This window comes from Streptomyces sp. NPDC045778 (assembly GCF_056431945.1).
The window spans coordinates 1-57,671 of the sequence record NZ_JBWKJZ010000040.1; the positions used below are offsets into that span (position 1 = coordinate 1).

Annotated in this window: 38 protein-coding genes and 5 pseudogenes (1 of these 43 running past the window's edge); 19 read left to right on the top strand and 24 right to left on the bottom strand. The window is 73.3% G+C overall.

Translation table 11 applies throughout. The features are described from left to right. Window positions 1-117: 117 nt before the first annotated feature. From AC07GB_RS34535 to AC07GB_RS34550, 4 genes are all read right to left on the bottom strand, one after another. Window positions 118-825, bottom strand: a complete 708-nt coding sequence (locus AC07GB_RS34535) for a DsbA family oxidoreductase (RefSeq protein ID WP_478852547.1) — start codon at window positions 823-825, stop codon at window positions 118-120. Next, a complete protein-coding gene (locus AC07GB_RS34540; protein ID WP_478852549.1) occupies window positions 822-2,042 on the bottom strand; it encodes an acyltransferase family protein in 1,221 nt (406 codons plus the stop codon). Before AC07GB_RS34540 ends, AC07GB_RS34535 begins: the two co-directional genes overlap by 4 nt. Then, window positions 2,039-3,748, bottom strand: coding sequence for an MFS transporter (locus AC07GB_RS34545; protein WP_478852551.1), 1,710 nt, complete (start codon window positions 3,746-3,748; stop codon window positions 2,039-2,041). Before AC07GB_RS34545 ends, AC07GB_RS34540 begins: the two co-directional genes overlap by 4 nt. A gap of 99 nt (window positions 3,749-3,847) precedes the next feature. Then, the gene (locus tag AC07GB_RS34550; protein ID WP_478852553.1) at window positions 3,848-4,450 is read right to left on the bottom strand and encodes a TetR family transcriptional regulator; all 603 of its coding nucleotides are present in this window, start codon (window positions 4,448-4,450) and stop codon (window positions 3,848-3,850) included. A 938-nt stretch (window positions 4,451-5,388) separates the two neighbouring features. Between AC07GB_RS34550 and AC07GB_RS34555 the strand changes: the two genes are divergently transcribed. Continuing rightward, a complete protein-coding gene (locus AC07GB_RS34555; protein WP_478852555.1) occupies window positions 5,389-6,576 on the top strand; it encodes an IS701 family transposase in 1,188 nt (395 codons plus the stop codon). A 467-nt stretch (window positions 6,577-7,043) separates the two neighbouring features. Here the strand turns inward: AC07GB_RS34555 and AC07GB_RS34560 are convergent, their stop codons facing one another. The 5 genes from AC07GB_RS34560 to AC07GB_RS34580 form a co-directional block, all read right to left on the bottom strand. Further along, the gene (locus AC07GB_RS34560) at window positions 7,044-7,778 is read right to left on the bottom strand and encodes an SDR family NAD(P)-dependent oxidoreductase (RefSeq protein WP_478852616.1); all 735 of its coding nucleotides are present in this window, start codon (window positions 7,776-7,778) and stop codon (window positions 7,044-7,046) included. Window positions 7,779-8,592: 814 nt separating this feature from the next. Next, window positions 8,593-9,510 (bottom strand): NAD(P)H-binding protein, encoded by a 918-nt coding sequence (locus AC07GB_RS34565; RefSeq protein ID WP_478852557.1) that lies wholly within the window; start codon window positions 9,508-9,510, stop codon window positions 8,593-8,595. 551 nt (window positions 9,511-10,061) lie between these two features. Then, complete coding sequence (locus tag AC07GB_RS34570) at window positions 10,062-10,658, bottom strand: hypothetical protein (RefSeq protein ID WP_478852559.1); 597 nt, start codon at window positions 10,656-10,658, stop codon at window positions 10,062-10,064. A gap of 484 nt (window positions 10,659-11,142) precedes the next feature. Next, a complete protein-coding gene (locus AC07GB_RS34575) occupies window positions 11,143-11,760 on the bottom strand; it encodes a ScbR family autoregulator-binding transcription factor (RefSeq protein WP_478852561.1) in 618 nt (205 codons plus the stop codon). A gap of 618 nt (window positions 11,761-12,378) precedes the next feature. Beyond that, window positions 12,379-13,023, bottom strand: a complete 645-nt coding sequence (locus tag AC07GB_RS34580) for a hypothetical protein (RefSeq protein ID WP_478852618.1) — start codon at window positions 13,021-13,023, stop codon at window positions 12,379-12,381. Between the two features lie 940 nt (window positions 13,024-13,963). Between AC07GB_RS34580 and AC07GB_RS34585 the strand changes: the two genes are divergently transcribed. After that, entirely contained in the window at window positions 13,964-15,199 is a 1,236-nt protein-coding gene (locus AC07GB_RS34585; protein WP_478852563.1) for a ScbA/BarX family gamma-butyrolactone biosynthesis protein, read from the top strand. 324 nt (window positions 15,200-15,523) lie between these two features. Here the strand turns inward: AC07GB_RS34585 and AC07GB_RS34590 are convergent. The 3 genes and pseudogenes from AC07GB_RS34590 to AC07GB_RS34600 all read right to left on the bottom strand — a co-directional run. Beyond that, window positions 15,524-15,667: pseudogene (locus tag AC07GB_RS34590) on the bottom strand (IS110 family transposase); the annotation flags it as partial. A 190-nt stretch (window positions 15,668-15,857) separates the two neighbouring features. After that, window positions 15,858-15,950, bottom strand: a pseudogene (locus tag AC07GB_RS34595) (transposase); the annotation flags it as partial. Window positions 15,951-15,966: 16 nt separating this feature from the next. Further along, window positions 15,967-16,290 (bottom strand): hypothetical protein, encoded by a 324-nt coding sequence (locus AC07GB_RS34600; protein ID WP_478852565.1) that lies wholly within the window; start codon window positions 16,288-16,290, stop codon window positions 15,967-15,969. 146 nt (window positions 16,291-16,436) lie between these two features. Between AC07GB_RS34600 and AC07GB_RS34605 the strand changes: the two genes are divergently transcribed. From AC07GB_RS34605 to AC07GB_RS34635, 7 genes are all read left to right on the top strand, one after another. Then, window positions 16,437-17,084 carry a DUF6629 family protein gene (locus AC07GB_RS34605; protein ID WP_478852567.1) on the top strand — a complete coding sequence of 216 codons (648 nt, stop codon included), beginning with the start codon at window positions 16,437-16,439 and terminating at the stop codon, window positions 17,082-17,084. Between the two features lie 416 nt (window positions 17,085-17,500). After that, window positions 17,501-18,118 (top strand): hypothetical protein, encoded by a 618-nt coding sequence (locus AC07GB_RS34610; protein ID WP_478852569.1) that lies wholly within the window; start codon window positions 17,501-17,503, stop codon window positions 18,116-18,118. Between the two features lie 114 nt (window positions 18,119-18,232). Next, a complete protein-coding gene (locus tag AC07GB_RS34615; RefSeq protein WP_478852571.1) occupies window positions 18,233-18,961 on the top strand; it encodes a class I SAM-dependent methyltransferase in 729 nt (242 codons plus the stop codon). 142 nt (window positions 18,962-19,103) lie between these two features. Continuing rightward, window positions 19,104-20,744, top strand: coding sequence for a class I adenylate-forming enzyme family protein (locus tag AC07GB_RS34620; RefSeq protein WP_478852573.1), 1,641 nt, complete (start codon window positions 19,104-19,106; stop codon window positions 20,742-20,744). Between the two features lie 515 nt (window positions 20,745-21,259). Next, window positions 21,260-22,195 carry a hypothetical protein gene (locus AC07GB_RS34625; protein ID WP_478852575.1) on the top strand — a complete coding sequence of 312 codons (936 nt, stop codon included), beginning with the start codon at window positions 21,260-21,262 and terminating at the stop codon, window positions 22,193-22,195. A gap of 74 nt (window positions 22,196-22,269) precedes the next feature. Continuing rightward, window positions 22,270-22,620, top strand: a complete 351-nt coding sequence (locus tag AC07GB_RS34630) for a hypothetical protein (protein WP_478852577.1) — start codon at window positions 22,270-22,272, stop codon at window positions 22,618-22,620. 295 nt (window positions 22,621-22,915) lie between these two features. Beyond that, window positions 22,916-25,123, top strand: a complete 2,208-nt coding sequence (locus tag AC07GB_RS34635; RefSeq protein ID WP_478852579.1) for a YfgM family protein — start codon at window positions 22,916-22,918, stop codon at window positions 25,121-25,123. Between the two features lie 72 nt (window positions 25,124-25,195). Here the strand turns inward: AC07GB_RS34635 and AC07GB_RS34640 are convergent, their stop codons facing one another. From AC07GB_RS34640 to AC07GB_RS34650, 3 genes are all read right to left on the bottom strand, one after another. Then, complete coding sequence (locus AC07GB_RS34640; protein WP_478852581.1) at window positions 25,196-26,758, bottom strand: PTS ascorbate transporter subunit IIC; 1,563 nt, start codon at window positions 26,756-26,758, stop codon at window positions 25,196-25,198. Between the two features lie 60 nt (window positions 26,759-26,818). Continuing rightward, complete coding sequence (locus AC07GB_RS34645; RefSeq protein ID WP_478852583.1) at window positions 26,819-27,610, bottom strand: PTS sugar transporter subunit IIAB; 792 nt, start codon at window positions 27,608-27,610, stop codon at window positions 26,819-26,821. Between the two features lie 135 nt (window positions 27,611-27,745). After that, on the bottom strand, window positions 27,746-29,413 hold the full coding sequence (locus AC07GB_RS34650) for a carboxylesterase/lipase family protein (protein ID WP_478852585.1): 1,668 nt from the start codon (window positions 29,411-29,413) through the stop codon (window positions 27,746-27,748). Between the two features lie 232 nt (window positions 29,414-29,645). On the opposite strand from AC07GB_RS34650, the gene AC07GB_RS34655 reads away from it, so the two are divergent. Continuing rightward, complete coding sequence (locus tag AC07GB_RS34655) at window positions 29,646-30,683, top strand: aliphatic amidase (RefSeq protein ID WP_478852587.1); 1,038 nt, start codon at window positions 29,646-29,648, stop codon at window positions 30,681-30,683. A gap of 83 nt (window positions 30,684-30,766) precedes the next feature. Here the strand turns inward: AC07GB_RS34655 and AC07GB_RS34660 are convergent. Next, window positions 30,767-32,239, bottom strand: a pseudogene (locus AC07GB_RS34660) (S8 family peptidase); the annotation flags it as partial. 518 nt (window positions 32,240-32,757) lie between these two features. Further along, window positions 32,758-35,706, bottom strand: a complete 2,949-nt coding sequence (locus tag AC07GB_RS34665) for a helix-turn-helix transcriptional regulator (RefSeq protein ID WP_478852589.1) — start codon at window positions 35,704-35,706, stop codon at window positions 32,758-32,760. 148 nt (window positions 35,707-35,854) lie between these two features. Here AC07GB_RS34665 and AC07GB_RS34670 point away from each other — a divergent pair, with 148 nt between their 5' ends. After that, window positions 35,855-36,361 (top strand): ATP-binding protein, encoded by a 507-nt coding sequence (locus tag AC07GB_RS34670; RefSeq protein WP_478852591.1) that lies wholly within the window; start codon window positions 35,855-35,857, stop codon window positions 36,359-36,361. A gap of 41 nt (window positions 36,362-36,402) precedes the next feature. Here AC07GB_RS34670 and AC07GB_RS34675 read toward each other — a convergent pair whose 3' ends face one another. Continuing rightward, window positions 36,403-37,452: a methyltransferase gene (locus AC07GB_RS34675; RefSeq protein WP_478852620.1), complete on the bottom strand. Its 1,050-nt coding sequence runs from the start codon at window positions 37,450-37,452 to the stop codon at window positions 36,403-36,405. 220 nt (window positions 37,453-37,672) lie between these two features. On the opposite strand from AC07GB_RS34675, the gene AC07GB_RS34680 reads away from it, so the two are divergent. Then, window positions 37,673-38,152, top strand: a complete 480-nt coding sequence (locus AC07GB_RS34680; protein ID WP_478852593.1) for a hypothetical protein — start codon at window positions 37,673-37,675, stop codon at window positions 38,150-38,152. Between the two features lie 67 nt (window positions 38,153-38,219). On the opposite strand, the pseudogene AC07GB_RS34685 reads toward AC07GB_RS34680, so the two are convergent. Further along, a pseudogene (locus AC07GB_RS34685) lies at window positions 38,220-38,756 on the bottom strand (GNAT family N-acetyltransferase); the annotation flags it as partial. Window positions 38,757-38,999: 243 nt separating this feature from the next. On the opposite strand from AC07GB_RS34685, the gene AC07GB_RS34690 reads away from it, so the two are divergent. The 3 genes from AC07GB_RS34690 to AC07GB_RS34700 all read left to right on the top strand — a co-directional run bounded on the left by AC07GB_RS34690 (window position 39,000) and on the right by AC07GB_RS34700 (window position 41,304). Then, complete coding sequence (locus tag AC07GB_RS34690; protein ID WP_478852595.1) at window positions 39,000-39,734, top strand: hypothetical protein; 735 nt, start codon at window positions 39,000-39,002, stop codon at window positions 39,732-39,734. A 119-nt stretch (window positions 39,735-39,853) separates the two neighbouring features. Beyond that, the gene (locus AC07GB_RS34695; protein WP_478852597.1) at window positions 39,854-40,210 is read left to right on the top strand and encodes a PadR family transcriptional regulator; all 357 of its coding nucleotides are present in this window, start codon (window positions 39,854-39,856) and stop codon (window positions 40,208-40,210) included. A 2-nt stretch (window positions 40,211-40,212) separates the two neighbouring features. Continuing rightward, the gene (locus tag AC07GB_RS34700; RefSeq protein WP_478852599.1) at window positions 40,213-41,304 is read left to right on the top strand and encodes a hypothetical protein; all 1,092 of its coding nucleotides are present in this window, start codon (window positions 40,213-40,215) and stop codon (window positions 41,302-41,304) included. Between the two features lie 31 nt (window positions 41,305-41,335). Here AC07GB_RS34700 and AC07GB_RS34705 read toward each other — a convergent pair whose 3' ends face one another. Beyond that, window positions 41,336-41,710, bottom strand: a complete 375-nt coding sequence (locus AC07GB_RS34705; RefSeq protein WP_478852600.1) for a VOC family protein — start codon at window positions 41,708-41,710, stop codon at window positions 41,336-41,338. Window positions 41,711-41,917: 207 nt separating this feature from the next. On the opposite strand from AC07GB_RS34705, the gene AC07GB_RS34710 reads away from it, so the two are divergent. Next, window positions 41,918-42,640 (top strand): response regulator, encoded by a 723-nt coding sequence (locus AC07GB_RS34710; RefSeq protein WP_478852602.1) that lies wholly within the window; start codon window positions 41,918-41,920, stop codon window positions 42,638-42,640. 13 nt (window positions 42,641-42,653) lie between these two features. Here AC07GB_RS34710 and AC07GB_RS34715 read toward each other — a convergent pair whose 3' ends face one another. Further along, window positions 42,654-44,279 (bottom strand): sensor histidine kinase, encoded by a 1,626-nt coding sequence (locus tag AC07GB_RS34715; protein WP_478852622.1) that lies wholly within the window; start codon window positions 44,277-44,279, stop codon window positions 42,654-42,656. 328 nt (window positions 44,280-44,607) lie between these two features. Here AC07GB_RS34715 and ctaD point away from each other — a divergent pair, with 328 nt between their 5' ends. From ctaD to AC07GB_RS34730, 3 genes and pseudogenes are all read left to right on the top strand, one after another. After that, complete coding sequence (gene ctaD, locus AC07GB_RS34720) at window positions 44,608-46,314, top strand: aa3-type cytochrome oxidase subunit I (protein ID WP_478852604.1); 1,707 nt, start codon at window positions 44,608-44,610, stop codon at window positions 46,312-46,314. Between the two features lie 3 nt (window positions 46,315-46,317). Further along, window positions 46,318-46,881: a hypothetical protein gene (locus AC07GB_RS34725; protein WP_478852606.1), complete on the top strand. Its 564-nt coding sequence runs from the start codon at window positions 46,318-46,320 to the stop codon at window positions 46,879-46,881. Between the two features lie 371 nt (window positions 46,882-47,252). After that, window positions 47,253-47,489 (top strand): annotated as a pseudogene (locus AC07GB_RS34730) (globin domain-containing protein); the annotation flags it as partial. An 873-nt stretch (window positions 47,490-48,362) separates the two neighbouring features. Here the strand turns inward: AC07GB_RS34730 and AC07GB_RS34735 are convergent. The 3 genes from AC07GB_RS34735 to AC07GB_RS34745 all read right to left on the bottom strand — a co-directional run. Beyond that, window positions 48,363-48,917, bottom strand: a complete 555-nt coding sequence (locus AC07GB_RS34735) for a GNAT family N-acetyltransferase (protein WP_478852608.1) — start codon at window positions 48,915-48,917, stop codon at window positions 48,363-48,365. After that, window positions 48,914-49,120 (bottom strand): MbtH family protein, encoded by a 207-nt coding sequence (locus AC07GB_RS34740; protein WP_478852610.1) that lies wholly within the window; start codon window positions 49,118-49,120, stop codon window positions 48,914-48,916. Before AC07GB_RS34740 ends, AC07GB_RS34735 begins: the two co-directional genes overlap by 4 nt. Before the next feature lie 79 nt (window positions 49,121-49,199). Then, window positions 49,200-57,671: the 3' portion of a non-ribosomal peptide synthase/polyketide synthase gene (locus AC07GB_RS34745; RefSeq protein ID WP_478852612.1), read on the bottom strand. It continues 11,505 nt past the right edge of the window; the window shows 8,472 of its 19,977 coding nt (coding positions 11,506-19,977); the start codon falls outside the window, past its right edge; the stop codon is at window positions 49,200-49,202.

Consider the following 57,671-nt stretch of genomic DNA (forward strand, 5'->3'; position numbering starts at 1 on the left):
TCCCCGCAAGGAGACACCCCCCCCCCCCCCCCCCCCCCCCCCCCCCCCCCCCCCCCCCCTCCCCCCCCCCCCCCCCCCGCCCCGGGGGCCGGGGGCCGGGCGGGGGCCGGGCGGGGGTCAGGTGCCGGGCAGGCGGGCCCGCATGGCGCCGGGGGCGGGCTTGGGCACCGGCGTGGCCGGCGGCGCCCCGGGCGGGGCCTGGACGGTCATGTCCCACACCCCCGCACCAGGCTGTGCGGCGGCGGCCGTCGCCTCGTCCAGCACCGCTCTCACCTCCCCCACCGTGGGCACCTTGTCGATACGGTGCCGCCCGGCCACGATCACCGGCACCATCGTCACCTGCGCCTGGGCACGCGCATGGGCCAGGCCCTGCTGATGGGCGCGGGCATAGCGCGCCGACATGATGGCCGCGCGGAAACCCGCCCGGTCCAGGCCCGCCTGCACCGCCAGCGCGGCCAGCACCGTGGGATCGGAGATGTCCTGCCACTGGTGGAAGTAGGCACTGAAGACCAGGTCGGTGTAGCGGGCCCCGGCACCGTGCTCGCAGGCGTAGCGGTAGCCCAGCAGCGCCATCCGCGCCCGGCGCAGCGGGGTGCCCGGCGGCCCGGCCAGATGCACGCCGCGCTCGGCGCCCAGCGGGCGCACCGAGTTCTCCCACACCCCGCGCGGGTACTCCCCCGCCTCCTCCACGCAGTTGGGGTTGACCTCGAAGGGATGCAGCACCACGGCGGCGTCCCGGCCCTGAAGAGCCCGGTCCAGCACATGCCGGGTGATCAGGCTGTAGGGGCAGATGAAGTCGAACCAGACATCGATCGTGACGGTCATCGGGCCTCTTTCGACGCGGAAGCGGACAACGCGGACGACACCCGCCCACCACCGGCACCACCGGCACCACCGGCACCGCCGGGACCGCGGGGACGACCGGTACGGCGGGGGCGGCGGGGGGTGGCGTAGCGGCGCAGCAGGGGCTGTTCGACGGCGGTGTGCATCACCCAGGCCAGCAGCAGGGTCAGCGCGGCGCTCAGCAGCAGCATCCCGGCCGCCGCCGGGGTGCTCCAGGCGCGGTCTGGGCCCAGCGCGCGGTGGCCGTGGAACTGGACCAGGCGGTGCAGCAGGTAGAAGGCGAAGGACAGCCGGCCCAGGCGCACCATCGGGCCGGTGGCGAACAGCGACCGGCGCCCGCGCAGATCGGCGCCGGCGCCCGCGGCGACCAGCCAGGCCAGCGGGGCCGCGCTCAGCGCGGCGATCCCGTAGCCCACCGGCAGCACCAGGGCCGCGGCGTAGGAGCAGGCCACCGCGCCCGCGGCGGGCCAGAGGCCGCCGCGCGGCAGCCGGCCCGAGGCCACCAGGCGGGCCACCACCATGCCCAGGACGAACTCCGCCGCGCGCACCGGGGGAAAGGCCAGCAAAAACCAGTAGTGCTCCTGGCTCAGGGCCAGCCAGGCCATGTCCGCACCCGCCGGCCACAGCACCGCGGCAAGGACCGGCATCAGCGCGATGAGGGCCACCAGCGCGGCCGCCCACCACCACAGCCGCTGGGGGCTCATACGGCGCACCTGCGCCCACAGCGCGGGAAAGGCCAGATAGAACAGGGCCTCCGCGCTCAGCGACCAGCTGACCGGGTTCGCGCTGAGGATGACCTCCACCCGCGGCTGCCAGGTCTGCACCAGCAGCAGGTTGCGCAGCAGCCCGGGCCGGGGCAGGCCGGCCGCCCACAGCAACGCCACGGCCACGGCCAGGGTCAGCAGATGACTGGGGTAGATCTTCCACAGCCGGCGGCGCCAGAAGGCCCGCCACGTGTCATGGGCGCGGGCACCGGCGGAGAAGGTGAGCACGAAGCCGCTCAGCACGAAGAAGAACGACACCCCCGTCCACCCCGCCTGGCTGACCACCCGGGCGAAGGCGTCGTTGACCTGCCGGTCGGCGAAGACGTTCTCGTAGGAGGCGTGGAAGCAGAACACCAGCAGCGCCGCGGCGAACCGCATCCCCGTCAGCGACGGCAGCCGCCCGCCCCCGCCCCTCTCACCGGCGCGCGCCGTCATGGGCCGGCAGCGGGCGCGGGGCCGCGCCCCTCGGCACCGGCGGGGGCGGCGGGGCCGCGGTGGTGGCGCAGCAGGCGGGGCACCAGGGCCAGGGCGGTAAGGGCCAGCAGCGCGGTGACGCACAGGCCCGCGCCGAACGCGCCCCAGCCCCGGCCGCCGGGGTGGGCGCTGAAGGCCAGGCCCGCCAGACTCACGCCCAGGGCCATGCCGATCTGGGCGGCGGTCTCCAGCACCCCGGAGGCCGCGCCGGCCAGCCGGGCGGGCACCTGGCCCAGCGCGGCGGAGAACAGCGGGCTCACCCCCAGGCCCTGCCCGAAGCCGATCACGGCCAGGCAGCCCAGCAGCACGCCCGTGCCGGGCCGGGCCAGCACCACGGCGGCCAGCAGCACCAGCGTGCCCGCGGCGTTCAGGGCGTAGCCGGCCACCAGCAGCCGGGCGCCGATACGTTCCTGCAGGCGCGGGGCCAGCAGCGAGGCCAGCACGAACATCACCGCCAGCGGGGTGAAGCACAGCCCCGCGCGCAGCGCGCCGTAGCCAAGGACGGTCTGCAAGTGCAGGGTGAGCAGGAAGAACAGGCCCGCGTTGGCGGCGAAGAACGCCACCGCGATGGCCGTGCCCGCGCCGAAGCAGCCGCGGGTGAACAGGCCGGGGTCCACCACCGCCGCCCCGCCCCGCCCGGCCACGGCCCGCTCGTGGCGCACGAAGAGGACACCGGCGGGCAGCGAGGCCGCCAGCATCAGCGTGCTCCACAGCGGCCAGCCGGCGCCGTGCCCGAGCGTGAGTGGCACCAGCAGCAGGGCCAGGGCCGCGCTCAGCAGCAGCGTGCCGCCCGCATCCAGCCCCGCACCCCGCACCCCGCGCTGCTCGCGGGCGCCGCGGGCTCCGCGGGCGGGGGGCAGGGTCAGGGCGGCGCCGAGCAACAGCAGCAGGCCCAGGGGCACGTTGAGCAGGAAGACGGGGCGCCAGGACAGGCCGAACAGGTCCGCGCGCACCAGCAGCCCGCCCAGCAGCTGGCCGGCCACCGAGGCGCCGCCGATGGTGGCGCCGAAAGCGGCGAACGCGCGGGCCTGCCGCCGTGCGCTGAAAGCGGTCTGCAGCACCGACAGCACCTGGGGGTAGAACAGGGCCGCGCCCAGGGCCTGCACGAGGCGAAAGGCGATCAGCGCCGGCGCCGAGGCGGCCAGGCCGCAGGCCAGCGAGGCCGCGGTGAACAGGGCCAGGCCCGCCAAGAACAGCCGCCGGCAGCCGTAGGCATCGCCCAGGCGGCCGCCGGCGACCAGGAACAGGCCGTAGGCCAGCAGGTAACCGGAGACCGTCAGTTCGGCCTGGGCGAAACTGGCGCCCACCCCCGCCCGCACGGCGGGCACCGCCACGTTGACGATGAACCCGTCCATGACCGCCATGAAGGTGCCGCCCAGCACCACCAGCAGCAGCCAGCCGCGCCGCGCCCCCGCACCCGGGCCCGTGACTGTGCCCGGGGCTGTGCCCGGGGCTGTGGCTGTGTCCGGGGCCGGATCCGGGGCCGGGGCCGGGGCTGTGTCCGTATCCGCGGCTGTGTCCGGGGCCTCGGCGGTGGCCGTGGCGGGGCCTGCGGCGCGGGCGGCGGGAGGACGCGGGGTGGTGGGGGCAGCGGAGGCGGCGGGGGTGGTGGGGGTGGTTGCGGGGGGCTCGGCGGGGGCGGGGGCCAAGGCGTCGGTGTCCGCCACGGGGCAGCTCCTTGCACAGTCACCGGCAGCAGGGGTCCCTTTCAGCCTCAGCCGCCCGCACCCGGTGCGGCAACGCCGACTTGCGCAAGCCGCAGCCGCCTACAGGCCGCGCCCGCGGCGGATGCCGTACAGGGCCAGGTCCCAGATCCTGGCCAGCTGCTCGGGCGCGCTCTTGTAGGTGTCGCAGCCCTCCTGGCCGCAGCTGCGGATGTAGGACTCCACCCCGGCCACCAGGTGGGCCACCAGGGCCAGGACGGTGCGCGGGTCGCAGCCCGCGCGCAGCTGGCCCGGCGGCATGGCCTCCAGCAGGTCCTCCACGGCCGGCAGCCAGGAGGCGGGCCACAGCACGCCCGGGGGCGAGGCCTCGCGCTCGCGGCTCAGCCGGGCCGCGGCGCGTACGGCGGGTTCCTCCTGGAGCAGCCCGGCCAGTTCCAAGGTGAGGTCCACGACGGTCTCCAGGGCCGCCTCACGGCCGGCCAGCAGGCGCTGGACTCCCTCGCGGGTGGTGGTGAGCCCGCGCAGCTGCACGGTGTCGGCCAGTTCGTCCTTGGTGGGGAAGTGGAAGGTCAACGCGCCCATGGAGATCCCCGCCGCCTTGCTGATCCGGCCAAGGGACGTGCCGTGAAAACCGGCGTGGTCGAAGGCCACGGCGGCTGCCTGCACCAGAGCCTCGCGGGTGCGTGCGGCGCGTTCCTGTTTCACTGTCGACTCCCTTGGGGGACGTGCCCCGCGCAGCGCGCGGCGGTGCGGGGGGCGGGGGTGGTACGAAGCGGTCGGATCCCGGCCCACGGCCGGCCCCGCACCGTGGCCCGGCCCGCGCCCCGCCGCCCGCGCCGCCGCCCGCCGGGGCAGGTGCCGGGGCGGCGCCGGCGCAGGCCCGGGCGGCCCGGGCGGGTGTCCAACTGGTGCTTGCGCGGCTGCTGTTCAGCGGGCCGGGCGCCAGGCCGGCGGGGGCGCCGGGCCGGTGCACCGGATGGGCGGGCGCGCCCGCCAGGGCACCGGCCGGCCGGGCCGGGGCGGGCGGCGGGCCGGCCGGGGGGCGGGGCCGGCCGTGGGCCGGGGCGGGCAGCGGGCCGGCGGGGCCCCCATCCGGCGGCCCGGGTGCCGCGGCGAGGGGTGCGGGCAGCGTGTGCAGCGGGCTGCGTGCCACCGGGGCCTCCTTCCACCGCGGGCGACGTAGCGGACTTTGAGCTTCCGACGCCGCGGGGGCCACCACAACGCCAACGTGGGAAAGCCGCAGGCCTTTTCCCTCCCCCACTCCCCCTCTTTCCACAGTTTTCCGCCCTTTCGTCCGACCGGACACCGAAAGCCCGGACTCTCCCGGGAACCCCCCAAAGCCCCACACCACCCACACCCCGCCCAGCCCCCGCCCGCTCCCCGCCCGGGACACACCGGCCAGGACGTACCGGCCGGGTCGTACCGGCCGGGGCGTACCGGCCGGGGCGTACCGGCCGGGGCGTGTGACGGGGCGGGGCGTGTGACGGGGCGGGGCGCCGGGGTGCGGGGGTGTCCGCGCGGGCGTGAAGTCCCGTACGGGGCGCCGGAGTTCACCAAGTCGCACCGGCACGCTCCCCGCCCTCGAAAACAAAGCGAACGTTCGCTACGCTTTTTGGGTCGGATACGTCACGGAGGGGAACGACATGGCCGGACAGCAGCAGGTGGGGGTGGCGTCAGCGGCGGGGGGCAGTGATCCGCTGTCGGCGTTCGCCGCGGCGCTCTTCGGGCATTTGCCGCGGGCCGATCAGCGGCGCTGGGCGCAGGGCTATCTGCAGGGGCTGCTGACGACGCCGGGCAAGAAGTCGGTGCGGCGCCTGGCGGCTGCGATCTCCGATTCGCCCACGGCCTCGCAGTCGCTGCAGCAGTTCATCAACGCCAGTCCCTGGGAGTGGGATCCGGCCCGCAAGGAGCTGACCCGGTATGTGGAGCAGCGGGCCGCGCCGCGGGCGTGGACCATCGCCACCGCGGTGCTGCCCAAGCGCGGGGGTCACTCCTGCGGGGTGCACCGGCGCTTCGTGCCCGAGGCCGGGCGCACCATCAACTGCCAGCTGGGCATCGGGGTGTTCTTGTCCCTGGGGGAGATGCAGCTGCCGGTGGACTGGCGTCTGATGCTGCCCGAGCAGTGGAACGCCGACGAGCAGCTGCGCGAGCGGGCCCGGATCCCGGCCGTGGCCCGCCACCGGCCTTTGTGGGCGCACGCGGCGGATCTGGCGGCCACCTTGGCCCGGCGCACCCGGCACACCCCGGCGCCGGTGGTGGCGGACATGAGTGATCACACCGATGTGGCCCAGCTGATCGAGCAGCTGCACCGCCAGGGCAGGGCGATGGTGGTGTCGGTGCCGCCGGGCATGGGGGTGTGCCCGGCCGCCGCGCGCACCAGCGCCTCGCATCTGGGCGCGCACAGCCCGCACGGCGCGCGGCAGTTCCTCTACCAGCACAGCACCCGCCATCCGCACGTGGTCACCGTCACCACGCCCGAGCACGGCCAGCGCCACATCCGGATCCTGTCCGGTCTCATCCGCCTGCCCGGCACCGCCCACACCCTGCGGATCTTCACCCAGTGGCGGCCCAGCCTCCAGCGCCCGGCCCGGGTGTGGGTCTCCAACCTGCTGGATGCGCGCCTGGACGAACTGATGTCCCTGGCCCAGCTGCACGCCCGGACCCGGGCCACCATGACCCATCTGGAGCAGGAGTGCGGGCTGCTGGACTTCGAGGGCCGCTCCTACCCCGGCTGGCACCACCACATGACCCTGGTCTCCGCCGCCTACGCCTACAGCCGCCTGTGCGCCCCCGCCGCCCCCCAGGCCCAGCCCCTGCCCCGCACCGCCTGACCCCCGCCGGGCCGGCCCCCGCCCCGGGCCGGCCCGCCCCCCGGCGGGGCCCCGGACCTGCCCCGGGGCGGGGCCCCGCCGCCGCGCCCCGCTCCGGGCCCGTGCCGGGGCGGGAGCGTGTGTCTTCGGAGGCGGCACGGGAGTTGGCGCGGCGAGCTGCGCCCGGGCGCGGCAGGCGGGCCCGCACTCGCGGCGCCCGCCGCGCCGGTGGCCCGCCGCCCCGCGCGGCGCCGCGCCGGCAGCGCCCGGGCCCGGCGCGGACAGCAGGGCCCGGCGCCGGCCCGGCCCCCCCGCCCCGGGCCGCGCCCCGGGCCGCGCCCCGGGCCGCGTCCCGGCCGCCCGCCGCGGCCGGCCCGTCGGGCAGGGCGGCCGGTGCGCGGCGGGCTTCGGCGCGCGGCAACCGGCAGGGGGCACCCCCCGGGGGGGGGCAGGGGCAGGCGGCGGGGCGCCCCCCGGGGGGGGTGGGGTCAGGCGGCGGTCCAGCCGCCGTCGACGGCCATCGCGGCCCCGGTGACGAAGGAGGCGCGGGTGCTGCACAGCCAGGCGGCGGCCTGGGCCACCTCCTCGGGGCGGGCCATGCGCTTTTGCACGGAGCGGGCCACGAAGGACTCCTCCAGGGCAGGCGCCTGGTGCAGCACGTCGTCCATCAGCTCGGTACGGGTACTGCCCACCACCAGCGCGTTGACCCGGATGCCATGGCGGCCGTACTCCTCGGCCGCGGCCCGGGTCAGGCCGATCACCCCGTGCTTGGCCGCCACATACGGCGCCGCCGCCCCGGTGGCCACCACCCCCGCGACACTGGCGGTGTTGACGATCGCACCCCCCTGGCCGGCCGCGAGCATCTGCGTGATCTGCGCCTTCAGGCAGTTCCAGGCCCCGCGCAGGTTCACCTCCACGATGCGGGCGAACACCTCGTCATCCGTCTCGTGCAGCCGGGTGCCCGCGGTCGCCCAGCCCGCGTTGTTGAACGCCGCGTCCAGCCGGCCAAAGGCATCGACCGCCTCCTTGACCGCCCGCGCCGCGTCCTTGGCCACCGTGACATCCCCCGCCACCGCCAGCGCCCGCCCCCCGCCCGCCGTGATCTCCCCCGCAAGCGCGCGTAAGCGCTCCTGCCGGCGCGCCATCAGCACCACCGCCGCGCCCTCGGCGGCGAACAACCGCGCCGCGGCCGCACCGATCCCGCTCGAGGCCCCGGTAATCAACACCGTCGCCCCGCCCAGCAACTCCCGTCCCGCTCCCAGACCATCCCTCACCAGCAAACCCCTCCCCTGAGACCGATCCCCTACGAATCCCGCATTTCGACAAACACCTGCCCACACCAGCCCACCCGGCCACCCGGACACCAACCCGCCCAGCAGCCGGAGCACCGGCTTGCGTCGGGCCTGCCGACCCACCGGAGCACCGGCCCGCCGTCCCGCCGGAGTACCGGCCCGCCGGGCCGCCGGAGTACCGGCCTGCGTCGGGCCTGCCGGGCCGGTGGTGCGCCGCCCCGCGGGCGCAGCGCCGTCCCGGCGTACGAGCACACGCCCTGCCGACGCCCCCCGGGGGGGTGGCGTACCGGTTTGCGTACGCCCCTGCCGGCCGAGCCGCACCCGCCAGCCAGAACCCTTCCCGCCCCGACTCCTCCAGACCACCCCACCACCCGCCGCGCAACTGCCCGCAGGCCGCAGGCCGTTTGCCCACCGCACCGAAGAGACGAAGACGGCGGGGACAGGCAGCCGGAAACGGAACAAGGACGGAGCGGCAGGACGGACCGGCACCGGGACACCCCCGAAAGCACCCCCGGCCGAAGGGGGAAGGGACTGCCGGATGTCCGGGACGCCAACACCCCGGCAGACCGGGCCGGGCCGGGGCGGCGCGCGGGGCGCGGGGCGGGACGCGGCCGGGGCCGGGCCGGATCACGGTAAGGGCGGCCCGCGACAGAGACAGAGACGGAGACGGAGAGCGGGGTCGGGGGTGGGGGCGGTGACCGGGGGCGGGCGGGTGCCCGGGGGCGGGCGGGTGCCCGGGGGCGGGTTAGGCGAAGAAGCGGGCATGACGCCGGGCCCAGTCGGTGAAATCGGCCGGCGCGCGGCCCGTCACCTGCCACACCCCCTGACCCACCCCCGCCTTCGCCCCGGCCCGCTGGCGCTCCGCGCTCTCCAGCAGGGCCCGCGCATACGCCTCCGGATACCGGCTGCGCCACAACCGCCACGCCTCTTCCACCCCCAGCTCCTCAAACCGCAAAGGCCGCCCCAGCACCCGCGCCAGCACCCGCGTCTGCTCACGCGCACACACCGCGCCGGGCCCCGTCAGCTCATAACAGCGCCCCGCGTGCCCCGGCGTGGTCAGCACCCGCGCGGCCACCGCCGCCACATCCCCCGGGTCCACACACGCATTCACCGACGACCCGTACACCGCCCGCACCACCCCCCGCGCCCGCACCGAGGGCGCCCAGGTAAGCGCCTTGGACATGAACGCCCGCGGACGCAGCACCGTCCACGCCAGACCACACTCACGCACCCGCCGCTCACACACCCGCTGCCAGCACGTGATCACATCCCGCGCCCCCGCATCCATCACCGCCAGCGCCGACAGCTTCACCACACGCCCCACCCCCGCCCGCACCGCCGCCTCCAGCACCCGCTCATCATGATCAGGCCGCAACGGATCACTGGTGATCAGCAACAACGCCTCCATCCCCGCCAACGCCCGCTCCAACGAACGCCGGTCAGCGAAATCAGCCCGCACCTTCACACCCCCCACCCCCGCCCGCACCGCCGCCCCAGGATCACGCGTCAACGCCCGCACATAATGCCCACCCTCCAACATCCCCACCACCAACCGCCCCACCGTCCCCGAAGCCCCCGCCACCACCACCCGCACCCCACCACCCGAACCCCCCACACCCCCACCACCCGAACCACCCACACCCGCACCACCCGAGCCACCCACACCCGCACCACCCGAGCCGCCCACACCCGCACCACCCAGACCCCTTGTACCCGCACCACCCAGACCTCTTGTACCCGCACCGCCCAGGCCGCCCGCACCGCCCAGGCGACGGGCGCCGGCCAGGCGACGGGCGCCGGCCCCGCCGCCGACACCACCCGCACCGCCCATACCGCCCGCACCACCCGCACTGCCCATACCGCCCGCACCACCCGAGTCGCTGATGCCACCCACATCAGCCACACCACCCTCACCCCACACATCACTTGAGACACCCACACCACAACCTGCCCCAGCCCTATCACCCGCACTGGCCGCACTGGCCGCACTGGCCGCACTGGCCGCACTGGCCGCACTGGCCGCACTGGCCGCACTGGCCGCACTGGCCGCACTGGCCGGGCCGAACTCGCTGCTCACGCCAGGGACACCCCGCGCGCGAACCGCACCCGCGCCACCTGCATAGCCCGCCTTGCCGACACCCCCTGCGCGGTCACCGCCACCGGTACGACCAGCCCCGCCCGCGCGCCCCGGACGGTCAGCACCCTCCGCACCCCTCAGCCCACCTGAGAAGCCACCCCGGCCGACCCCACCTGCGCCGACTCCACGGCCCGCAGCAACAACAGCCGCACCCGCACCACTTGCAAAGCCCTCAGGACCGACACCACTTGCGCACTCGCCGCCGCCAGCACAGCCAGCCCCGTCCCCATACCCGGCAGGACCGGCACCCTCCGCGTGCCCGGCACGGTCCGCACCCTCCGCGCCCCTCGCCGCACCGGGAAAACCGGCCCGGCCCACACCCCCCGCACCGACACCACGGAGCGCAGCCAGAGCACCCGCACCGCTTGCAAAGCCCGTACAGCCTGTACCACTTGTGCGGTCGCCACCGTCAGCACGGCCAGCCCCGTCCCCATACCCGGCAGGACCGGCACCCTCCGCGCGCCCGGCACGCTCCGCACCCCTCGCCGCACCGGGAAAACCGGCCCGGCCCACACCCCCCGCACCGACACCACGGACCGCAGCCAGAGCACCCGCACCGCTTGCAAAGCCCGCAGGGCCGACACCACTTGTGCGGTCACCGCCGCCAGCACGGCCAGCCCCGTCCGCACACCCGGCAGGGCCGGCACCCTCCGCGCGCCCGGCACGCTCCGCACGCTCCACACCCCTCGCCCCGCTGGGGAAGCCGGCCCGGCCGACACCACGGAGCGCAGCCGGAGCACCCGTACGGCCCGCGCGGCCGGCACGGTCGCCGGCCTCTGCGCGGCCGGACCGGTCCGCGCTTCCCGCCCGCTCCCCGGCGCTTACCGCACGGGCACTGCTGCCCGCGCGGGCGCTGCTGCCGACCTGGTCGCCTCCACCGGCACAGCCCGCCCCGCCCGCGCGCCCGGCACGCTCAGCACCCTGCGCACCCTTCGCCCGACCCGGGAAGCCGGCCCGGTCCGCGCTCCCCGCCCGCTCCCCGGCGCCTGCCGCACGGGCGGTGCTGCCCGCACGGGCGGTGCTGCCCGCACGGGCGGTGCTGCCCGCACGGGCGGTGCTGCCCGCACGGGCAGCGCTGCCCCTCTCGCCGTCCGTCCCGTCCCGGGCCGTATACGCCCCCGCCGGTAACGACACCCCCGCCCCCCTTTTGTCCGTCGGTTACAGTCCCCGGCCGGGATCCAGATCGATCGCGGCCGCGGCCTGCGCACGCGCGATACCCGGCAGCAGCAACTGCCACATATGCACGATCCGCTGCGGCAACGCGGCCGTCGTACCGGTCAGATGCGCATGCTGCTGCGTCCCCGTCATCGCCCCGACCACGAACTCCGCCACCACCCCCGGCTCCACCCCCGGCGCCAGCTCCCCCTGCTCACGCGCCACCTCCAGCCAGCCCTGGAAAATCTTCTCCCACTCATAGAACGACGTGTCGTCCTCGATCCCATGACTGCGCTGCTCCACCGCCAGCCGCACCCCCGCCCGCAGCAACGGATTCACATTCAACTGATGCGCCCACACCAGCGACAGATCCACCAGCCGCTGCAACCCCTGCGAATGCACCCGCGGCACCATCACCTCCGGCTGCGCACGGATCACCGCACGCGCCAGCGCCTCCTTGTTCTCGAAATGGAAATACACCGCCCCCAGCGTCACCCCCGCCCGCCGCATGATCTCCCGCATACTCGCCCCCCGGTACCCCAGCTCATCAAAAGCCATCGCCGCCGCCCGCAGAATGTCATCCCGGGTCTTCACAGCACGCTCCTGCTTGGGCTCCACCATCGAGCGTCCCCTGCCCTTCCCTCGCCACAAAAACGAACGGCCGTTATTTTACGCCCCCGCCCCGCCCCCACACCAGGCCACCAACCCCACCCAAACCCCCACCCCAACACCCCAACACCCGGACACCCGGACACCCGCACACCCGGACACCCGGACACCCGCAGCGAGTACCCGCCACCCATCACCCGGCCCCCACCAGATCACGCCACACCCCCCCCGCACCGCCGCAGCCACCCCACAGCCCCGCCCCACGCCCCCACCACCCGGGCACCCGCGCCGAACCGAGCAGCAAGGACAGCATTCACGAGGGCGACGAACACGGACGGCGCCGGCCGTCACCCCGTCACCCCGTCACCCCGTCACCCCGTCACCCCGTCACCCCGTCACCCCGTCACTCCGTCACCGGTACGGTGCCCGTTTGCCTCGGCCGGCCGCCCGAGGACCGGCCCCAACAGTCCCCCAACAGTCAAAGACCGGCCAGCAGATGCCGTCCGCGAGCGCCGATCGTCGGGTACGAGACCGCGCGCCGCCTCCAGGAGCCGGGCACGCCGCCGCTGCCGCCCGGCACGAGAGCGATGCCCCCCGCCACGCGGCGGCATCCGCACCAGCCACCGCCCCTCAGCGAAACCCGCCCCCTACAGAACCAGCACCGAGCACCGCCCCACACCCACCCCACCACCAGCCCCACACGCCTCCAGGACAGCCAAAGCCGAAGCCCCCAGGACACCGCCGACAGGAGAGGGCCCCATCCCGCAAACCCCCGCCGCTCCCGCCCCGTTGCCGCCCAGCGCCGCAAAAGGACGGTGAGGGCGGCACGCACGAGGCCGGCGAACCCTGAACGGCCACACCCCGCCCGGCCGGTGTTCCGCCGGAGCCCTCGCCGGCCAGGAGCCCTCTTCCCCGGCCCGGCGCCGGCGGGCCGGCCTCAGCAGTCAAAGACCGACCAGCAGATACCGTTACGCAGCCGCTGATCACCCAGTACCAGCTCGCGGACCGCCTCCGGGAGCTGATCACACTGGCACCGGCACTCACACCGCCCTGCGGCCACACCCCCTCCCCTGGCGCGACAGCACGTACAGCCCTGACCGCACAGGCGGCCGCACCCAGCTCATGCACGGCCACATGCACCACGACCGCGCCCTGCCCGGCAGCGTAAACGGCACGCCGCGCCGCACCACGCCACGCCGCACCACGCCGCGCCGCACCACGCACGTCCCGGGCCGCACCCCTCGCATGACCACCCGCCGCACGGGCCCGCATCATCGTCACCTCACCCCGGACCCAGCCACGCCTGCCCGACCGCCTCACACGGCCGCGCGAGCCACGCCCCTCCACCACGCCCGGCACGAGATCACAGCCGGGCAACACACCCCCGAACCCACAACAAGCCCCCCTCCCCCCTCAACCCCCTTGACCCCCACGCCAGTTCACAGACCAGGCCCGCACAACCCGGACGCAGAGACCGAAGAGCAAGGACCGGGGGACCGGGAGCCGGGGAGCGGACACGGGAACCGGAGAGCGGGGCCAGGAAGCGGGGCCGGGACGCGGGGCCGGGACGCGGAGAGCGAGGAGGCGGGGCCGGGACGCGGAGAGCGAGGAGGCGGGGCCGGGACGCGGAGAGCGGGGAGGCGGGGAGGCGGAGAGCGAAGACCGGGAGCCGGGAGCGGACACGAGAATGCGGCACCGCAGAGCGGAACGGGGAACGGGGGTGCAGGGACACGGGGGTGCGGGGTGCAGACACCCGGCCGTGCAGCCCCGGACCCCGGGCCCGAAAGGGCACCGCGACACCCGCAGACACCCGCACAGCACCCAGACCCGGTAGCCAGGGGGCGGGAAACAGCCACCCGCCCCCACCACGGATGCCCACCTTCCACTTTCAGCCACCCACCCCCCGCACCCACCCCGCACCACCACCCCCCGCCCCCACCCGTGCCGAACAGTTCCGGTCAACTCCACCACCACGCCCGCCCCCGCACCACCCCCCGCCCACCCCCGCCCCGCACCCCGCCGCACCCGCCCGACGAGCCCGCCTTCCCCCCGCACCCCGCACCACCACCCCCCACCACGACACCCCGTGCCAGGAACAAGAACCAGACACCCCTCGACAACAAAAAGAACACTCGTTATGTTGCTGGACGGCGAGACAGCGCCAACCGAGCACAAGTGCAAGCGGTCACTCGCAACCACTCAACGGGGGCTCACCATGCCTGTCACCCAGCACCTCACCACCCCACCCCAACACCCCACCCTCCCACCCCACCACGTGCACAAACACAACCCCGCCGAAGTCCTCCTCACCGGCTTCGACACCCTGCGCCCCGACACCTTCACCGTCACCGCCCAATGGCCGACACACCACCCCTTCTACACCCCCACCCCCCACCTCAACGACCCCCTCCTCCTCATCGAAACCATCCGCCAATGCTTCCCCCTCCTCGCCCACAACGCCTACCACCTCCCCCACAACCACCACCTCATCTGGCAATACCTCACCACCGACATCAACCCCCACGCCATGCACCACACCCCCCACCACCCCACCCACCTCACCCTCCACATCACCTGCTCCGACATCCGCCGCCGCCCAGCCGGCCACCTCACCGCCCTCACCCTCCACGCCACCGCCCTACGCAACGGAACCCACCTCGCCACCACCCAAACCCGCTTCTCCGCCCACTCCCCCACCATCTACCAACGCATCCGCGGCACCCACCCCAACACCCCCACCACCCCACCACCCCCCACCCACCCCACCCACGTAAACCGACACCACCCCCACGACGTCGTCCTCGCCCCCACCCCCCACCCCCACCACTGGCTCCTCCGCAACGACACCACCCACCCCACCCTCTTCGACCACCCCGTCGACCACACCCCCGGCATGCTCCTCCTCGAAGCAGCCCGCCAAGCCACCCACGCCACCCACCACCACACCCACCAACACCACAACAACAACAGCAACACCAGCAACAGCAATGCCCGCAACAACAACAGCGGACACGACAACCACAGCAACCACGCCTGCAACAGCAGTGCCGGCAACAACAGCACCGAACGCAACACCCTCCACCACACCACCCACACCCACACAGCCACACAAACACACCCACCAACAGCCACAAGAACAGACACAGGGCCAGGAACACGAACACCCACAGGGCCGCATCCGGCAACAGCAACCATCACCCCACCCCCACCACCCCCCTACCCCACCCACATCCACGCCACCTTCATCCAATTCCTCGAATACACCACCCCCACCCACATCACCACCACCGACACAGACACAGACACAGACACACGAACAACAACCAACACCCGCACCGGCACCGGCACCGGCACACACAGACACACCGGCCAAACCACCACCCACATCACCGCCACCCAAAACAACCACACCGCCTTCACCAGCACCATCACCACCACACCCCACCCCTAACCCACCCCCAAACCACCAACCCACAGCCGACAGCCGACAGCCGACAGCCGACAGCCGACGTCACCGTCTTCGAGGCTCCGCAAGGGAGCCCCCAGCCTTCGGGCCAGACCTGACCCCTCCCTCCTGTCGCTGATAATCCCGGGGACGGTGCCACCAGGCCCGAAGGAACCCACGGACAGCTGACCAGGAACTTGAGCACCGGCCTCACTTGAGCCGCAAAGCCCTCCGCAACGGGGACGCAACAGCTCGACGCCCAGGCAACGCCGCACGAAAGCATGAGGGAAAGGCCCGCACGCGATCGACACCCGACACGACATAGGAACGGGCGGTGATGAACGTGTCCTTCGCGCGTGTTTTGGCCTTACCGGGGTGGAGGTCGGCGATCCGCTGCGTCGTCAGCTCGGGTGGGTAGGTGTCCGGGCGGCCAGTGTCCCGCGCGACTGCCAGCGGCAGGGCGCCGATCGAGGCCGCCCACCAACTCCCCCTGTGCGACCGGCATAAGGCCGGCCCGGAGAGGTAGGTGCAGCTGGCCCACGGCGACCGGCGCCCGCTCCTATGTCGTCTCTGGTGTCGATCGCGTGTAGGCCTCGGCAGCTTCGACGACGACCTGGTCGGCGCGGCCACCACCCGGGCCGCCAACCAGCCGCACGATCCACCGGATCGAGGAGCCCGAACTCCGGCTCGCCGGGGCGAGACCCGCGTAGGCAGCCAGTTAGCCGGCAGTTGACAAGGTGCAGCCGTCGCCGACCGACGGTCAGGAGACCACGTCAGGCTGAGTCACCGAGAACCTGCCTTGCTTCAGACCACAACCGCTCGAACTCCTCCGCGGAAAGCCCGGCCGCCCGGGGCAAGCCCTGCCAGCCGTCCATGGGGCCTTCGGCGAGAACGCCGTACTGCCGTTCATAGCGGCCCAGCGCCGCAAAATCGGCATGATCACGCAAGTGCACAACCTCAGCCAAGGAAGCGGCCGTCACCGGCCTCGAGTCCTGACCCCGGACCTCAACCTGACGCGCCGCCCAGCTCTCGTCATCGGCCTCGAAATACAGCCACAGATCTTCTTCCTCGCAGTAGGCGCGGAACCAGCTCGTCATACCGCCGTCCTGACCCACCACCTTGACCAAACACATAGGGGCACCCCCACCGGGCCCCCACCCAAACCACGAGAGGCCGCAGAGACACAACCCCACCACGCGCGCCCACCCCTCACCCCCGCCAAAACCGCCGTACCCTACCCCCCATGTGCTGGAGCGCAACAGCCGACCTCGTCGCGGGTACGGCCATCGCAGCCGTGGGGCTCGCCTCGGTCACCCTGGCCGTTCGGCGCCCCCGTGACCTGCCGCTGGCCGCGCTCCCCCTCCTCCTCGGAGCCCACCAACTCATCGAGGCCCTGGTCTGGCACAACGGTGGTGGCGCCGGGCCCGCCACCACCGCCTGGGCTGTCATCGCCCTTCCGCTGCTCCCGCTGTGGGTACCCGCAGCCGTGGTGTGCGCCGCACCGCCCAGTGCCCGCCGCCGCCTGCTCATCCCCCTCACCGTCGGAGCCATGACCGCGGCAACGCTCGCGTACACCCTGGCCACCCGCACCGTCACAGCTGAGATCCGCGGGCACACCATCGGCTACGCCCTGGGACTGCCACACGCGGAACTGGTCCTCGCCGGGTATCTCCTCGCCACCATCGGCTCTCTCCTGCTCTCCGGCGACCGGGAACTCGTCCTGTTCGGCGTCCTGGTCGCGGTGGGGGCCGCGGTGTCCGCCGTTCTGTGGCGGCACGAGTACATTTCCACCTGGTGTGCGTTCGCCGCGGTCACCTCGGTGCTCCTGTGCCTCTGGGTCGCCAGACGCCGCTCACCACACCCACCCGGGCACAGAAGCCGAACTGTGTGAATCGCGCAGCATTGGCGACGACATGTTCGTGGGCATGCTCGCGGGACACCGCACGACACCGCACCCTGCGTCGATCGCTGATCGAAGCCATGGTGTGAGCCCCGCCCGTCGTCACCCCCGTCGACAACCTCGGCCCGACTTCCAGCGAGTTACGACGGACCGCTCCGGCTCACCCGCGCTCCCCCGTCCAGTTCCGCTGAGCGGAACTGCGGTAGCAGCAGGCTCTGCCACCGGGGCAAAGTGAGGGCGCCTCGGTGGACCAGGGGGTCTTGGTGCCGAGGGCGAGCCTTTGAAATCCCGTCCCGCAGGCTCCCGTTCTCGTGAACCGCATGAAACGAATGAAACGCATGAAGCATATGAAACGCGCGAAACGTTTGCACCGTGGTGGCGGGCCCGTCGGAACGAAGGAGTCACGCATGGACCTGAGACAGCCCAAGCCCGGGGCACCCAAGGGCGGTGGCGACACCGAGAACCCGGACCGGCGCGCCATGCTCATCACGGTACTCAAGGCGACGGCAGGCGTGGCAGGCGCCGCCGCGGTGGCCGGGGCGCTCGCCGGTCCCGCCGCAGCGGCGGGGCCGCGGCGCGGCCCGGCCTCGGCCCGTGCGAGCCAGGCGGACTGGCGGTTCTGCGCGAAGTGTTACGGCCTGTTCTTCCGCGGCTACCCCTCGGACGGCGCCTGCCCGGCGGGCGGCGGGCACGACTCGGCCGGATTCAACTTCAACCTGCCCCACGACGTGCCCGAAACGCCGACCGCGCAGCGCAACTGGCGCTTCTGCGACAAGTGTTACGGCCTCTTCTTCTACGGCTACCCGACCGACGGCCGCTGCCCCACCGGCGGCGCCCACCGCAAGGCCGGGTTCGACTTCGTCCTGCCGCACGACATTCCCGAGAACGGCAAGTCGCAGCGCAACTGGCGCTTCTGCGACAAGTGTTACGGCCTCTTCTTCTACGGCTACCCGACGGACGGCGTCTGCCCCGCGGGGGCCGCCCATCGCAAGGCCGGGTTCGACTTCGTGCTTCCGTACCTCTAGACGGACAGCGTCGCAGCCAGCCGAGAGTGCGGGGCCACGGCGGCAGGCCTCAACGGCGGGTCCTGTCTCAGAGGCCCGCTGCCCAGGCGCCACAAGCCGCGCTACCGTCATCCAGTGGCCGACACCTACGCGAGGCTCGCCCAGTACTACGACTTGATCATGGCGTCGGGCTACTACGACCACGACGCCTACGCACGCGAGCTGGCGGCCCACATCGGCGACCGCCGAGACGTCCTGGAACTCGGGGTGGGCACGGGGCTGGTCTGCGAACGGCTGCTCGCACTCGTCCCGCGAGGGCTGCGGCTCACCGGCATCGACCATACCCAGGACATGCTGGCGCAGGCACGGGACAGACTCGGTGACCGCGTACGACTCCTCGATCAGGACGTCGTCACCATGGCAGGGGAGCCGGCCTTCGACGTCGCGTACTCGGTCGGTGGCGTCTGGCTCTGGCTCGACGACCACGAAGGCGGCGCCCGTCTGGGCAGCCACCTCCTGCGGGACGAGGAGAACACCCTCGCGCTGGGCAACCTCGCCGCGGCCCTGCGCCCCGGAGGGCGTCTGCTGCTGTCCGTCCAACCAGCACACCGTTCCTCCGAACGGCCGCTGCCGGGTGGGCTCCGCTACGTCCAGGACGTCCGCGACGGCGGCAACGGGCACATCGTCAAGGACTACTTCGTCATGCGAGGGGACGCCGTGCTGGCACACCAGCACTCCACCTACCGCGCGTTCCCCCAGCGGGAAGCCGAGCGGCTCCTGGAGCGAGCGGGGTTCCGCCCGCTGCCCGGACCTCGGACTCTCTTCCGCCAGTACGTCCGTACATGTGCAACAGCGGCAACGTGAAGGCACCGACCTTCACACGACGTCCGGAGCAGAGCGAAAGCCGACCAACCGACCTGGACCGGGGCATGTTACTCCGCCCACTGATGGCCGAAGTTGCCCCCCGTGAGTCCACGACTCCCGAGCGGCATGTTTGCATGTGTCCATGATCGTTAACGCACAGCAAACATCCGCGTCGCGCACGTACGTGGACCGCGTCCTGGAGCACTGGGACAAGGACGAGGACGCCGAAGCGCTCGTCCAGGGCGCGCAGCGGCTGAGCCGGAAGGAGGCCCGGCAGCGGCTGTTCCAGGTGGGGCACGCGCTGCGTCGGCAGGGGCTTTCGCACGGCGACGGAGTGGGGCTGTTCCTGGCCAACCGTGTGGACTCCGTCCTGGTGCAGCTCGCGGTCCACCTCATCGGCTGCCGTGTGGTCTTCCTACCGCCCGAGCCGGGGCCCGGTGAGCTGGCCGCCCTGGTCGAGCAGTCCGGGGCGCGGGCCGTGGTCACCGACCCGCTCTTCGCGCAGCGGGCCGCCGACGCGGCCGGCCGCAGTGTCCACGCGCCCGCGCTGCTCAGCGTCGGGCCCTGCGAACTGGGATGTGCGGACCTGCTGGCCCTGGCGGACGAGTGCCCGGCGGTGCGCCCCGACGGCGTGCCGGACCCGGGAGCCGACGAGGCCGTCACCGTGCTCTACACCGGCGGCACGCTGGGCCGCCCCAAGCTCGCCGCGCACAGCCACCGGCTCTACAACGTCCTGGTCGACCTGGCGGAGGACGCTCCGCAGGAATCCGGCCCCGGATTCTTCCCGGTCATGGACCCGGCCACGGACCGGGTGCTCGTCTCCACGCTGCTCACGCACGGCAGCGGTCACCTCACTTCGCTCCAGGCCCTGGTGACGGGGTCGCCCCTCGTCGTGCTGCCCGAGTTCGACGCCGGCGCGGCCCTGAGGGTGCTGCGCGAGGAGCGGATCACCACCACCATGTTCGTACCGCCGATGCTGTACGCGCTGCTCGACCACCCGGGCTGCGTGCCGGGTGTCCTGTCCGCGCTGCGGCGGATCGTCGTCGGTGGCGCGGCCTGCTCGCCCAGCAGGCTCCAGCAGGCGGTGGAGGTCTTCGGGCCGGTGCTCAGCCAGGGCTACGGGCAGTCGGAGGCGCTCGGCATCACCGCGTTCGGCGCGGAGGACCTCGCCTCGGAGGCGGCCCGGCGGCCCGAGCTGTGGCGCAGCTGCGGTCGCGCGATATCCGACACCGAGATCGAGATCCAGGGCGAGGACAGCGCGGCGGCCCTGCCCGTCAGGCAGGTCGGTGAGGTGTGCGTCCGGGGCGAGACGGTGATGCTCGGCTACTACGAGGACCCCGAGCGCACCGCGGAAGCGATGCGCGACGGCTGGCTGCGCACCGGGGACATGGGCTACCTCGACGCCGAGGGGTACCTCTACCTCGTCGACCGGGCCAAGGACATCATCGTCACCGGAAGCACCAGCGACAACGTCTACTCCCGGGTCCTGGAGGACTTCCTCCTCACGCTGCCGGGTGTACGCAACGCGGCCGCGCTCGGCGTGCCGGACGAGGAGTTCGGAGAGGCCGTCCAGATCTTCCTCGCCACGGCGGAGGGCGCCGAAGTGGATCCGGACGCGGTCGGCGCGGCGGTCACCGCCGAGCTGGGAGAGCTGTACACGCCCCGCAAGACGGTCCTGCTCGATCGACTGCCCACGACCAAGGTCGGGAAGGTCGACAAGAAGGCGCTCCGCGCCGCGTGGACGACGCCCAGCCCCCAGGCAACGGCGCTCACCGAGGCCTAGGCCTGTCCCGCGGGGTCCGCGGCCGTCATGTGCGCCAGGCCGGGATGCCGTTGAGCGCTCGCGTCCGCCGCCCCGCGCCCGTCCCCGCGGTCTCGTCGGCAAGCCGATCACCTTGCGGCACGACGGCGGCGGTACGCCCAGGGAGCCCTCCGGCATCACCGGGGGGCTCCAAACCCCGTGAAGCGCCGGTTCGTTGCGCCGGTGGCGTCCGCGCGTGCCGGGCCGATACGGAATGCGCTGCTTCCGGATATCCAATGTCGATAGCGGCTTTGCAGTATTGATCGGCTGCAAGTGTCGTAGCTCCTGGACGATCGATTTCAGAGGCTTTTTTCGCGCCATTGACGCATGGTGCGATGCGGCGTATACCTCTTGTCATTGCACTCGGCACAGCGGAATGATCGGAAATCCTCCGGGCTTTGCCGCCCCGAGGACAGCCGGGCGGACACGGATTCATCGGAAATCTGCTGCCGCAAAAACCGCTGCCGTGAAAAAAGAGAACAAGGGGGGTCGAACATATGCTTCGCATCACGGCCGACGTCTTCTCCGGCCGCCCCGATCCGGTCTCCGACATCACCGACGAGAACGAAGTACGGGCGCTGCTCCGTGAGGTGGACAGCAACCGTCACCTGTTCGTCGGCGACGCTCCTGCCGAAGGCGGGCTCGGCGTGCGGGGATTCTGGATAGAACCGCTCAACGACGAAGTCGGGAGTGACTTCGGCACCGAGCCGAGGCTGTATCTTCCGGTCGGCGCACAGGCACGCGGGGGCCGCGCGGCCGAGATCGGCGAGCGGCTCGTCACCCTGATGGAGCGGGGTGACCCCGCTGTCTCCGGTGACGCGGGCGAGCCGCTGGACGCCTCGTTGCGTGAATTCCTGATTCCGCAACTGGCAGCCCCCGTCCGCCTCACCGTCTCGGACCGGGCCGCACCGGCGGAAGCGCAGTCGCCATCCGAACAGGGAGCGGAGGAAGTCGCCAAAGCAGCGAGCTGCACGATTGAGCTGGGAGCGTTCAACCCGGGGTTCTGGAACAACGACTCGACGGTCCGACTGAACAACAACTGCTACAACTACGCGAGCAATTGGCGTACGAATACGTTCGCCCAGCCTGGCCGCGGTTGCGGCAACATGTACAAGGCCATCACATGTGCCGAAGTGACACGTGCCTCGCTGTGCGACGGAATGCATCACCGGTTCGACTGCTTCCCGGACACCGAAAAGCCGCGCTACTTGGTGGCGCTGGTCATCGCCCCGGGCCCCGGCTTCGTCGACTTCCACTGGTTCCGCAAGCAGAACGAGGGGTTCTGGGGCCACAAGCCCGGCGGTACCGCCGCCCGCAACACGGACAACAGCGGCAACGTCATCTACAATCCGGAGACCGCCAACCGTGGTCCGTACACGGTCTTCTGCGGATACTTCTACGGGTGCAATTCGCAGCGGCAGAGGATTCGGTAGCGAGTCCTCCGCCCGCCGGGGCCGAGGGCCTCCGTAGGCGGAGCCGGTGCGGATCGCCAGCAGGGAATGACCGTATGGACGTCGAGATCGATCTCTACAGCGGACGGCGGAATCCGGTGTTCGGCCTCGCGCCGGAAGCCGAGGAAGAGCTGATGAGCCGGATCGCCGCGCTGCCGCCGGCACCGCCCGGGGCCACTCCGCCGCAGGGTCTCGGCTACCGGGGGCTGCGCATCACCGACGGTCCGGCGGTCAACATCACGGAGATCGTGGTGTCCGGCGGAGTGGTCGTCGTCCGTGATCCGCACGGCGCGGAACGAGTGCTCCAGGACGCGGGACGCGCAGTGGAGCGCTCGCTCGTCGACCTCGCCGCCGCCACCCTGGATCCGGCCGAGATGGCGGTACTGCGGCGGGAGTTGGAAGGCTGACCGGCATAGCGGAGCCCGTGGTGTCGTACGCGTCCGTGCCCTGTGCCCCGTGTACCGGCCCGGTCGGCGCCGAGGGGCGCCGGCCGCCCGGGGCCCGTTCGCACCGGTTTCCCCGGAGGCCGGTGCGACCTGGTCCCTGCTCATGTTCGCGGCACGTCCGAAGGGTCGCCGACACGACGGTGGTGCGGTGCGGTCGCGCTCGCACCCGCCCTTTCGGCTGACCGCGCCCTTGTGTGGTGCCGATCGCGCACCACCTCTCCACCCCATTTTCCAGGCTGGACGAAGGATTGACGCCATGTCATCACTGGGCGGAGACCCCACCACCGGGTCGGCCGACCTCGCAGCCTCGCCCTTGACCGACGTTCTCCCGACGCAAGAGCGGGCGAGCGGCCAGGAGCAGGACGCAGTCGCGGAACACCCGGGCGCGTACACCACCGGGAACAGCGCCGCCGCGGAGCAAGGGGCGACCGCGGCGCCCGCACTCGCCTACCGCCCCGTGAGCGGCCAGTACCGCAGCAGCGGGGGCGGCTTCCAGCTCGAACTGCGCGTCGACGTCGACAGCACCCGCAGCGGGTCGAAGGTCCTGCGCAGGCTCAGCGGAGACTTCTTCGCCACCAGTGGTGGTACGACGACGTACTCCGGTTCGTTCGCCGTGCACAGCCCGACCGTCACCTGGTCGGCCACCCAGGTCGTCGTCAAGGGGCTCGGCACCTTCACCTGGCAGGCCGGCGCCCCCGTCGTGCAGGTCACCATCCCGCGGCGTACGGTCGACGAACTGCCGGGCGCCGCCACCGCGCAGTTCTTCACGACGTCCGGGCAGCCCGGCGCGAGCTACGCGTGCCCGTACGTCTCCTCGTACTTCCGCGCCCTCCAGTGGGAGCAGGACTCGGTGACCGGCAAGGTACCGTTCCTCTCCTACCAGACCGGTTCGCTGCCGCAGCCGCCGGGCAGTCCCGCTCGCGCGCTGAGTGTGCCGGGCGCGTACGCGGAGGCCGGGATCCAGCTCCTGGTGTCCGGCGCCGCGAACGTCATCGCGGACAGCTCGGGCGGCTGGACCGACTCCGAGCTGCACGGGGCCATGCAGACCCACTTCAGCCTGTGGCGCAACACCCCGCAGTGGAAGGCGTGGCTGCTTGTGGCCGGCTCCTACGAGGGCCTTGCGGGGGTGCGCGGCATCATGTTCGACGCCGCCGACTCCTTCCAGCGGCAGGGCTGCGCGGTCTTCTACGACCAGATCAAGGGCGCGGACCCCGCGTCCCAGCGCGCCCAGCTCCGCACGTACGTGCACGAGATCGGGCACTCCTTCAACCTGCTGCACTCCTGGCAGAAGAACCTGGCCCGGCCGCCCGCCCCACTCGGCCCCAGGGGCGGGTTCGGCGATCTGTCCTGGATGAACTATCCGCAGAACTACCAGTCACCGTCCGGTGCGAGCGGTACGGCCGCGTACTGGAGTGACTTCCCCTTCCAGTTCACCGACAACGAGCTGATCCATCTGCGGCACGGCTTCTACCGCAACGTGGTCATGGGTGCCAACCCGTTCGCGACCGGGGCCGCCGACATCGCGCCCGAGGTCTTCGACGAGCCGCTGGCCGACGAGTCGGGGCTCCGCCTCGGCCTGCGGGTGGCCAAGAGCGGCTTCGCGTTCGGCGAGCCGGTCGTCGTGGAACTGAAGCTGGAGACCACGGACCTGCGCGGCCGCTTCACCCACGGGCATCTCCACCCGGACGACGAGCTGGTCAACATCGCCATCCGGCAGCCCTCCGGACGCACCGTCCTGTACCGGCCGCTGCGGCTGCGGTGCGTGGACCAGGACGAGACCGTGCGCCTGGACACCAGCCGTCCGGCGATCTACTCCAGCGCCTACATCGGCTACGGCCGCGACGGGCACTACTTCCAGCAGCCGGGCACCTACCAGCTGCGCGCCTCCTACCAGGCCGCCGACGGCTCCCGGATCGTCTCGCCGGTGCTGCGCGTCACCGTGCGGCATCCCGTCAGCGCCACCGACACCCAGCTCGCGGAGCTGATGATGGGTGAGGACCAGGGCAAGCTGCTCGTGCTGCGCGGTTCCGACTCGCCGTCGCTGCGGTCCGGCAACGACGCGTTCCAGGAGGTCATCGAGCGGCACGCCACCCACCCCTTCGCGGTGTACGCGCGGCTGGCGAAGGGGCTCAACGCCGAGCACGAGTTCAAGAGCCTCAGCCCCGACCGGGCCGGGGTGACCGTGCGCGCAGCGGACACCAAGTCCGCGATCGAGCAGCTCACCCCCGTCGTGAAGGCCTCCGAGCAGGGCAAGGGCGTCGACAACCTCACCCTGAACCTCGCCACCCGGCGCCTCGCTCGCGCGTATGCCCGCCAGGGTGACCTGGAGGAGGCCGGCTCCACCCTCGACCACCTGGTGCGCCACTTCGACACCCCGGCGTTCAAGCCGCATGTCGTAGAGGCCGTCCGCGCACAGGCGGACGCCACCAAGGCCCGCCTCATGGCCGACTTCGGCACGAGCTGAGCAACGGACACCGGCCGCCCACGGAGGTCGTCCGCCCGTGGGCGGCCTTCACGGGCTCCGCCGGGTCAGGCGTCAGCTCGCGTCAGGGGGCGCGGGGGGTCTTGGGGCGCCCGGTGGGGGTGTGATCTTCCCGTAGGCGGTGGTCGGGGGCGCGGGTGCGGTGGGGGGCAGCGGTTCCTCGCGGGGCAGGAGGGCGTCGCGTCGGGCGCCTGGGTCCCAGCCCGTTTCCACGACCCGCTTCTGCATGACGATGGCCCCGGCCAGGATCACCCCGCCCAGGAGCAGCATCAGGACGACGCCGCCCACCTTCCCGGCCTTCGCGGCGTTGCCGATGAGCGAGCCGAACCAGCCGAAGTCCGCGTCGCCGAACGTCGTGTTCTCCTTGCCGAAGGCGCCGAGGACCTCCAGGAGCAGTGCGGGCAGGAACGTGATGAGGACGCCGTTGAGGAAGGCCCCGACGACGGCGCCGCGGCGCCCGCCGGTGGCGTTGCCGTACACGCCCGCGGCGCCGCCGGTGAAGAAGTGCGGCACCAGCCCGGGCAGGACCAGCGCGAGCCCGAAGGCCGGCTCGAGGAGCCAGGCGAGCAGGCCGAGGCTGAGCAGGCCGCCGACGAAGCTGGAGATGAACCCGATCAGGACGGCGTTCTGCGCGTACGGGAAGACGATCGGCGCGTCCAGCGAGGGCACCGCACCCGGCACCACTCGGTTCGCGATGCCCTGGAAGGCGGGCACGAGTTCGCCGAGGATCGTGCGTACGCCGAAGAGGATCACGGCTACGGCGATGCCGAATTGCAGGCCCTGCATGATCGACTGCATGACGTACGCGCCGACGTCGGGGGCCGCGGGGCCTCCGTCGAGGGCGAAGGCCTTGAACGCGGTCTCCTTGCCCACCTTGGCGAGGAACACCAAGGACATGATGAGGTAGATGAGCACCATGGACAGGGCCGTCGCGACCATCGAGTCCCGCAGGAAGCGCAGGCCTTCGGGCAGCTTCATGTCCTCCGTCGACCGGCTGCGGCGGCCCACGACCTGACCGGCGGCTCCGGCGACCACGTAGCCCGCGGTGCCGAAGTGGCCGATCGCGACGGTGTTGTTCCCGGTCACGCGCTTGGTCCACGGGTGGGCGAAGGCGGGCAGCGCCACGAGCAGGATGCCGAGCAGGACCCCGCCGACGACGACCACGACCCACGACCTCTGCCCCGCGGTGGCAAGCACCATCGTCAGGAGGGTGGCCATGAAGAGCATGTGGTGGCCCGTCAGGAAGACGTAGCGCAGCGGTGTGAAGCGGGCCAGCGCGAGGCTCACCGCGAAGCCGAGGATCATCAGCCAGGCCACGCGCGATCCGTACTCGGCCTGGGCGATGCCGACGATGGCCTCGTTCGTCGGGATCACGCCGTGCGCGCCTGTCGAGCCCTGGATCATCTCCCCGAGCGGCGCCAGCGCGGCCACGACGAGCCCCGCGCCCGCGCCGATCAGCAGGAAGCCGAGCGTCGCCTTGATCGCGCCACCGAGGATCTGGCCCGCCGACTTGCGCAGTGCGACCAGACCCGCGGCCGTGATCAGGCCGATCAAGTACGCGGGCTGGCTGAGGATTTCATTGACCAGGAACTTCGCTACCGACACCAGCCAGTCCACGGCGCCCTTCCTCCCACTTCTTCCCTGTTGTCCGGCGGTGCGTACGTACGGTGCGTGCGGTCACACGTCGTACGTGTCCCGCAGCACCCGGTCGGTCTCCACGGTGGAGGTGAAGTCGTCGACGACCTTCACGGGGATGCCGACGTCGCCGAGGGTCCTGGCGATCTCGCGGGACGTGAGGATCGCGACGGCCTCGGCCGCCTTGCCCTTGGCGGAGATGGTGTCGGTGGCCTCCACGGACACGTACCGGCTCCATCCCCAGCGGTCGAGGACCTGCTCCAGGGTGTTCTTCAGGAACAGGCTGGTGCCCAGGCCGTTGCCGCAGACGGTGAGGATCTTGTGCACGGTCCGGCCGCCGGGCGCGGCGCTGCTCCTGGCCTCGTCCTCGGCCGGCCCCGGAGGCTTCTCTCCCGCGAGCAGCGCCCGCAGGGCCTTTGGCGTGGGCGCGTCCCGCAGGGCCTGCTCGGTCCGTGGGTCGGCGAGCAGCCGGGCCAGCGAGGCCATCGCCTCGGTGTGCTGAGAGGCGTCCTGGGCGGCCAGCGCGACGACCAGGTCCACCGGGTCGTTCGTCTCGTGCCCGAACTCCACCGGCCGCGTGAGCCGCACCCAGGACATGCCCGTGCGCAGCACGGCGGGTGAGGGCCTCGCGTGCGCGAAGGCGAAGCCGGGCGCCAGGACGATGTACGGGCCGTTGTCCACGACGCTCCGGATCATCTCGGCGGTGTACGCGTCCGTGCTGCTGCCGCTCTCCACGAGCAGGCCGCCCGCCGCGCGGATCGCGCCACGCCAGTCGTCGGCCGTGGCGTCGAGCCGGATCGCCTCGACAGGCAGCAGGTCACTCACAGACACCATGAAGCTGATCGTTTCACAGGCCTCGGTTCTTGCCGAGGGTCCGCGTCATGGCAGCGGGCCGGGAGTCATGCTGGTGAACGCGTCAGAGAGCGGCCCCGTCCGGCCCGGTGGCCGAGCGGGGCCGTCCCTCTCGACTCAGTCGGCCTGCCGGTCCCAGAACGCGCAGTGGTGCGCCGCGGCCGCGTCCACCGGGCGGATGCCGCCCGCGCCGGGGGCCAGGGACAGCACGCGTGCCCCCTTGCCGAAGCGGGGCCAGTCGGGCGCGCCCGGGGAGTTCGGGTCGTCGGTGGCCGCGAACCGGGTCCAGTAGCCGGCCATGCGGGCTGCCAGGGCGTGCTGGTCCGGGGTGAAGCGCGGCTCCGTGTTCATCGGGAACAGGTACGGCAGCTCGAAGCCGTGCGCCGCGCCGTAGGGGTAGCCCTCCACCTCCGGCAGCCCCGCGAGGCGCGGCGCGTTCGTGTCGCTGAACAGATAGGCGTACGTGGGGACGCGCCCGGCAAGGGCGCGGTCGGCCCGCAGCGTGCTGCACGTGAACGAGGCGTCGGTCATCAGGGCGGCCCAGGCAAGGCCCGGCGAGGGGTAGGACGTCAGGGGGTACCGCGCTTCGACGGCCGCGGCCGATGTGCCGAAGGAGAGGGCCAGCCGGGCCCGGTACTCGCGCGCGTCGCGGATCGGGATCGTCGACTGCGTCAGGGCGAGGAAGAGCCGCATCTCGTCGCGGTTGGTTCCCTGGAGCACCGGTACCCGGTGGAAACGGCCCTTCTCCAGCGCCCGGTCGGGGCGCTGGGGCAGTCCGCCGCCGGCGTAGGAGACGAGGGAGAAGGTCTGCGTCAGCTGGGGCGTCACCAGCTGGTCGGTGCGCAGGCGGCGCAGGCAGTCGAGGGTCTTGCCGGGCCGTGCGCAGCCGAGCGTCGTGGCCGCCGCCGTGCCGGCGGTCTCCGTGCGGCTCCGGGGGACGAACGGCTCGTAGCGGGGTTGCGCCGGGACGATGGCGCCGCGCGGGAACGCGGTCATGCAGGACCCGCTCTGCAACGCCGCCCGCTGGAAGAGGCCCGCGGACCTCGGCGAGGTGAGGTGCGCGCAGGTGCTCAGTGCCCCGGCGGACTCGCCGAAGAGCGTCACCCGGCCCGGGTCCCCGCCGAAGCGTGCCGCGTTGGACCGCACCCAGCGCAGTGCGGCGCGCTGGTCGGCGAGGCCGAAGTTCGTCGCGCCGCGCAGCTCGGGGTGGCCGAAGAAGCCGAGGACGCCGAGCCGGTAGTTGAGCGTCACGACCACGGCGTCGCCCTGGACGGCGAGGCGCTCGGCCCGGTACCTGGAGCCCGTGCCGGAGGTGAAGGCGCCGCCGTGCACCCACACCATGACCGGCCGGCCGCGGCCCTTCGCCGCGGTGGACGGGGTGGACGGCACGGTCACGTTCAGGGTGAGGCAGTCCTCGGAACCGGTCATCGGGCCGGAGCCGAACGTCGGGAACTGCGGGCACGGCGGCCCGGGCGCGCCCGCGTCGCGCACCTCGTGCCAGGGCCGCGCGGGCCGCGGGTCCCGCCAGCGCAGCGGCCCGGTGGGCGGGGCGGCGAAGGGGATCCCCTCGAAGGTGTCGTACACGCCGTGGGACAGGCCCCGTACCGGCCCGTGGTCGGTGACGACGACCGGTCTCGCGTCCGCCGGACCGCGTACGGCTGGACGGTCGTAGGCGTCGGCGACCGCGGCGGGCGGGGCGACGGTGGCGGTGAGGAAGGCGGACAGGGTGAGGACCAGCGCGCCGAGCGCGCCGCCTCGGCGTCGTGAGGGACGGGGTTCCTGCATGATGACGTCCTTCGGCGGCCGGGGGCCCACGGGTGGACCCGAGCGCCACAGTACGTACCCCCAACCGCGTGTGGTCACCCGTTGGGAACACGGCCGTACGGGTCGGGCGCCATCAACCACCCGGCCCGCAAACGCGTCGCGCTGTGCCGTCCGAACGCTTGTCATGCCGCCGGATCCGGCGGTTGTCTGGGCGGGGACGCCCTGTACGGCAACGCGACGGAAGGAGCGGATGATGCGCCATGGCGACATCGCCTCCGGCCCGGACACGGTCGGGGTCGCGGTGGTGAACTACAAGATGCCCCGGCTCCACACCAGGGCCGAGGTCCTTGAGAACGCCCGGAAGATCGCCGAGATGGTGAAGGGCGTCAAGGTCGGCCTGCCGGGGATGGACCTCATCGTCTTCCCCGAGTACTCCACCCACGGCATCATGTACGACCCGGGCGAGATGCTGGCAACCGCCTCCCGCGTGCCCGGCGAGGAGACCGAGGTCTTCGCCGCAGCCTGCCGCGAGGCGGGGGTCTGGGGCGTCTTCTCGCTGACCGGGGAGCAGCACGAGGAGCATCCGCACAAACCGCCGTACAACACCCTCGTGCTCATCGACGACCAGGGCCGGATCGCGCAGACGTACCGGAAGATCTTCCCGTGGTGTCCGATCGAGGGCTGGTACCCGGGAGAGACCACGCGGGTGACCGAGGGCCCCAAGGGCATGCGGATCTCGCTGATCGTCTGCGACGACGGCAACTACCCCGAGATCTGGCGCGACTGCGCCATGAAGGGCGCGGAGCTGATCGTGCGCTGCCAGGGCTACATGTACCCGGCCAAGGACCAGCAGGTCCTCATGGCCAAGGCGATGGCCTGGGCGAACAACTGCTATGTCGCGGTCGCCAACGCCACGGGGTTCGACGGCGTCTACTCCTTCTTCGGGCACTCCGCGCTCATCGGCTTCGACGGCCGGACGCTGGGCGAGACCGGTGAGGAGGAGTACGGCATCCAGTACGCCCAGCTGTCGGTGTCGGCCATCCGTGACGCGCGCGCCCACGACCAGTCGCAGAACCACCTGTACAAGCTGCTGCACCGCGGCTACTCCGGTGTGCACGCGGCGGGAGAGGGCGAACGGGGCCTGGCGGAATGCCCGTTCGACTTCTACCGGCTCTGGGTGACCGACCCGGCGAAGGCCGCGGAGAACGCCGAGGCCGTCACCCGTGACACGGCGGGGGTGGCGGAGTGTCCCGTCGGCTCGCTGCCCGTGCCGCGTCCGGAGGAGAGGTGAGTCCTGTACGGGGGTGAGGGCCGGGGCCCGGTGCCGTCGTGGCGCCGGGCCCCGGTGGGTTCAGCCCCTGGTCAGCGGGTGCCGAGTGCGGACAGCGTCGCTGTCGCGTCGGCCAGGCCCGCGCCGCAACCGCCGGAGCAGGCGCCGGGCAGGGCTCGGGCGCTGCTCTTGATGGTCGACTCGACCTGGGCCGGGGTGATGCCGGGCCGTGTCTGGTACATCAGGGCGGCGAGGCCCGCGATGTGGGGTGCGGCCATGCTGGTGCCCTGGTAGGCGGCGTAGGTCTCGCCGCCGATGCCCCGGGTGCCGGAGTTCAGCGTGGACAGGATGCCGTCGGCGGTGTTCGGCGAGGTTTCGCCGCCGGGGGCGGTGATGTCCACGACGCTGCCGTAGTTGGAGTAGACGGCCCGGTTGCCCTGGCGGTCCGCGGCGGCGACGGTGATGACGTTCTTGCAGCTGGCGGGGTTGAAGTTCGCGGCGTTGGCGTTGGAGTTGCCGGCCGCGACGACGACGGTGGTGCCGCGGTTGACGGCGGCGTTGACGGCGCTCTGGGTGCCGGCGTCGCAGGCACCGCCGCCGCCCAGGCTCATGTTGATGACGTCGGCGGGGTAGGGGTTGCCCGCCACGCCCTGCACGGTGCCGCCGGAGGACCAGGTGATGGCGTCGATGATGTCCGCCGTCGTGCCGCCGCACTTGCCCAGGACGCGGACGGGCTGAACCTTGGCCTGGTGGGCGATGCCCGTGACGCCCTTGGCGTTGTCGCCGGTCGCGGCGATGGTGCCGGCGACGTGGGTGCCGTGCCAGGAGTTGTTGGTGTCGCGGGCGGGGACGGGCTGGCCGTTGGCGTCGGTGCCGCACTCGCCGCGGTTCATCCAGTCGCCGGGGTCCGCGGGGTTGCTGTCCCGGCCACCGCCGTCCTGGGCCATCCAGGGGTCGGAGATGAAGTCGTACCCGGAGACCACGTTGGCGGCCAGATCGGAGTGGTTGACGTAGCCGGTGTCGATGACCGAGACGTTGACGCCTTGGCCGGTCGCGCCCTTGGCCCAGGCGCCGGGGACGTTCATGCCCGCGCGGTCCTCGAAGAGGTCCCACTGCCGGGGGTAGTACGTGTCGTTGGGGGCGGCCGCGGCGTACATGCGGGTATCGGGGACGACGTAGGCGACCTCGGGGTCGGCGGCGTAGGCGGCCATGACGTCCTTGACGTCCTTGGTGCCGAGCTTGTCGCCGAGGTCGACCAGGGCGGCGCCGGTGCCCAGGCGCCGCTCGAAGTCGAGGCTCTCGCCGACGTCCTCGCCCTTGGCGCGGGCGTCGTCGCGGGCCTCGGTGTTGGAGGTGGCCTCGTCGGCGCGGGCGGTGTAGCCGACGATGATGCGCTCGGTGGGGACCGCCTTCGCCACGGACGCGCCGGGTGTCGCGGCGGCGTCCGGGCCCGGGGCTGCGAGGACGGTGGTGACTCCGGTACCCAGGAGGGCGGCGGCGGTGGCCGCGGCCAGCAGGGATATACGTATGCTTCTGGAACCGCTCAAGGTGTGCCTTTCACGGGCTGGTCCGGGCATGCCGGACCAGCGGTTCGTGCCGTGCATGACAAATTGCTCCGCTTGCTCCGCGCCTGGCCGTTCGGTGCGTGTGGGGATGTGGGGGCGGCCAAGGCGCGGCGGCGCTCGGGCGGCGGGGGTCCGCCTGCCGGATCCTCGGCACGCTTGCCCCGCACGGGAACCGTGGGGCAGCCCGCACCCCGCCCGTCGATCGGACGGGGCGCGTGGTGGGGGTCCCCGCGGAAGAGCCGTTGCGCGATACCGGCCGACCGCACGCCTGTCCGTCACCCAGGACTAGTACGCCCTGCAACAGATGAACGTTCGACCAACCAGTGGCACGGAACTTATGGCCGGGCGAGCAGCGCGCCTATCCGGGAGGCCCAACCTACGGATACGCAATTAACCAGGGCTGCGGGCCATGTTGGTCTAGTCCTGACCTGCGGTTTTAGCGGACGCGGCGGGCGTCGGCGCCGTCAACGCGGCCTCGGCCGGGCGGCGTTGGTGTCGCGCGGAGGGTGTACGGGATGCCGGTCAGCCCGCTATCGCGGTGGGGTGCCGTCCGTCGGGGACGCACCGAGGTGGTGGTCCGCCGTGCCCAGCTCCTGCCGGGTCGCGGTGCCCAGTTTGCGCATGGCCCGGGCGACGTGCTGTTCGACCGTACGGGGCGACAGGTGCAGGGTGGTGGCGATCTCGCGGTTGGTCAGGCCGTTGCCGGCCAGTTCGGCGACTTCGCGCTCGCGCGGGGAGAGCTGGTCGCGGTAGGCGGGCCGCCCGGGGCGGCGGCGGTGCTTCTCGGGCTCGTGGGCGCGGGAGAGCGCGCGCACGCGGGCCGCGTCCCAGGCGGCGCCGAGGTCACTGAACTGCTCGGCGGCGAAGGCGAGTTCGGCGATGCCGTGTTCACGGCGGTCGTCGAGCGCGCCGCTTTCCTCGCCTGGGGCACGGTGGTCGGGCATGTCACCGTCCGTCCCCTTCAGGGCGCAGCGCCCGGCGCCCTCGGCCGTCAAGGCGCGGGCGTAGGGCCGGGGCAGGACGGCGAAGGCGGTCTGGGCCCGCTGGTAGAGCGGAAGGGCCTGGTCCGGGTCCCCCGTCGTCTCGGCCAGCGCGGCGCGGGTCCACAACAGGGCCGCCTCTGCGGCGGGGGACGCGAGCCCGGTCAGGCCGTGGGCGAAGGTCTCCACGAGGTCCCGCGCGCCCTTGGTGTCACCGTCGCGGGCCAGTGCCTCCACCGCCCAGGGCGCCAGCTCGGCCGCCCAGACGAACACGCCCTTGACGACCACGTCGTTCCACGCGGTGCGGGCCAGCGAGGCCGCGTCGGCGAGGTCCTGGCGTGCCAGGGCCAGCCGGATGAGCGCCCCGGCCAGGGTCGCGCCGAGGGGTGCGGCGGCGTGTTCGGCCAGGGGCGCGTCCGTGCCCGACAGCCATGACGCCGCCGGGCCCCAGCCGCCGCGGGCGAGGTGGAGCAGCCCGAGCACGGTGCGGGCGTCGGCCGAGATGACGGGCATGTCGGCGGTTTCGCGGACGAACGCCTCACAGCGCTCGCTGAGGCCTTCCCACTGCCCGGTGGCCCACTCAAGGAGCAGCCGGGTGCCCATCGCGGTGCGCTCGGTGTAGGGGGCACCGCTGCGTGCGGAGAGTTCAAGGCCTTGGTCGAGCAGTTCGCGCGTACGGTCGTAGAAGCCCAGCCACACCGAGGAGTCCGCGGCGTTGCACAGGCCACGCGCCACGTGGCGGCGGCAGCGGGGGTCGGGGCTGTCGACGGGGAGTGCCTTCAGCAGCTCCCAGCCTTCGGGGTTGCCGTAACTGAGGGCGAGGCCCGCACGGTTCGCGGCCACGGCTGTCTTCACGACCTCGTCGCCGCTGGCCGCGCTGGCCTGCTCGGCGTCCCGCATCCAGGCCAGGTGGACATCGAGGGAGTTGCCCGGCCAATAGGGCATGGCCAGGGCCGACATCGCCCTGGCCGCCAGCTCCGGGCGCTCCTCGCGCAGTTCGGCGGCGGATCGTTCCAGCTCCGCCCAGCCGTGTGTGCTCCGGCCCACCTGGTTGCACAGCAGCAGCCCCAGGTCCAGACGCATCTCGCCGCGTACGGCCTTCGGCAGGTCCTCGTCCTGCACGATCTGCGTGAGTACCTCGACCGTCTGGTCGGAGCGCAGCGCGACGACGGCACTGGCGGCCAGGACGGGGGCGAGGCGCGCTCGCGCGGGCCGGGACACCAGGGGCGAGGCGAGGGTGTCCTCAAGGAGTGTGATGGCTTCCTGGTGGCGTCCCTCGGCGGCGAACTCCTGAGCCGCGCGTTCCACGGCCCGCAGCCAGGCGCGCACCTCGCCGCCGGCCCTGCGGTGGCGGGCCAGGGCCGCCCAGGGCACGGGGTGCCTGCGCTGGAGCACCGCTGCCGCGCGGCCGTGGAGTTCCTGGCGGACGGGGCCGGGGACCGTTTCCAGCACCGCGTCGGCCGCCAGCGGGAGTGGCAGGGCGTAGCGGTGCTCGGGGTTCTCGGTCAGGGCGGCTCGCTCCAGGGCGGCGACCAGGGGGGCGTGGTCGGCGCGGTTGTCGTTGCTGTCGGGGCGGTCGCTCCTGTCGCGGCTGGCGCGGCTTTCGTTGGTGTCGCTCCTGTCGCGGCTGGCGCGGCTGGCGTTGGTGCCGCGGCGGTCGCTCCTGTCACGGCTGTCGCGGCTCTCGTTGCTGCCGCGGCTTTCACGACTGCCGAGGTCGTCGCGGCCCTCGTCCGGGCCCTCCGCCTTGGGTGCCTCCAGCCCCGCCACGGCCAGCAGGTCCGCCCCGGACGCCGGTTCGCCCAGCACCGCCGCCGCCCACACCACACGCCGTGCGGGTGCGGGCAGGCCGTCGGTGCGGTGCAGCATCAGCTCGGTCAGGCGCACGGGCACGCCCGCGGCATCGACGTCCGCTGCGGTGCAGCGCGGCCCCGCGCTGTCCCGCAGCACGGCCAGCAGGTCGACCACCACCCGCGCCACACCGCCCGACCGTTCGTGCAGCCGCGCCACCGCCTGAGGGGCGCACCCCTCCCCCAGGACCTCGTGCACCGCCTCGGCGACCTGACCGGCGTGCCACGGCCGCACCTGGTGGCGCAGTATCACCAGGTCGTCGGGGTAGTGAAGGGGCGCCGCGCCGAAGGGCAGGCCGGGGTGGGCCAGTTCCTCGGGACGGTACGCCGCGACGACGGCCCACCGCCTCCCCGGCCGCTCCACCAGGCCGCGCACCCGGGCCAGGGCTTCCTCGTCCGCCGCGTGGACGTCATCGACCAGCACCAGAGCGGGGGCATCGGCGGCGAGGTCCAGCGGCTCCCGGTGGCTGCCGCAGCGCCAGGACGCCACCACGTCCACGGCCTCGGGCAGCTCGGCCAGGCGCCGCAAGAGCCTGCTCTTGCCGGTGCCCGCGGCTCCTGAGACCAGGATCAGGACGGGTCCGGCGTCCTTCTCGGTCAGTGTCCGCCGTATCCGGCCTGTCCAGAATGCTTCACCCTGCGTGACCACGTTGCTCCTGAACGCCGTCTACCAGGCCTTCCGGCCTTCTTTGCGTATCCGTATTTCGCCCGGCACTGATTGCTTTCCGCCCATCGGGGTTGACAGCGTGCGGAGGGCCCGTGGTGCGACGGCGCGGGCACGGCAGCGGGAGGACCGCATGATCACCGCCCAGTACGAGCACCAGTCCCGAACGGGCACCGGTACGGTCCCGGCCGCCCCTCCGGCGCCCCCTGGTCCGGCCGCCGTGCACCGTGAGTCGCTCGCCACGCTGGCGGCCACCGCTTCCGCGGCCCCGGCCATGCGCCGCTTGGCGACGACGTCCGCGCACGCCTGGCACCTCGATGCCGCCATCCGCGATGCGCTGGCGCTCGTCGTCACTGAGCTGGTCACAAACGTCATACTGCACAGCGGCAGCTCTCATGTCACTCTGCGGCTGCGCCTGCTGCCCGGCGTCCTGCGCGTCGAGGTCCACGACACCGGCCGCTGGCACCGCCGGGTCACCCGCCGCCCCGGTCGGCGGGCCGCCGCGGAGGGTGCGCCGGCGGGCCTCCTGGACGCCGAGTCCGGCCGCGGCCTCGCCCTCGTGGAGGCCTGCTCGGCCCACACGACGATCCGCCCCTCACGCACGGGCACGACCGTCCTGGCCGAGCTTGCCCTGCGCTGAGCCGCGGGTGTCCCCTGGCCGGCCCGGCAGGCGTACGCCTCTTACGCGTCGTCCACGGCCTGGGCCTCGACGATGCTCAGGACGCTCGGCGTGGGGACGACACGGGCCAGGCGCAGGCCCGCCCGCGCCAGCAACGTGCGGAAGTCGTCGTGCGTGCGCTCGCGGCCGACCAGCGAAGCCATCATCAGCAGGTCCAGGTCTTTGGCCTGATGAGGGCGGTTGTCAGGCGCGATGACCGCGTCCACGACGAGGATCCGCCCTCCTGGGGCGAGCGCGCGGCGGCAGGCGCGCAGCAGGGTGACGCACTGCTCGTCCTGCCAGTCGTGCAGGATGCGCTTGAGGACGATGACGTCGCCCTTGGGTACGTCGGCGAAGAAGTCGCCCTCCGCCGTGGACCACCGACCGGCGAGCGCCGCGTCGTCGGCAAGGCGGTGTCCGGCCAGGACGTGGGCCTGGTCGTACAGCACGCCGCTGAGGCCAGGACCGGCGCGCAGGATCGCGGCGAGAAACCCGCCCTGGCCTCCCCCGACGTCCACGACGGTGCCGGTCTCCGGGAAGTCGTAGGCGCCGGCGATCGGCCCGTTCTCCACGCCGGACATGGCGGCCATGCCGTCGTGGAAGACGGCGGCGGTCTTGGCGTCCTGGGCGAAGTGGTCGAAGAACGGCCGGGAGAAGATCTCCTCGAAGACGGATCCGCCGGTGGTCAGACAGTGGTCCATCCGCCCCGCCGGGAGCCAGAACGTACGGTCGGTGATCATGAGGATCCCGTCCCGTACGGAGCCTGGGACGTCGGATCGCAGCGCTCGGCCCGCCGCCTCGAGGCGGAACCGCCCCTGGTCGTCCTCGCCGAAGAGGCCCCGGGTGGCGAGCAGCCGCAGCACGCGGGTGAGGGCCGCGGGATCCGTCCCGGTGGCGGCGGCCAGATCGGCGGGGGTGCGCGGCCCGTCGGCCAGGTGGTCCGCCACGCGCGCGAGGGCGGCCGCCCTGAGCGCGGCGGGGAACACGAAGCCGAGGGCCGCCTCGACGAGTGCCGCGCCGCCCCCGTCTCCGCCGCTCGCGCCGTCCACCGCCCGCTCATCAGCAGAGCCCATGCCGCCCATCGCCCGGCTCCTTCCGCTCCCGTGCCCGGTCGAGCACACCCGTGCCCCACGGTGCGCTCCCTCAACCCCGGCGCCCCGGGCGCGGGTCAGCGATGGCGCATACTCGGCCATCACCGCGGGGCCGACGCCTGCCGGGCCTCTTGCGCGCCCCCGCACTCGGCAAGAGAGGTGGGCCTGGTGTCGCGGCGGTCGTTCGGCCAGCATGCGGCGCATGGACTGGATGCCTCTGCTCTCCACGCTGGCAGGCGCGGCCATCGGCATCGCCGCCACCTTGATCGCCGATCGCAACAGGTGGCGGCGCGAGGAAGCGCGACACGCCCTGGAGGTGCGCCGCGCCGTGTACACCGAGTACGCCTCCGCCCTCAAGGACGCGGGTGAGCAGATACGGGCTGTCGCTCTGGGCGACCACATGTCCGAGTCGGCGCGTGACGCGGCCGTGCGCGAAGCCTTCCGCGGGACCGGGTTGCACAGGGCGAGCGAGCGGCTCTGGCTCGTGGGTCCACCGCTGGTCGTCGCGGCCGGGAACGAGGCGTTCCACAGCCTGCGCCGGATACGGGACGCCTACGCCCGCGGGGTGGCCGTCGGCTCCGCCGAGGACGCGCCCCTGATCCGGCAGCGCCGCACGGCCATGGCGGAGATGCGCCGCCTCATGCGGGAGGACCTGGGCGTCGGGCCCCTCGGGTTCGAGTGACGGCCTGCCCGGGCGGGGCGGCAGACCCTGCGGCCGTCCCACGGGCGGAGGCGACCGCGGCCCGGCTCCGCGCGTCCGGCTCCCAGTCCTCGACGAGGAGTCCCAGCAACACCTCGTCGATGAACTCCCCCATCACCCACGCCGAGGAGCGCAGCACGCCCTCGCGCACGAAGCCGTTGCGCTCGGCGGAACGCAGCATCGCGGTGTTGTTCGAGAGCGTCTCGATCTGTAGGCGACGCAGACCGCGTACGACGAAGCCGTAGTGGCAGAGGACCGCGACCACGTCGGTGCCGTAGCCCTTGCCCCGGCAGTTCGGCAGCAGTCCGAGGCCGATGTGCGCGGAGCGGTTGTGGTGGTCGATGTTCCACAGCACCGCGTGGCCGGCCAGCGCGCCGCCGTCCAACTCCACCACGGAGAACGGGACGTGCCGCTGGTCCGTGTCGTCGACCGCGAGCTGCGAGGCCTTGGAGCCGGGCGTGATCGGCCGCCACGGCCGGGAACCGGCCCGCGAGTAGGTGCCCACGTCGTCGAACAACTCGGCCTGCAAGACCGGGATGTCGTCCTCGTACCGGGCCCTGAGCCCGACCTTGCCGCCCCTCAGCATATGAGCTTCCTACCCGACCGGTTCGGCGGGCGGCAAACCAATTGTTTCGGTGTCCAGGAGCGCCGAAGAGCACAGTTCCCGCGCGGGGCGTGATCCGCTGCCGCCCCGGGTGAGTCGTCACCACCCCAGCGCCCGGGCCGAGTTCGCCGCGTGCGGGCAGGTGTCGGAGGTCTGTCCGGAAGAGCACCGTCCAGGGCGCCCCGGGCCCTCCGTCCTCTGATCAAGCCGCTAGCCTCCGTACGCATGACCGATACTCACATCCACGACCAGCGCGTCGGTGCGCCCGCGAGACCGCCGGCCCGCCGTGTCCTGTGGTGCGCCGCGGGCGCCACCGCGTTCTTACTCGCCGCCGACCTCGGTACGCGTGCCTACCACCACTACGACTCCATCCCGACCATCCGCAGGTTGGTGAACGTCGACGTCGAGGCCAATCTGGCCACGTGGTGGAACAGCACGCTCCTGTTGGCCGTGGCGGGTATGGCGCTGGCCGCCGCGCTGCTCAGTGGGCGCGACGCGCGTCCCGGGCGGCTGTCCTGGCTGGGGCTCGCCGGAGCGACCGCGCTGCTCAGCATCGACGAGACGGTGTCGCTGCACGAGCGCCTCGGCGAGGTCGGCCGGACCTGGAAGGACTGGGCGGGGGGCGCGCTGCCCACGCACGCCTGGGTGCTGCCCGGCGCGCTCCTCGCGGCGGCGGGCACCGTCTGCGCCGTGCTGTGGGCGCGCAAGCTCCCGCGCGATCTGCGGAACGGCGTGCTGAGCGCGCTGGGTGTGTATCTCGGCGGGGCCCTGGTGACCGAGGCGTTCAACGGCTGGGCACTGGAGAACGGCTACAGCCTCGTGCTCATGCTGGGGACGCTCGTGGAGGAGGGCTTGGAGATGAGCGGCTGCATAGTCGCCCTCGCCGTCCTCAGTCGGTACGTGGTCCTTGAGCGTGACCCGGCGTCCGGACGCGCGGCTGTCCGCCTGCGGGACGGCTAGGCCCCGCACGGCCCCTCCTTCGGTCGGCGACTGAGCGGCGAGGGGCCGCCCGTTCACGCCCCGCACGCCTCGACTATTCTCAATTCGGTAATAGTCGGTGATGCAGAGGAGCGGACTCGGTGGCAGCGCACACGGCGGCCCATGGGACGGCGGCCTGGACCCGGGCGGCCCTGCCGCTCTGCCTCCTCGGTGTCCTCGAGAGCGAGGCGAAGAGCTACGGGTACGCCCTGCTCGGCCATCTCGCCGACGCGGGACTCACCGGCGTGAAGCCCGCCGTCCTCTACCCCGCCCTCAGCCGCCTCGAAGAGGAGGGCTCGGTCGAGATCGAGTGGGGCGCGGGAGAGGGCGGGCCGGGGCGCAAGTACTACCGGATCACCGAGGCCGGGCGGCAGCGGCTGCGGCGGGAGCGGGCCGCGTGGCACGCGTTCACCGCCACGGTCACCGCGCTGGCCGGCGGTGTGGGGGACGAGGAGTAGCCGTGGCCACGTCACAGCACGAGTCACAGAAGCAGGCGCGGAAGAACAGGCTCCGTTGGGGCCGCGAGGAGGACGCGGACTGGGCGGCGACGGTCCAGGTGCGGCTCGCCCTCGACCACAACGCGCCCGCCGGTCTCGCCGACGAGGTCCTCGCCGAGGTGCACGAGGTGGTGCGCGAGGAGGGGCGCTCCGCCCAGGACCTGTTCGGCGCGCCGAAGGAATACGCGCGCGTCGTCGCCGAGGAGCGCGTCAGCGAGGCGCACCGGGCGCGGACCGACACGCACGGCCTCACTCCCGGGGAGCGGCTGATCGCCGCGCTCGGCACGCTCGGTGTGGCCGGTGGCATCCTGTGCGCGGTCGGCTGGGTGCGTGACGGGCTGTGGGTGGACGTGAGCTTGCCGGGCATCACGACTTTCGCCACCGTCGTGCTAGCCGTCGGCCTCGCCGCTCTGGCCGTCGTCACGCGGTCCGCCGGGCGGTTCAAGGGCGCGTACGCCTTCGCCGCCGGTGTGCCCGGCGTCATCGCGGCCGGGAGCGGGGTCGGCGTCGCCGTGCCCGAGGGGCAGTTGTTCAGCGTGCCCGTGCCGGTCCTGATGGCCGGGTGTGCGGCGTGGGCCGTGGGGGCCTTCGCCTTCCCGGAGCGCGTCGCCGACCGGTGGTTCGCGGCGCGTCCTCCGGCTGGTCGCGACGACGCCGCGTGGCTGGCCCGGCTCGGCGGGCTGCTGCGCGCACGGCACGGCATGACGGCGGCCGAGGCGCGCGGGCACGTGCGTGAGGCCCAGCAGCACCTCGCCGCCGGGCCACCTGCCCGGCCCGCCGATGACGTCTTCGGCGACGTCGAGATCTACGCCCTCCGGCTCGCCGAAGGGCCGCGCCGCGAGCAGCGCGCGGCCCGTCGCAAGATGTACGGGACGCTGCTGCTCATCGGCGTGGTCACCCTGCTGTTCGTGGGCCAGGTGGTGGACTCGGGCGCGTCCCTCGACTTCTGGCTCGCGCTCTACACCGGCGCGGTCGGCAGCCTGGGCTGGTCGGCGTTCAGCGAGTGGCGCGCGAGCCGCCGCCCGGACGCCGCCGGGACCGGCAGCGCCGAATAGCCCTCCGGCTGCCCGGCCCGGACCGGCGTACTCAGTGCAGGCAGAGGCAGAACGGATGGCCCGCCGGATCCGCGTAGACCCGCCAATTGGCCTCCGGGCGGAGCTGGTCCGTGCGCTCCAGGACGGTGGCGCCGAGGGCGAGGGCCCGCTCCTCGTCCGCTTCGAGGTCGTCCACGTCGAAGTCCAGGTGGAGCTGTTGGGGGTGCTGCTGGCCGGGCCACTCGGGCGGGCGGTAGCCGTCCACGCGCTGGCAGGCCAGGGGCGTCCCCTCGAACCCGTGCACCTCGACCCAGTCGGGCTCCTCCGGGTCCACGACCACCCGGCCGCCGAGCAACTCCGCGTAGAACTCCGCGAGCCGTACCGGATCCGCACAGTCCAACGCGACCGCTTGCAGCTTTCGAATCACTTGCGACACCCCTCGCTCTTCGGCCGCTTACGCGACACCCGTTACGGGACTCGTCGTACCCGCGACCGCGCCGGGAATGCGCGGCGGTAGCCCGGACCGCCGCGCCGCTTCACCCGAAAGCGGACCGGCTCACCGCGGCGGCGCTCCGCGGCCCGTGCCCGGGGCGGGCCGAAGGGCCGGGAGGAGCGGCCCGTAGGCTGGGCTGCCGTGGAAGCACGTACACACACCGACTCCGTTCCCGCGCCCGCCTCACCGCTGCGGGTCTTCATCCTCGACGACCACGAGGTGGTGCGGCGAGGCATACGCGACCTGTTGGAGGCCGAGCCGGACATCGTGGTGGCCGGGGAGGCCGCGGACGCCCGCGAGGCGCTCATCCGGGTTCCGGCCGTCCGGCCGGACGTCGCGGTGCTCGACGTGCGGCTCGGCGAGGGCGGCAGTGGGGACCACGCGGGCGTGGAGGTGTGCCGGGAGCTGCGGGCCCGGATGCCGCAGCTCGCCTGTCTGATGCTGACGTCGTTCGACGACGACGAGGCGCTGTTCGACGCCATCATGGCGGGAGCGGCCGGGTACGTGCTCAAGCGGATCGACGGCTCGGACCTCGTGCACGCCGTGCGCACGGTGGCGGGCGGCGCGTCGATGCTGGACTCGCGCGCCACCGCCCGCGTGATGGCGCGCCTGCGCGATCCGCGGCCTGAGCCCGAGCCCGCCCTCTCGCCGGAGCTGGAGCGCCTTTCCCCGCGCGAGGCGGAGATCCTGGTGCTGATCGGTGAGGGCCTGACGAACCGGCAGATCGCCGACCGGTTGTTCCTCGCGGAGAAGACCGTCAAGAACCGGGTCTCGTCCATCCTCACCAAGCTCGGTGTCGGCCGCCGCGTGCAGGCGGCGGTGATCGCCGAGCGCCTGCGGGAGCAGCAGGGCGCCCGGCGGTAGGCGCGAGGCCGGTTCAGTCGGGGGGCAGCGGCACCTGCCACACGATGCGGGTGCCGCCCTGGGCCGGGGTCTCGACCGTGAGGGTCCCGGCGTGCTGCTCGGCGCGCGAGCGCAGGTTGGCCAGGCCGCCGCCGCGCCGTGGCGGTCGGGGCCCGGCGGCTATGCCCACCCCGTCGTCCGTGATGGTCAGGACGACGCTGTCCCCGGCGGCGGGCACGGCCAGCACCACGTCCGCGTGGCGCGCCCGGGCGTGGCGGGCGACGTTGCTCAGCGCCTCCGCGGTGACGGCCAGGACGTGTTCGGCCACCTCCGCAGGAACGATGGAGTCCACCGGCCCGTCGATCCGCAGGGACGGGCTGAAGCCGAGGGACTGCGCCGCGAGCCGGGCGGTCTCCGGCAGGCGGCGGCGCAGGCCGGGACCGCCCCGGTCGTCGCCGGCGGACCGCAGTTCGAAGATGGTCGAGCGGATGATCTGGACGGTGGTGTCCAGGTCCCGCACCGCGCGGCCCACACGCTCGGCCGCGTCCGGGTGCTCGACCATGCGGGTCGCGCTGCGCAGCGTCATGCCGGTGGCGAAGATCCGCTGGATCGCCAGGTCATGGAGGTCGCGGGCGATGCGGTCGCGCTCCTTGAGGATGGCCAGCTCCTCCGACTCGGTGCGGTGGCGGGCGAGTTCGAGGACGATCGCGGCCTGGTCGGCGAAGCGGGAGACGAGCGGCACCTCGGTGTCGTCGAAGGCCGGGCGGCCGGACCGCCTGCTCAGGCGCAGGGCGCCGGAGGCCGATGTGCCCTGGGGCAGCGGGACCACGATGGTCGGGCCGTGGGCCGCCGCCGCGCCCAGCGGGTAGGCGCGGGGGTCCCGTTCGGCGTCCGCGGTGGCCACGGCCTCGCCGTTGCGGGCGGCGAGGCCTGCCAGTGACTCCAGCGCGGGCAGGGTCACTCCCTCCATGTCCTCGGCTCCGGGGCCGTGCGCGACCTCCACGGTGAGCAGGTCGCCGCCCGCCGCGGCCGGGAGCAGCACGGCGGCCAGGTCGGCGTCGGCCACCTCGGCCGCCCGGCGCGCGATCAGCCGCAGGACCTCGCGTGCCGCGGTCCCCGCGAACAGGCTGCGGGTGATCTCGCTGAGCGCCTCCAGCCAGCGTTCGCGCCGTCGGCTCTCGTGGTACAGGCGGGCGTTGTCGATCGCCACTCCGGCGGCGTTGGCCAGCGTCGTCAGGACGGCCTCGTCGTCGGCGTCGAATCCGGCGCCGCCGCGCTTCTCGGTCAGGTAGAGGTTGCCGAACACCTCCCCGCGCACCCGGATGGGCACTCCGAGGAACGTACGCATCGGCGGATGGTGCTCGGGAAAGCCGAAGCTGGCCGGGTGGCGGCCGAGGTCGGTCAGGCGCAACGGGACCGGGTTGGTGATCAGTTCGCCCAGGATGCCGCGTCCGCAGGGCGCCTGCCCGATCCGCGCGGCCAGCTCGTCGGCCATGCCCACCGGCAGGAACTGCGAGAGGCGGCGGCCGTCACCGATCACGCCGAGGGCTCCGTACTCGGCGTCGGTGAGTGTGACGGCCGCCTCCACGATGTCCCGCAGGACCTGGGGGAGTTCGAGGCCGTGCCCCAGGTTCATGACGGCGTCGAGGAGGTTGTGCATGCGGTCCGGCACGTCGAGCCGGAGGCCCGAGGGCGCTGCTGCCAGGGCGGGTGAGTCGGGCATGGGGTGGAACTCCTGAGTCGGTCGGTGCTCCGTAGCGTACGGCCGCCGTCCCTGCCGGGACGCACGGGCGGTGCGTCCTCGCGTCGCCGCGTTCGTCCAGGTCAGCGGCCCGGAGAGAGGGGCCGTTGGGCCCTGTCCAAAGGCTCGTGCGGGGACTGTTCGGCCCTATCCCGACCCGGTGCCCCACCGGCGATCATGTGGCGCGGGCCGGGGAGCGCCGCGCTTGTCCCTCTGTGCTCCCGGCGCTTCCCGGTCCGCTGATGACATGAGCAACGAGGAAGGACGCCCTCCGGTGGACGAGGCGCAGATACAGCAGGTGAAAGCCGTACGGCCCCGAGGCGGTGCCCCGGTGGCGGCCGCGGCGGGCCGGCCGTCGTGGGCGGAGTGGCTGACCACCACCGACCACAAGAGGATCGGGACGCTGTACTTGGTCACCGCGTTCGTGTTCTTCATCGTCGGCGGTGTGATGGCGTTGTTCATGCGGGCCGAGCTGGCGCGTCCCGGCTTGCAGATCATGTCGAACGAGCAGTTCAACCAGGCCTTCACGATGCACGGCTCGATCATGCTGCTCATGTTCGCCATGCCGCTGTTCACGGGTTTCGCGAACTGGATCATGCCGCTCCAGATCGGCGCGCCCGACGTGGCCTTCCCGCGCCTGAACATGCTGTCCTACTGGCTGTTCCTGTTCGGTTCCACGATCGCGGCGGTCGGCTTCCTCACTCCGGGCGGCGCCGCCGACTTCGGCTGGTTCCTGTACGCGCCGTTGTCCGACGCGGTGCACTCGCCGGGCGTCGGAGCCGACCTGTGGATCATGGGTGTGGCCCTGTCCGGGTTCGGGTCGATCGCGGGCGCGGTCAATTTCATCACCACCATCATCTGCATGCGCGCGCCGGGCATGACGATGTTCCGGATGCCGATCTTCACCTGGAACGTACTCCTGACCGCGCTCCTGGTCCTGATCGTCTTCCCCGTGCTCGCGGCGGCCCTCTTCGCCCTTGAGTGCGACCGCAAGTTCGGCAGTCATGTCTTCGACCCGGCCAACGGCGGGGCGTTGCTGTGGCAGCACCTGTTCTGGTTCTTCGGCCATCCCGAGGTGTACATCCTGGCGCTGCCGTTCTTCGGGATCGTCAGCGAGGTCATCCCGGTCTTCTCGCGCAAGCCGATGTTCGGTTACATGGGCCTGGTCGGCGCGACCATCGCCATCGCCGGTCTGTCCGTGACCGTGTGGGCGCACCACATGTACGTCACCGGCGGAGTGCTGCTGCCCTTCTTCTCCTTCATGACCTTCCTCATCGCGGTGCCCACCGGAGTGAAGTTCTTCAACTGGATCGGCACCATGTGGAAGGGCTCGCTGTCCTTCGAGACGCCGATGTTGTGGACCGTCGGGTTCCTGGTCACCTTCGTCTTCGGCGGGCTGACCGGTGTCATCCTCGCCTCGCCGCCGATGGACTTCCACCTCTCCGACTCCTACTTCGTGGTGGCGCACTTCCACTACACGGTCTTCGGCACGGTCGTGTACGCGATGTTCGCCGGATTCCACTTCTGGTGGCCCAAGTTCACCGGCAAGATGCTGGACGAGCGGCTCGGCAAGCTCACCTTCTGGACCCTCACGGCCGGTTTCCACCTCACGTTCCTCGTCCAGCACTGGCTCGGGGCCGAGGGCATGCCGCGCCGGTACGCCGACTACCTCTCCGCCGACGGCTTCACGGTCCTCAACACCCTGTCCACGATCGGCTCGTTCCTGCTCGGCCTGTCGATCCTGCCGTTCTTCTACAACGTCTGGAAGACCGCCAAGTACGGCGAGCCCGTCAGCGGCGACGACCCGTGGGGCTACGGCCGGTCCCTGGAGTGGGCGACCTCCTGCCCGCCCCCGCGGCACAACTTCACCCGGCTCCCGCGGATCCGTTCCGAATCACCCGCCTTCGACCTGCACCACCCGGAGATCGCCGAACTCGAAGCGGTTGTGAGGTAGGCCGTGCCGCACGCCGTCCTCGCCCTGGGCACCGCACTGGTCACCGCCGCCGGTTCCGTCTGGTACGTGCCCGCCCTCTCCGAAGCGCGCGCGGGAGCCGACCGGCCCGCCTCCCGGCGTACGGCCGCGGCGGCCTGTGTGAGCGGCTGGGCCACGGCCGCCGTGGCCGCCGTGCTGCTGCTCGTGGACCGGACGTGGTGGGCGCCCGGCACCGCGGCGGCCACGGGCGCCGTGGTCACGGCCGTCCTGCGGGCCCGCTCCGCCGTGCGGCGGCGCCGCGAGTCGCGGGAGTCCGCGTACCACTGGGCACGGCTGCGCGTCGGCCCGCCCCCGGCCGGACGGGGCGACTCCCGGCACGTCGTGGCGGCCCTGCTCGGCTGCGGCCTCCTCACCGCGGTGGCCGTCGCGGTCGTCAAGGTGGCCGACGGGCCCCGAGGGGGTTCGGGATGGCTGGCCGCGGCGGCCGCTCCCGCCGCGGCCCTCGGGCTGTTCCTCACCCTCGCGTTCGTCCACGGCCGCGCGGTCCACCGCCGCGACGGAACCGGGCACGCGCGGCCCCCGCGCTAGGCCGGCTTCCGCGTTCCGCACAGGGCCGAAGGACCCCATGGGGAGGGCCGTTCGGTCGGTGCGGCCCGGTGCGAGACTCGCCGAGCGCTCCCGGGACGGGCGGGAGCGCACTCCACGGAGCCCGAGCAGGAGAAGCCACTGTGCACACCGACCCCACCGACCAGTTCGAGGAATACCGCGTCCTGCTCGCACGTCAGGAGGCGAAGCGGCTGCGGGAGAGCCTGCTGGCCCCTGTCCCCACCGGTGCGGCATCGACCGGTGGAGCGAACGGCTGCGACCACCACGGCGGGGCGGACGACCACCGGCTGATCATCGAGTCACTGCCCCACGTCATCCCGTTCGACGGGCTCATCGCGGAGTTGTACGCGGCGATGTTCGACCAGCACCCGTATCTGCGGGGCCTCTTTCCCGAGTCGATGGACTTCCAGCGGGCCCACCTGGAACAGGCCTTCCGCTTTCTGATCGACCGCCTGGACCGCACGGACGAGGTGGCCGCCTTCTGCGCCCGGCTCGGCCGCGACCACCGCAAGCTGGGGGTGCGCCCGGTGCACTACGAGGTGTTCGAGTCGGCCCTGGTGGAGGCGTTGCGCCGCCGTGGCGGCTCCTGGTGGCACCAGGACGCGGAAGAGGCGTGGAAGCGCATGCTGCGGCGGGCCGTGGCGGCCATGGTGCAGGGCGCGCAGGCCGCTCTCGCGGAACGGCCTTTCTGGCAGGCCACAGTGACGCGCCATCAGCTGCGGCGGCCGGACCTGGCCGTGCTCAGGGTCTCCCCCGACGAGCCGTTCCCGTACCGGGCCGGTCAGTACGTCCTGCTCCAGTCGCCGCTCCTGACGCGCGCCTGGCGGCCGTTCAGCGTGGCGTGCGCTCCCCGGCCCGACGGCGAGCTGGAGTTCCACATCCGCCGCGCGGGGCCGGGTGGGGTGAGCGACGCCCTGGTGCACCGCACAGGGGTCGGGGACCCCCTCCTCCTCGGCCCGGCCCGTGGCTCGGTGACCCTCGGGGCGGGCGACCTCCAGCACGACGTGCTGATCGCCGTGAGCGGCACCGGGTGGGCCGGCGCCAAGGCGCTGCTCCAGGACCTGGCCAGGCGTCGGCTTCCCGGCCGCACCGCGCACGTGTTCCTCGGCGCGCGCACCCGTGACGAGCTGTACGACGTGGACGCCGTGGCCGATCTGGAGCGCCGCCATCCGTGGCTGCGCGTCACCACGGTCATCGGGGACGGCGACGCGCTGGCCGAGGCCGTGGCCCGGCACCCGGGCCGGTCGCGCGGGCTCGTCCTGGTGAGCGGACCGCCCGCCCTGGCCGCGACGGTGCGGCGGCTGTCCGCGCTCGGGCTGCCCGCGGACCGCGTACGCCACGACCTCGTCGCCGCCTCGCCGCAGGGGGCTCGGGGCCTGAACTCCGCGTCCGTCCCGGGCACCCCGCCCCGCCCCGCGCCGGCGGTGCGAGGCGGACGTGGCGGCCGGGACGGACGCGCCGCCTCAGCTCACCTCGGTGAGGGGGATCAGGATCATCTTGGTCACCGTGCCGTCCTCGCCCACGACATCGCGGACGTGCCGCGCGTTCAGGCGCCGGCACAGCGCGAGGCTGGCCTCGTTCTCCGCGCCGACCATGCCCCACACCTCCTTCAGCCCGAGGTTGTCGGCCGCGTGGCGCATCAGGCCGTGCACCGCCTCGGTGCCGAAGCCCTTGCCCCAGTACTCCGGAAGCAGTGCGGCGATCAGTTCGTGACCGTCGACGTTGCCGGTCTTCTTGCACTCCGCGTGCCCGATGTACGTGCCGTCGTGCCAGACGCCCCACACATCGAAGAGGCGTTGGGGATACACATCCGTGAAAATGGCCTTGTACAACCTGCGCAGGTCGGTTTCGGGCACCTGGTCCTGGCCCATCCAGCGGCAGACCACTTCGTTGCGCAGCAGCGCGACGAAGTGGTCCTCGTCCTGGGGGCGGTAGGGCGTGAACTCCAGGCGCTCGGTGCGCAGCGGTGGTGGCGTCGGCGGTTCGGTCGGCTCCGTCGGCAACGGCAGCTTCATCATCGGGGTGCTCCCTGTTCCATTCGTTCGCGCAGGCTGCGGGGCCGCATGTCGGTCCAGACCTCGTCGACGTACGCGGAGCACTCGGCCTCGGTGCCCTCCTTGTCCGTGCGGTGCCAACCCGCCGGGACGTCGACGTCTATCGGCCACAGCGAGTACTGGTCCTCGTCGTTGCGCAGCACCTGGTAGCGGGTGTTCTCGTCCATGGTCAGCTCTCCTCTCGTGGATGGGGTGTCGCCGCCCCGGGGCGCCGGCGGTGCGGGCGCCCCGGGGCGGAGTGCGGGGTCACAGGCTGTCGCGGGCGTGCCGGGCTATGTGGTGCAGGGCCGTGGCGAACTCCTCGGCGACGCGGCGCACGGTCTCGGTGTCGTGCAGGCCTGTGCGGTGGTGCCAGGTGAAGGCGAGGCGGCCGTCCTGGACCGCGCCGACCACTTCGAGCGGGTGGGATCCGCTGTCCCGGGGGTCGTGGTCCTGGCCGAGGGAGCCGTGCTCGGCGCGCACGAGGCCGCTGCCGGGCTCCGCGGGCCGGGCGTCCCACTGGCCGAGGTAGTTGAACACGACCTGGCCGTGGGCCGCGGCGCCGAGCCGCTCGCGCACCTCGGGCGGGCCGAAGGTGCGCAGGGCGCCGTAGCCGAGGCCGTTGCCGGGCACCACGCGCAGCTGGCGGCGTACGGACTTGACCAGGGCCCGCCAGTCGCGGGACGCGCCCAGTTCGTCCGGGCGCGTCACCTGGAGGGCGACGGGGTGGACGGTGGTGAACCAGCCGACCGTGCGGGACAGGTCGACGCCGTCGAGGAGGTCCTCGCGGCCGTGGCCTTCGAGGTCGAGGCGGACCCGGTCGCGGCCGGTCCAGCGGGCGAGCGCGAGGGCGAGGGCGGCCAGCAGGACGTCGTTGACGCGGGTGCGGTAGGCGGTCGGAGCGGCGCGCAGCAGCGCCGTCGTGTCCTCCTCGGTCAGCTCCACGGTGACCTGCCGGGCTTCGCCCTCCTGCGCCGCGGGCGGCTCGGCGGCCGGGAGCGGCTCGGCGGTCACCGTCTCCTCCCAGTAGGGCAGTTCGTGGTCGAGGCCGCCCTCGGCGACGTGCGCGGCGAGCCGCCGTGACCAGTCTCGGAAGGAGGTGGTGCGCTCCCCCAGGGCGATGGGTTCGCCCGCGAGGGCCTGCCGGTAGGCGGCTTCCAGGTCGTCGGCGATGATCCGCCAGGACACCGCGTCCACGACCAGGTGGTGGCCGACGAGGAGGAGGAAGGCGGGCCGGTCCGCGTCCCCGGTGAACAGGGCCGCGCGTAGCAGCGGGCCCTGGCCGAGGTCGAAGCCGGTGTGCAGGTCGTCGGCGGCCTTGCGCATGCTCTCGTCGGCCTCCCCCTCGTCGAGGCCGGCCAGGTCGTACTGGACGAGCAGGCCGTCGGTGGGGGTGTCGGCCGGCGGCGGGTTGAACTGGTGCCAGCCGTCGGCGCCGTCGTGGGTGAAGCGCATGCGCAGCGCGTCGTGGTGTTCCAGGAGCGCGTCCAGGGCGGCGCGCAGGGCCAGCGGGTCGGGGGTGCCGTCGAGTTCCAGGAGCGCCGACTGGTTGAAGTGGTGGTGCGCGGCGCGCGGGGTGGTCAGGAACCACTCCTGGATGGGGGTGAGCGGTACGTCGCCGCTCACCGGGCCCTCGCCGGAGCGCTGGGGCGCGGTCCTGACGACGGCGGCGAGTTCGGCCACGGTCTGGTGGGTGAACAGGTCGCGCGTCGCCAGGTGCAGTCCGTCGCGCCGCAGCCGGGACACGACCTGCATGCTCAGGATCGAGTCGCCGCCGAGGAGGAAGAAGTTGTCGTGGGCGCCCACGCCGTCCACGCCGAGGACGTCGCCCCAGATGCGGGCGACCCGGCGTTCGGTGTCGGTGCGCGGCGCGACGTGCGGGCCGGTGGCGGTGTGCGCGGGCCCGGGCGCGGGCAGCGCGCGCCGGTCGGCCTTGCCGTTGGGGGTGAGCGGCAGCCGTTCGAGGGGGACGAACACCGACGGCACCATGTGCAGCGGAAGCAGTCCGGCGAGGTGCTCGCGCAGCTCCGCCGCCGGGAGGTGCTCGGTGGTGTCATCGGCGGGGACGACGTACGCCACGAGCCGGTCGGAGCCGCCGTCGGCGCGGACGACGACGACCGCGTCGCGCACCCGGGAGCTGCGGCGCAGGGCGCTCTCGATCTCGCCCGGCTCGATGCGGTAGCCGCGCAGCTTGATCTGGTCGTCGGCGCGTCCGGCGAAGCGCAGGGCTCCCTCGGCGTCCCAGCGGACCAGGTCGCCGGTGCGGTACATGCGCTCCCCGGGCGGGCCGAAGGGGTCGGCGGTGAAGCGCTGGGCGGTCAGGCCCGGCTGGTTCAGATAGCCGCGGGCGAGGCCGGGCCCCGCGACGTACAGCTCGCCGGTGACCCCGGGCGGGACGGGCCTCAGCGCGGCGTCCAGGACGTACAGGCGGGTGGCGCCCGCCGGGCGGCCGATGGGCGGCGCTCCCGCTCCCGGGGTCAGGGGGCCGGTCCAGGAGGCGACGACGGTCGCCTCGGTCGGCCCGTAGGAGTTGATCATCCGGCGGCCGGGGGCCCACTGCTCCACGAGGTCGGGCGGGCAGGCCTCCGCGCCGACGATCAGGGTGCGCAGGTGCGGCAGGCTCCCCGCGGTCTCGGGTGCCACCGTGGCCAGGGCGGCGGGCGGGATGAGGGTGTGGCTGACGTGCCGCTCGGCGAGGGCCTGGGCGAGGCGCTCGCCGACCAGCGGACCCTCCTCGCCGGTCACCAGGGCGGCGCCGCTGAGCAGGGCGACGCACAGCTCCAGGACGGAGGCGTCGAAGCTGGGCGAGGCGAACTGGAGGACCGTGTCGCCGGGGCCTGCCGCGTACTGCTCGGCGGCGGCCGCGGCGAAGCCCGCGAGGCCCCGGTGCGGCACCACGACGCCCTTCGGCGTCCCGGTGGACCCGGAGGTGTAGATGACGTACGCGGGGTGGTCGCAGGTGAGCGGTGCGATGCGGTCGGCGTCCGTGGGCGCGGTCTCGGGCCCGTCGGCGGCCCAGACCTCCGCCGGGTCGTCCAGGGTGAGCCAGGCGCCCGCGTCGCGCACCATGAACTCCCGCCGCTGCTCGGGGTAGGCGGGGTCCACGGAAAGGAAGGCGCCGCCCGCCTTGGCGACGGCGAGCTGGGCCACCACCGCTTCGGCGGTCCGGGACAGGGCCAGGGCGACCACGCGCTCGGGGCCGACGCCGCGGCCGATCAGATGGTGGGCGAGGCGGTTGGCGGCGCGGTCGGTCTCGGCGTAGGTCAGCTGCCGGGAGCCGTCGTCGAGCGCGATCGCGTCGGGCGTGCGCGCGGCCTGCCGCTCGAAGAGGCGTGGCAGGGTGGCCGCCGGGACCGGCCGTGCCGTGCCGCGGCCCTGCTCCAGGAGGGTCTTCAGCTCCGCGTCGGACGACAGCGGCAGGGCGCCCAGGGGGCGGTGCGGGTCGTCGGCGACGGCGGTCAGGAGCGTGCCGAGCTGGTCGGCCATCCGCTCGGCGGTCGCCGCGTCGAACAGGTCGGTGTTGTAGGTGAGCAGGCCGTGCAGCGCCCCGGATTCGGTCTCGGCGAACTCCAGGGTGAGGTCGAACGCCGCGTGCTGGAGCTGGGGCTCGATGTCGGAGACGTCGAGTCCGGGCAGGTCGAGGTCGCCGGTGGGCGTGTTCTGGAGGACGACCATGACCTGGAAGAGCGGGGTGCGGCTGGTGTCGCGCACCGGCTGCACCTCGTCCACCACCCGCTCGAACGGCACGTCCTGGTGCGCGAAGGCGTCGAGCACGGTCTGCCGTACGTCGTCGAGGAACTCGGGGAAGCCGCGCTCGGGCTCGACCCGTGAGCGCAGCACGAGGGTGTTGACGAAGAAGCCGACCAGGTTCTGCACCTCGGGCCGGTCGCGGCCGGAGGTGACGGTGCCGACGGCGATGTCCCGGCCGCCGGACAAGCGCGCGAGGTAGGTCTGCGCGGCGGCGACGAGCGTGGTGAACAAGGTGGCGCCGCGCTGCCGGCCCACCTGCGCGAGGCGCCGGGCGGTGCGGGGCGCGAGGGTCAGGCGGGCGGTGGCGCCGTGGTGGGTGCGTACCGCCGGGCGCGGCCGGTCGGTGGGCAGGTCGACGGGTTCGGTGTCGGCCAGGTGCTCCTTCCAGTAGGCGAGCTGGGCGTCGGCGTCCGCGGCACCGGCGGTGCGCTGCCAGTGCGCGTAGTCCGCGTACTGGACCGGCAGCGGCGGCAGCTCACCGGCGCCGGTGCCGAGCGCCTGCCGGTAGAGGTGGGCCAGGTCGCCGGTGAGCACGGCCGTGGACCAGCCGTCGGTGATGATGTGGTGCAGGGTCAGCGCGAGGACGTGGTCGTCGTCGGCGAGGCGCACCAGGGCGGTGCGCAGGAGCGGGCCGTGGCGCAGGTCGAAGGGGCGGGTGCGCTCGTCCGCCAGGAGCTGGGCGAGCCGGGCCGGGCGGTGTGTCTCGGACGTGCCCGACAGGTCGTGCGTCGGCAGCGGCACCGCGCGCGGCGGGTGCACGAGCTGTACGCCGTGGCCGTCGACGGTGTCGAGGGTGGTGCGCAGCGACGCGTGCCGGGCCACCAGGCCGCTCAGGGCCTCGGTCAGGGCTCCGGTGTCGAGCCGTCCGCGCAGCCGCAGCGCGAGGCCGGTGACGTACTCGGCGGTGCCGCCGGGCGAGAACTCCGCCAGGAACCACAGGCGTTGCTGCGCGTACGACATGGGGGCGGTGGCCCGGGCGACGGGGACGATGGCGGGGCGGGCGGCGCCGGGGGCCCGGTCCGCGGTGACCAGGGTGGCGAGCGCGGCCGGGGTGGGGTGGGTGAACACCGCGCGCGGCGAGACGTCCGTGCCGAACTCCTCGGCGAGGCGGGACGCGAGGCGGATGCTGAGGATGGAGTCGCCGCCGAGGGTGAAGAAGTCGTCCTCCACGCCGGGCGGGGCCGCGCCGAGGACGTCGGCGAACACGTCGGCGACGCGGCGTTCGGCGTCGGTGCGGGGCTCGACGCGCGCGGCGCGCCCCGCGCAGGTGTCCGGCTCCGGCGCCGGGAGAGCGGCCCGGTCGACCTTGCCGTTGGCGCTGAGCGGAAGGGCGGCCAGGGGGACGTACGCGGAGGGGACGAGGTAGTCGGGCAGCGAGCGGGCGGCGAAGGAGCGCAGCTCCTCCAGGTCCTCGCCCGCGGGGCCGACGAGGTAGGCCACCAGGCGCCGGGCCCCTGGCCGGTCCTCGCGGGCCACCACCGCGACGTCCAGGACGCCGGGGTGGGCCGCGAGGGCGGCCTCGGCCTCGCCGGGCTCGACGCGGAAGCCGCGGATCTTCACCTGGTCGTCGGCGCGGCCGAGGAAGACGACGGTGCCGTCCGGGTGGCGCCGGGCCAGGTCGCCGGTGCGGTACATGCGGGCGCCCGGCGGCCCGTAGGGGTCGGCGAGGAAGCGGCCCGCGGTCTCTCCCGCGCGGCCCAGGTAGCCGCGGGCCACGCCCTCGCCGGCGAGGAACAGCTCGCCCGCGCAGCCCGGTGGCACGGGCCGGAGCCGGGTGTCGAGGACGTACGCGCGCATGGCGTCGAGGGGGTGGCCGATGGGCACGGTGTCGGGGACGGCGGCCGCGTCGGCGAGGGCGAAGGACGTCGCGAAGGTCGTGGTCTCGGTGGGTCCGTAGCCGTCCACGACGGTCAGGCCGGGGCAGGCGTCGAGGACGCGGCGCACGGCCGCCGCCGGGACCACGTCGCCGCCGGTCCACACGTGGCGCAGACCGGTGAAGCAGTCCGGGGCGTCCTGGGCGAGGAGCCGGAAGACACCGGCGGTGAGCCACAGCGCGCTCGGGCCGCCGTCGCCTGCGAGCCGTCGCAGCAGGGCCGCGTCCACGGCGCCGTCGGGGGCGACGACCACGCTGCCGCCGGTCAGCAGGGGCGCCCACACCTCGAAGGTGACGGCGTCGAAAGCGACCGGGGAGTGCAGCAGGACGCGGGCGCACACCCCGTCCGCGAAGCGGCTGTCGGTGGCGAGGGCGGCCACGTCCCGGTGGCGCACGGCCACGGCCTTGGGCAGACCGGTGGAGCCGGAGGTGAACATCACGTAGGCCAGCTGGTCGGGTTCGGGCCGCCCGGCGACCGGCGGCCCGGCGGGGCCGGTGCGCGCCGCGGCGACGTCATCGGCGGTGAGCCGGACGGTGGCGCCGACCTGGTCGAGCAGGGCGCGGCGGCGCTCCTCGGGGGCGCGGGTGTCGACCGGCACGTAGGCGCCGCCCGCCTTGAGGACGGCGAGCTGCGCGACCACGAGTTCGGCGGAGCGGTCCATGAGCAGGGCGACGCGGTCCTCGGCCCGTACGCCGTCCGCGCGGAGCCGGGACGCCAGGCGGTCGGACCAGTGGGCGAGTTGACGGTACGTCACCTGCCGGTCGCCGTCCCGGAGAGCGATCGCGCCGGGGGTACGGTCGGCCTGGTCGGCGAACAGGGCCACCGGGGTGCGCGGAGGCGTGGCGTCGGCGGCGGTGGTGTTCCACCGCTCCAGCAGGGCCTTGTCCTCGGCGGTGAGCAGGTCCAGGTCCGCCACGTCCCCTTCGAGGCCGTCGGCGAGGTGGGTGAGCAGCGTGGCGAGGCGGTCCGCGGCGCGTTCGACGGTGGCCCGGTCGAAGAGGGCGGCGTCGTAGGCCAGGTCGAAGCCGAGCCCCTCGGCGAGGTGGGCGCGCAGGCACAGGGGGAAGGTGGTGGCGTCGTCGGCGTGGACCTCCTCGACGCGCACGCCGGTCCTGGCCGCCGCCGACTCGTCGACGGGGTAGTTCTCGAACACCACCATGCTGTCGAAGAGGGCCTCGCCCGACGGGATGTCGCTGAGAGCCTGGATGCGGGGCAGCGTGAGGAAGTCGTAGCGGCGGGCGTCGCTCTGCCGCTCCTGGAGGTCGCGCAGCCAGGGCAGCACGCCGCCGGCCGGGACGCGTACCCGGGTGGGCACGGTGTTGATGAACATGCCCACCATGGAGTCCACCCCGGGCAGTTCGGCGGGGCGGCCGGAGACGGTCGTGCCGAACACCACGTCGTCGCGTCCGCTGTAGCGGGCGAGGAGCAGCCCCCAGGCGGCCTGCACCACGGTGTTGACGGTCAGGCCGGCGCGGGCCGCCGTCTCCCGCAGCGCGTGCGAGACCTCCGGGGCGAGTTCGCGCGCGACGGCCGCGCCGGAGCGGGCGCGGTGTGCCTCGGCGGGCACGCGGTCGTACGGCAGCGGGGTGCGCGCGGCGCATCCGGCCAGCTCGCCGGCCCAGTGCGTCTCGGCATCAGTCTCGTCCTGCTCCGCGAGCCACTGGAGGAAGTCCGCGAAGGGGCGCCGCACGGGCTCTGCGGCGTCCGGGCCGCCGGTGAGCGCGGCGTAGCGCTCGCACACCTCGATGAGCAGCTGACCGCTGCTCCAGCCGTCCAGGATGAGGTGGTGCGACGACCACAGCAACAGGACCTCGTCGCCGGGCAGGGCGGCCAGGGTGATCCGGGTGAGCGGCGCGGTGGTCAGCTCCATGCCCGCGGCGCGGTCCTCGGCGAGCAGCCGCTGCACGGCGTCCGCGCGCTCGTCGGGCGTCAGCTCGCGCCAGTCGAGGTGGGTGACGGGCAGCTCCGCGCGGTGGTGGACCATCTGCACCGGGTGGGGCAGGCCCTGCCAGTGGACGCTGGTGCGCAGGGCCGGGGTGCGGTCGGCCACCTGTTGCCAGGCGGTGGCGAGCGCGCGGGGGTCCGCGACCCCGGACAGGCGCACCGCGGTGCGGTCGAAGTAGGCGCCCGCGGTGTCGACGAGGCCGTGGAAGAGCATGCCGGCCTGAAGGGGTGTCAGCGGCAGGACGTCCGCGATGTGCCGCCCGTCGCCGACGAGCCGGTCCAGGTGGTCCTGGGTGAGGCGGGCCAGCGGGAAGTCGGAGGGTGTGCGGCCGCCCGTGTCGGGCCGTGCGCAGTGGGCGACGATGTCGCGCAGCGCCGCGTGCGTCTCCTCGGCGAGGCGGCGCACGGTGGCCTCGTCGTAGACGGCGGTGGGGTACGTCCACCCGAGTTCGAGGCGCCCGTCGTGGACCACGCCGGTGATGTCGAGGAGGTAGGGGCGGGTCTCGTCGGGGTCGGTGTCGCGGCCCGCGGCCGGCAGGGCGGCACCGTACAGGCCGCCGTCCTGGGAGCCGCCGGTGTCCCACTGGCCGTGGTAGTTGAAGCCGACCTGCGGCACCTGCCCTCCGGCCAGCGGGCTCTCGGGCAGCAGGTGGCGCAGGGCGCCGTGGCTCAGGCCGTGCAGCGGCACCGCGCGCAGCTGCTCCTTGACCGAGCGCAGGGTGTCGCGCCAGTCGGCGTCGGGGGTGACGGTCAGGGCGAGGGGGAACTCCGCGGTGAACCAGCCGACGGTCCGTGACAGGTCCACGTGCTCGAAGAGGTCCTCGCGGCCGTGGCCCTCCACGCCGACGAGGACGGTGTCGCGCTCGCACCAGCGGGCCAGGGTGCGGCCGATGGCGCTGAGGAGCACGTCGTTGACCTGGGTGCGGTAGACCTCGGGGACCTGCCGCAGCAGGGCGTCGGTCTCCTCGGGCGCGAGGGTGACCGTGAGGGTGGCGGCGGAGCCGTGGGTGTTGGGCCCGGGGCGCCCGGCGGGCAGGTCCGCAGGGGCGGCGGCGGTCCGCCGCCAGTGGGCGAGGTCGGCCTCCAGGGCGCCGGAGCGGGTGTGTGCGTCGAGCCTCGCGGCCCAGTGGCCGTAGGCGGTGCCGACCGGGGGCAGTTCGACGGGCCGTCC

Coding starts and splice junctions, on each gene's coding strand:
- AC07GB_RS34585 (WP_478852563.1), top strand. CDS start 13,964: ATGCCTGTCACCCAGCACCTCACCACCCCACCCCAACACCCCACCCTC.
- ctaD (WP_478852604.1), top strand. CDS start 44,608: ATGAGCAACGAGGAAGGACGCCCTCCGGTGGACGAGGCGCAGATACAG.
- AC07GB_RS34690 (WP_478852595.1), top strand. CDS start 39,000: ATGACCGATACTCACATCCACGACCAGCGCGTCGGTGCGCCCGCGAGA.
- AC07GB_RS34580 (WP_478852618.1), bottom strand. CDS start 13,023: ATGATGCGGGCCCGTGCGGCGGGTGGTCATGCGAGGGGTGCGGCCCGG.
- AC07GB_RS34575 (WP_478852561.1), bottom strand. CDS start 11,760: ATGGTGGAGCCCAAGCAGGAGCGTGCTGTGAAGACCCGGGATGACATT.
- AC07GB_RS34600 (WP_478852565.1), bottom strand. CDS start 16,290: ATGACGAGCTGGTTCCGCGCCTACTGCGAGGAAGAAGATCTGTGGCTG.
- AC07GB_RS34630 (WP_478852577.1), top strand. CDS start 22,270: ATGGACGTCGAGATCGATCTCTACAGCGGACGGCGGAATCCGGTGTTC.
- AC07GB_RS34555 (WP_478852555.1), top strand. CDS start 5,389: ATGGCCGGACAGCAGCAGGTGGGGGTGGCGTCAGCGGCGGGGGGCAGT.
- AC07GB_RS34670 (WP_478852591.1), top strand. CDS start 35,855: ATGATCACCGCCCAGTACGAGCACCAGTCCCGAACGGGCACCGGTACG.
- AC07GB_RS34655 (WP_478852587.1), top strand. CDS start 29,646: ATGCGCCATGGCGACATCGCCTCCGGCCCGGACACGGTCGGGGTCGCG.
- AC07GB_RS34680 (WP_478852593.1), top strand. CDS start 37,673: ATGGACTGGATGCCTCTGCTCTCCACGCTGGCAGGCGCGGCCATCGGC.
- AC07GB_RS34740 (WP_478852610.1), bottom strand. CDS start 49,120: ATGGACGAGAACACCCGCTACCAGGTGCTGCGCAACGACGAGGACCAG.
- AC07GB_RS34635 (WP_478852579.1), top strand. CDS start 22,916: ATGTCATCACTGGGCGGAGACCCCACCACCGGGTCGGCCGACCTCGCA.
- AC07GB_RS34540 (WP_478852549.1), bottom strand. CDS start 2,042: ATGACGGCGCGCGCCGGTGAGAGGGGCGGGGGCGGGCGGCTGCCGTCG.
- AC07GB_RS34610 (WP_478852569.1), top strand. CDS start 17,501: ATGGACCTGAGACAGCCCAAGCCCGGGGCACCCAAGGGCGGTGGCGAC.
- AC07GB_RS34645 (WP_478852583.1), bottom strand. CDS start 27,610: ATGGTGTCTGTGAGTGACCTGCTGCCTGTCGAGGCGATCCGGCTCGAC.
- AC07GB_RS34715 (WP_478852622.1), bottom strand. CDS start 44,279: ATGCACAACCTCCTCGACGCCGTCATGAACCTGGGGCACGGCCTCGAA.
- AC07GB_RS34620 (WP_478852573.1), top strand. CDS start 19,104: ATGATCGTTAACGCACAGCAAACATCCGCGTCGCGCACGTACGTGGAC.
- AC07GB_RS34675 (WP_478852620.1), bottom strand. CDS start 37,452: ATGGGCTCTGCTGATGAGCGGGCGGTGGACGGCGCGAGCGGCGGAGAC.
- AC07GB_RS34535 (WP_478852547.1), bottom strand. CDS start 825: ATGACCGTCACGATCGATGTCTGGTTCGACTTCATCTGCCCCTACAGC.
- AC07GB_RS34650 (WP_478852585.1), bottom strand. CDS start 29,413: ATGCAGGAACCCCGTCCCTCACGACGCCGAGGCGGCGCGCTCGGCGCG.
- AC07GB_RS34605 (WP_478852567.1), top strand. CDS start 16,437: ATGTGCTGGAGCGCAACAGCCGACCTCGTCGCGGGTACGGCCATCGCA.
- AC07GB_RS34625 (WP_478852575.1), top strand. CDS start 21,260: ATGCTTCGCATCACGGCCGACGTCTTCTCCGGCCGCCCCGATCCGGTC.
- AC07GB_RS34735 (WP_478852608.1), bottom strand. CDS start 48,917: ATGATGAAGCTGCCGTTGCCGACGGAGCCGACCGAACCGCCGACGCCA.